The following is a 57549-nucleotide window of genomic DNA, read 5'->3' as shown; positions in this document are numbered from 1 at the left end:
CCGACGGCCGTTTCCTGCGCTGGTTCTTCAACTCCATGCTGGTTGCTGTCATCGTTACCGTCTCCAACTGCTTCTTTGACAGTCTGGTCGGGTACACGCTGGCGAAGTTCGAGTTTCGCGGCCGCTACTTCATCTTCCTCGCCATCCTGTCCACGCTGATGATCCCGACCGAAATGCTCGTCATTCCCTGGTATCTGATGTCCAGCCAGCTGGGCTGGCTCGACAGCTACTGGGGCATCATGTTCCCCGGCATGATGACGGCCTTCGGCACTTTCCTGATGAAGCAGTTCTTCGAGACGATTCCGAACGACTTCATCGAGGCCGCACGCGTTGACGGGCTGAACGAATTCCAGATCTGGTGGAAAGTCGCCCTGCCGCTGGTGACGCCCGCGCTCTCCGCACTCGCGATCTTCACCTTCCTCGGCAACTGGACAGCATTCTTCTGGCCGCTGATCGTCACGACCAGCAAAGAACTCTACACCCTGCCGGTCGGCCTTTCGAGCTTTGCCGTGGAACAGCAGATCCAGTGGGAAATGATCATGACGGGCGCAGCCATTGCGACCATCCCTACCCTCATCGTCTTCATCGTCCTGCAACGCTACATCGTGCGCGGTGTGATGCTGGCGGGCCTGAAAGGATAACATCATGACCGATATCAACCCGCGCCAGTCGGATACCAGCAAGTTTCCCGACCCTGTCTACAAGGAAACCGTGCTGCGCCCGCTTTTCGACGGCGCCAAGAACCACCACGTCGATGGGTTCCGCCGCATAGACCGCGCCCACCTTGTCATGCTGCGCGAAACCGGCATTCTCGATGCCGAGACGGCGGCCAAGATCGCCGGCGCACTTGAAGACATCGACAAAACCATCGAACCCGCGGAGCTTGTTTATACCGGCGAAGTCGAGGATTTCTTCTTCCTGATCGAGAAAGAGCTGAAAGCCCGCATCGGCGTTGATGTCGCCGGCCGCCTGCACACGGCCCGTTCACGCAACGATATCGATCACACGCTGTTCAAGATCGGTCTGAAGGACAAGATCGACACGCTGACCGCCAAGGCGCGTGTTCTGCTGAAAGCGCTGATCGATGCCGCCGAACGCAATCAGGCCACGCTGATCGTGGCTTACACCCATGGGCAGCCGGCCCAGCCCACCACCTTCGGCCACTACCTTTCCGCCGCGATCGAGGTGCTGATCCGGGATATTGACCGCTTTGCGGAGGCGCGCCGCATCGTTGATCTGTCGCCGATGGGCGCGGCCGCCATCACCACCTCGGGCTTTCCCATCGATCGGGCGCGGGTTGCCGAATTGCTGGGTTTTGCTGCACCGTTGCGCAATTCCTATTCCTGCATCGCAGCCGTGGATTACACGACCGCGACCTATGGCGCGATCGAACTGATGTTCCTGCATCTCGGCCGGCTCATCCAGGATTTTCAGTTCTGGACGAGTTTCGAGGTCGGCCAGATCTACGTGCCGAATGCGCTGGTGCAGATTTCCTCGATCATGCCGCAGAAGCGAAACCCGGTGCCGATCGAACATCTGCGCCACCTGGCCAGCCAGACATTCGGACGGGCGCGCACGGTGCTGGATGTGATGCATAATACGCCCTTCACCGACATGAATGACAGTGAGGGCGAGACGCAGGGCATGGGTTATGAGGCCTTCGCCTCTGCCGGCCGGGTTCTCGATCTTCTTGCCAGCCTCGTTGGCCAGATCAGCATCGATCCCGAAAGGGTCGACCAGAACATCCGCCGGTCGTGTATCACCATCACGGAACTGGCGGATTCGCTTGTCCGCATCGAAGACCTGTCTTTCCGCCAGGCGCATGAGATTGCCGCGACTGTTGCCAGGACCGTCGTCGCGCTGAAAGGCGATCTTCCGAACGACGGTTACCAGCCGTTTCTCAAGGCGTTCCATGAGCTGACAGGGCGGCAAACCGGGATCGATGAGGGAAAATTCAGACAGATCGTCTCGCCCGAGCACTTCGTTGCCGTGCGCAGCCGTTTCGGCGGCCCTGCGCCCGAACCGATGCGGGAGGCGATTTCCACCTATCGCAACACGCTTGCTGCATTCGAGGCGCAAGCACGGCGATCCGCCGATCACGAAGCGGCAAAGGCCGCGGAACTCACAGAGAAATTCACCGCCCTGACGGGAGCCCGATGATGGCGACAATCGAACTCAATAAACTCGTGAAGCGCTACGGCAAGGTCGAGGCGGTCAAGGGCATCGACCTTGCCATTGAAGACGGCGAGTTCGTCGTTTTTGTCGGACCGTCCGGCTGCGGCAAATCCACCACCCTCAGAATGATCGCCGGGCTGGAAGAAATCTCTGACGGAGCGCTGAAGATCGGCGGCGACATCGTGAATGAGAAGGAACCGAAACAGCGAAACATCGCGATGGTCTTCCAGAACTATGCGATCTATCCGCATATGACGGTTCGCCAGAACATCGGCTTTGGCCTCTACACCTCGAAGCTTGACCGCGAGGAAAAGAACCGCCGCATTGAGGAGGCCGGCCGGGTGCTCGGTCTGGAGGCCCTGCTCGACCGCCGTCCCGCGGCTTTGTCGGGCGGTCAGCGGCAGCGCGTCGCCATCGGCCGCGCCATGGTGCGCGACCCCGCCGCTTTCCTGTTCGATGAGCCGCTGTCTAACCTAGATGCCCAGCTGCGCGCGCAGATGCGCATTGAAATCAAGCGCTTGCATCAGCGTCTTAAGACGACAACCGTTTATGTCACCCACGACCAGGTGGAAGCCATGACCATGGCCGACAGGATCGTCGTCATGAAGGACGGCCACATCCTGCAGGTCGGCACGCCAACGGAACTTTATGAAACACCCGTCGATATCTTTACCGCACGCTTCATCGGCAGCCCCTCGATGAACCTGCTGCGCGGAACCAGAGCCGGCGACAGCGTCGCGCCGTCCGCCACGGGTGACCTTCTGATCGGCGTCCGGCCGCATGATCTGCTTGTTGGCGAGTCTGGGGCCGCTCAGGGGACGTTTACCCTGGAAGGAACGGTCACGGCAGTCGAGCCGCTCGGGCCGGAGACGCTTGTTCATCTGGACACCGACACCAGTTCGGTGATCGCCACGGCGAGAAGCAAAACCATTCCGGCCGTCGGCAGCAGGCTGCAATGCCAGGCGGAGCGAGGTTCGCTTTATCTTTTCGACGCCAAGACGGAAAAGCTTCTGGGCCGCGCATGATGACAACGGAAAAAACTGCCGTCATCAGCGTCGGCCGGATCTATTGTGACCTCATTTTCACCGGTCTTAATGAACTGCCGGTGCTCGGCCGGGAACTGTTTGCCCGAGACATGGAAATCGCCCCCGGCGGCGGAGCCTTCATTGCCGCCGCCCATTTCGCCCACGTCGGACGCCCGGTTGCTTTACTCGCAAGGCTCGGCACCGATACGTTTTCGCGCGACATCGGTGAGAAAATGGCGCGAAGCGGCGTGGATCTGCGGTTTCTGGAACATGCAACCGACGCCGGACCGCAGGTGACGGTGGCGACAGTGGTTGGCCAGGACCGGGCTTTTCTGACGCGCCGCGCCGGTGCCGCCCGTCCCTCGACGCTCGATGCCGCCTTCGCGTGGGATAACGCCCGGCATCTGCACATCGCCGAATTCGCCACGCTGCATGAGATGCCTGATCTGGTTTCACGCGCCAAGGCAAGCGGATTGTCAGTATCGCTCGATCCAAGCTGGGATGCTTCGCTGATTTACGATGAGGGGCTGCTCAAGGCCTGTGCCGGAGTCGACGTGTTTTTGCCCAATCTCGAAGAGGCGGAAGCAATCACGGGGCATTCTGACCCGGAAAGAGCCATCCACGCCCTGTCAGAGGCCTTTCCCGTCGTGGCGCTGAAAGGCGGCGCGCAGGGCGCGTGGGTGACTTGTCGAAGGGGCTTGCAGCATCTGGCAGCCCAGGACGTACCCGTGGTCGATACGACCGGGGCCGGCGATGCCTTTAATGCCGGTTTTCTTGATGCCTGGCTTCAAGGCAGGGACGAACAGCAATGCCTCACAGCCGGGGTTGCCGCGGGCAGTCTTGCCGTGCAGGCGGCGGGCGGCGCGCCGAAGGTGTCGGCCACCGCTTAAGGCACCCTGCCCGCCTCACTCACCGCGCGGAAAACGCTGGTTTTCTTCCAGCACGTTGAGGTCCATGTGGTTACGCATGTAGCGTTCCGAAGCTTTCTGCAGGGGCTGGTAATCCCACGGGTAATAGGCGCCGTTGCGTAGCGCCTTGTAGACCACCCAGCGCCGCGCCTGACTTTCGCGAACGGCGGCGTCGAACACCGGCAACTGCCACCGCCGGCCAATTTCGGCGGAAAGCGACGAGAGTACATCGCTGAAAGCGGGATCGCCGGCGAGATTGGTGCGCTCTTCGGGATCGGCGTCCAGATCGTAGAGCAGCGGCGGATCGGCCTCACAGACGACCAATTTGTATCGGCCATCCCTGATGGCGACGAGCGGCGAGATCGAGCCTTCGGCCGCATATTCCATCGGCACCGGGCCGCGCCCGCCGGTGCCAGCAGCCAACGGCGCCAGATCCTCGCCATCCGTCCAGCGTTTAAGCGAGGTGATATCAAGCCCTGCCAGACCGCACAGCGTCGGCGTCACATCCAGTGTCGAGGCCGGCGTATCGATCAATGCCGGCTGCCAGCCTGGCGCGGCAATCATCAGCGGTACGCGGGCCGAGCCCTCGAAGAAGCACATTTTGAACCACAGGCCGCGCTCACCCAACATATCGCCATGGTCTGAAAGGAAGAGGACGATGGTGTCCTCCTCCATCCGCGTCGCCTTCAGGACGCCAAGGATTTCGCCGATCTTCTCGTCGATATAGGAGACGTTGGCGAAGTAACCGCGGCGTGCCCGGCGTATCTGCTCCGGCGAAATATCGAAGGCATTGTGGTCACAGGCTTCCAGCAACCGTTTCGAATGCGGGTCCTGCTGATCGAAAGCAATGGCCTCCGACTGCGGATCGAGCGCCGGGCAATCCTCATAGAGATCCCAGAATTTTCGCCGCGCCACATAGGGATCGTGCGGATGGGTGAAGCTGACCGTCAGACACCACGGCCGGTCATCGAGCCGACGAGACAGGTCATAGAGCTTGCGGGTGGCGTGATAGGCCACCTCGTCGTCATACTCCATCTGGTTGGTGATTTCGGCAACCCCTGCACCCGTCACCGAACCGAGATTGTGATACCACCAGTCGATCCGCTCGCCCGGCTTGGTATAATCAGGCGTCCAGCCAAAATCCGCCGGATAGATATCTGTCGTCAGACGCTCTTCGAAGCCGTGCAGCTGGTCAGGCCCGACGAAATGCATCTTGCCTGAGAGACCGGTGTAATAACCGGCTGCCCGCAGATGGTGCGCATAGGTCGGAATGTCGGAGGCGAACTCGGCGGCATTGTCGTAAACCCGCGTCCGGCTTGGCAATTGCCCGGACATCAGGGAAGCACGGGCCGGCGCACACAGCGGGCTGGCCGTATAGGTATTGGCGAAGCGTACAGACCGCTCCGCCAAGGCTTTCAGATGCGGCGCATGGAGAAAGTCGGCCGGTCCATCGGGAAACAACGTCCCGTTGAACTGGTCGACCATCAGAATGAGGATATTAGGACGCGGCATTTCCACTTTCCGGCTCAGAGACCAAGCTTGCCCTTAACGGCATCCGCACCCGGTTTTCCATCCAGCGTGGTAACGCCCTGCAGCCAGCCATCCAGCGCTTTGGGGTTGGCCTTCACCCAGGCCGCTGCCGCGGCTTTGGAATCCTCTCCGCCGAGAATCGAACCCATGAGGGTATTTTCCATGCCGATATCAAACTTCAGGTTTTTGAAGAGCGCCGCCGCATTGGGGCATTTTTCCGGCCAGCCGGTGCGGGCAAGCGTATAAACCTCTGCGCCGCCGAAATTCGGGCCGAAATAGGCGTCACCGCCGGAGAGATAGGCGATATCGATCTTCTCGTTCATCGGATGCGGCGCCCAGGCAAGGAAGACCACGGCCTTCTTATCCCGGCCCGCCCGTTCCACCTGCGCCAGCATGGCCTGCTCACCAGATTCGACGAGCTGCCAGCCTTTAAGGCCGAAATCATTGGCGTCTATGATCTTCTGGATATTCTGGTTGGCGGGTGCGCCGGGCTCGATGCCGTAAATCTTGCTCTCGAATTCATCGGCATGTTTGGCGAGATCGGCGAAATCCTTCACGCCCTTCTCCGCCATGTAGGACGGCACCGCCAACGTGAACTTGGCGCCCTCGAGATTCTTCGTCAAGACCTCGGCAGCTTTCGCCGAGTTGAGGTCATCTACGAAGGATTTCTGCGCCGGCATCCAGTTCCCGAGGAAAACGTCGATTTCGCCGTTCTTCATCGCCTGATATCCGATGGGCACGGAAAGCGTCTTGACGTCGGCTTCATAACCCAATGCATCGAGCAGTGCCGAGGCGACGCCATTGGTTGCGGTAATATCCGTCCAGCCGGGATCGCTTAGACGTACCAGCTTGCAGGACGCGTCATCGGCCGCCTGAAGCGGGGTGGAGAAGGCCGCCACGGACAGGAACAGGCCGGCGGCGATGCGGTGCAGATGAGAAACGGTTTTCATTGCGGCTCCCCTTGTATTAGTCCAGTTTATTGAACACCACATTGTTTTTGCCTGTGAAGCAGGTATTTTTCGATAAGTGATATAAGGAAATTTAATGTCAGACCGGCCGCTCGATCTCGGATGGATGCGCATCTTTACCGAGGTTGCCCGCCAGGGCAGCCTGACGGCGGCGGCGGGCTCCCTGCGGCTCACCCAGCCTGCCGTCAGCTATCAGATGCGCAGGCTCGAAGAGGAGCTTGGAGTGGCGCTCATCCGCCGCAAACATCGCGGCATCGATCTGACGGCAGAAGGACAAAGGCTGTTCGAAATCGTCTCCCGCAATGTCGATGCCATTGATCTGCTCGCGCAGCAGCTTCGGCGGACGGAGGAACGCCAGACCATCCGCCTGCATACGGACTATGCCTTTTCGTCATTGTGGCTCATTCCGCGGATGCACGGATTTCGAGCGCTTAACCCTGACATCAACATCCAGATCGTCGCCACGCAGGACCCGTTGGGTCAGGGCAAGCATGACAGCGACGTGATGATCATTTTCGGCACCCGGCAAGAGGCGGGTGACGGGGCCGTACTGCTGCTTTCGGAAAAAGTCACGCCGGTCTGTTCACCTGCGTTTCTGGCAGCAACGCCGGCGCCCGCAGGCGTTGCTGATTTTTCGCGGCGGAAACTCATCCACCTCGAAAATTCCTCATCAGCGCACTGGTTCGACTGGCCTTCCTATTTCAAGCATTTCGGCGTTCAGAGAGGTCCCGAAAACGACGGCGGCGACATCAGCTTCAACAATTACACCATGGTGGTTCAGGCGACCATCGGAGAACAGGGCTTTGCGCTCGGCTGGGCCGGGCTCGTCGATCCACTGCTCGAGGCTGGCGTACTGGTCACGGCAGGCCCCAGCCTCGATGCACCGGGGCGCGGCTACTGGTTAATGCGGCCGAAAAGCAGCGACAGCGCGGTGAGAAAACTCACCGGCTGGCTGATCGACGAGCGGCGGTGAGGCCGCCGCAGCCGCCCCCGGCGTCCGGTTCAGATCGGATAATGCAGCGGCCCGTCCTGGAGCGTGACCCAGCGTAATTCGGTGAATTCCGCAATGCCTGCCGTGCCGCCGAAGCGGCCGTAACCGGAAGCCTTGACCCCGCCGAAGGGCATCTGCGCCTCATCGTGAACAGTCGGCCCGTTGATGTGGCATATGCCGCTTTCGATCCGCGCGGCAATGGCAAGCGCCCGCGCCTGGTCCCTGCCGAAAATCGCGGCGGAAAGACCAAACTCTGTTTCATTGGCGATGCTTACCGCCTCATCGACGCTGCCCGCCCTGATAATGGAAACGACCGGACCGAAACTTTCCTCGGAATAAAGCCGCATGGCCGGAGTGACGCCATCGACGGCGATCGCATCTAGCATGGTGCCGGTGCCGCCGCCGCCCGCGACCAGCTTTGCGCCTTTGGACACGGCGTCGTCCACCAGCGCCCTTATGCGTGACGTCGCTTCGGCGCTGACCAGTGAGCCGAGCGGTGTTTTGCCCTCGCGTGGGTCTCCGGCCGTGAGGCTGGACGCTTTTTTGGCGAAGTCCTCCACGAATGTATCGGCAACGCTGTCGAGCACGATGATGCGCTCCGTCGACATGCAGATCTGGCCCTGGTTCATGTAGGCGCCGAAGGCGGCCGCCGCGACAGCGGCATCGATATCGGCATCGTCAAGCACGATGAACGGCGCCTTGCCGCCCAGCTCCAGCAGAGCGGGTTTCAGGTAGCGGCCGGCCGTTTCGGCAATCACGCGGCCAACGCGGGTTGACCCGGTGAAGTTGACGCGTCTGACAGCGGAGTGCGCAATCAGCGTGTCGACGATCTTTGCTGCATCCTCCGGCGCATTGGAGACGGCATTGAGCACGCCCTTCGGCAGACCTGCCGACGCCACCGCCTCGATGATCAGCGCATGGGTACGCGGGCAAAGCTCCGAGGTTTTCATCACCACCGTATTGCCGCAGGCGAGCGGCGTGGCGATGGAACGTACGCCGAGAATGACGGGAGCATTCCAGGGGGCGATGGACAATACCACACCCGCCGGCTGGCGCAGTGCCATCGCCGTGGTTCCCGGCCGGTTGGAGGGAATGATCTCGCCCTTGATCTGGGTGGTCAGGCTTGCGGCCTCCACCAGCATGTCGCTTGCCAGTTTGACGTTGAAACCGGCCCAGGCATCGGTCGCGCCGATTTCTTCCTTCATCGCCTGGGTAATGTCAGGCCCGGCGGCGAGTAGCGCCTGAGCCGCCGCCAGCAGCAGGCGGCGGCGCTCGCCGGGCGATGTGGCCGACCAGACGGGAAAGGCGGCAGCGGCAGCGTCGGCCGCACGGGTAGCGTCCTCCACCGTTGCCGCCGCCGCGCTGGTCGCGACGTCGCCGGTGATCGGATTGTGACGCGAGAAGCGCTTTCCGCTCGCGGCCGGGCAATGGTCGCCACCGATGAAAAGATTGACAGTCTGCATGGTCTTCCTCCTGAATTCAGACAATGGCGGCGGTGGTGCCGCCGAGAAACGCCCGTTGCACGGCGGTATCGGCAGAGAGGGCTTTAGCTGTGCCTGCCCCGACAATCCGTCCTGCTTCCAGCAAATATCCGCGATCGGCAAGCGCCAGGCTTTCGCGCACATTCTGCTCCACGAGCAGAATGGAAAGGCCGGTCTTCTTGATCTCCGCCAAGGCGGCGAAAAGTTCCTGCGTGACGATGGGCGCAAGGCCAAGGCTCGGCTCGTCCAGCAACAGATAATCCGGTGCCGACATCAGCGCCCGCCCGATGGCGACCATCTGCTGTTCGCCGCCGGACATGGTGCCGGCAAGCTGCTGCCGGCGTTCGGCGAGACGCGGAAACAGCGAGAAAATATGCTCCCGCGTCACATTTTCTGCTGAACGGGCATGGCGGGGATTGGCGCCGAGGCGAAGATTATCCTCCACCGTCAGCGCCGCGAAAATTCCGCGTCCTTCTGGCACCAGCGCCACGCCGCAGTCCACGATCCGATGGGGAGGAACAGCGGCAAGCGACGCCCCGTCGACGCGCACTTCGCCCGATGCTGGCACAACCACGCCGCCGACGGCTTTCAGCAGCGACGACTTGCCGGCGCCATTGGCGCCAAGCAGAACCACTGTTTCGCCCTTCGCAACATTGAGCGATATGCCATCAACACCGAGATGTTTGCCGTAGCGGATTGTTAGCGCATCTATTTCAAGCATGTGGCGCTCCCAGATAGGCGGAGATGACCTGCGGATCATCAAGCACCGCTGCCGTCGGCCCGTCGGCGATCTTGCGGCCGGCCGCCATGACCACGGAGCGCGGGCAAAGAGCGCGCACGGCCGCCATGATATGTTCCACCAGCAGAATGGTCGTTCCTTCCGATGCCAGCCGCCGGATCAGCGCGATCCCCTCCTGCAACTCCGTGGGGTTGAGGCCCGCGAGCCATTCGTCAAGAAGCAGAAGCTTCGGTTCGCCCGCAAGCGCACGCGCCAGTTCGAGGCGTTTCTGATCGATATAGGTGAGATCGCCCGCCGGCATGACTTCCCGCCCCGCGAGCCCTATTCTTTCCAGACAGGTGCGCGCGACCTTCTCCGCCGCGGGGCGGGACAACCGCTGCTGCCCGAACATGGCCGAAACCGCGGCATTGTCCAGCAGGGAGAGCGAAGGCAAAAGCCGCACGAGCTGAAAGGTGCGCGCCACGCCAGCGCGCGCAATCGCATCCGGCCGCCGGCCGGCAATCTCCTGCCCTTCCAGCCGGATCGATCCCTCCGTCGGCTTCAGCGCGCCCGAGATCAGGTTCATCAGCGTCGTCTTTCCGGAACCGTTCGGCCCGAGCAGCCCCACGACCTCGCCGGCCTTGATAGTCAGGCCGAGACCGTCCACTGCCTTCAGCCCGCCGAAGGTCTTGCGGATATCAGCAATTTCGAGAACGGTGCTCATGCCGTCTTCTCCTTTTTGCGCAACTTCTCCAGCGCCGCCAGCACGCCGTCCGGCAACACGAAGACGATGAGGATGAAGAGAGCGCCGAGAATGATGGAAAAATGGTTGGGGAAATTGGCGCCCAGCCATTCGAACAGCAGGAACAGCGGCACAGCACCGAGGATGGGTCCCCAGCGGCGCGCGGCTCCGCCAAGCAGGGCCATGATCACGGTGAGGAAGGAAACCTGAGGATTGAAGACGATGGCCGGCTCGATATAGACCCAGCGCGGGGCCTGGATGGCGCCAACAAGCGTGATGATGGTGGCGGACAGCACGAAGAGCGTCAGCTTGGTGCGGGCAAGATTAATGCCCGCATGGGCGGCCACCACCTCATCATCGCCGATCGCCTTCAGCGCCAGGCCGAGCTTGCTGCGGTCGATGAGCGTCGACAGGACAAGAGTAACGGCGGCCAGCACCAGCAATTGCCAGAGGACATGCTGCGGCTCCAGCGGCAGGAAGATATAGCGCCCTAGCGTTCCGGTCACATTCACTTCATACCAGGTGATGAGCTGGCGGATGAGTTCGGCGAGGCCGAAGGAAAAGATCACGAAATAAATGCCGGCGACGCGCAGCGTGGAAAGCCCGACGACGAAAGCAAGCGCGGCGCCGACAAGGGCGGAGCACAGCAGGACGAGCGGCCATGGCAAAACCTCGCTCAGCACCGCGACCGTATAGGCCCCGACACCGAAAAAGGCGACGGTGGCGAGCGATATATAGCGGGTCGGACCGGAGAACATCGCCCAGGCGGAAGCAAGCGTGGCATAACCGAGAAGGCCGATGATGACGCCGACACCATAGGCATCGAAGAAGAAGGGGGAAAACGCCAGCAGCGCGGCTGCGGCGAGGCCGATCAGAAGCGGAATCATTTGCCCCTCCTTGCGAAGATGCCTTCCGGACGCCAAAGCAGGACCACGAGAAAGAGCAGGTAGGTGGCGGCAAGTGTGAGGCCGGGATCGACATAAACCAGCACAAAGGTTTCCACGAGGCCGAGCAGCAGGCCGGCGACCAGCGCGCCGAGCAAATTGCCGACACCGCCCATGATGACGACGACAAGCGCCTTCATGGTGAAGACCACGCCATAGGAAGCGGAGAAGGTCTGGTACATCGAGATCATCACCCCGCCCGCCACGGCGAGTGCGCCACCGAGAGCAAAGCCGAGGGAAGCCACGCGGTTCACATCGATACCGACCAGCGGCGCGGAACGGGGCGACAGCGCCACTGCCCGCAGGTTAAGACCCCAGCGGCTGCGGGTGAGCGCCAGATAAAGCCCACCACCAATCAGGACCGACAAGCCGAAAGACAGAAGCCGGTTCATTGCCACCGTCGTGCCGAAGATATCAACACCATCGGCGAGATAGGAATAAGAATGGTAGTTGCCGCCGAACGCCACGAGCATGATGCCCTGAATAACGAAGAGCAGTCCGAAGGTTGCCAGAATCGAATCGACTTCCAGACGGCCGGAGCCGCCTGAACGGCGCACCAGCGGCCGCATCATGACCCGGTAGATCACGAAAGACAGGGCGTAACCGAGCGGCACGATGATGAAAAGCGACCAGAGCGGCGAAAGGCCGTAACCGGAAAACAGAACGAAGGTGATGAAGGCCGCCGCGATCAGCACTTCGCCATAAGCGAGGTTCATGATGCGAGCGATGCCATATTGCAGCGAAAGTCCAAGCGCGATCAGCGCATAGGTCCCTCCCAGCATCAAGCCGAAGATGAGGGTGGATAAGAACAAGGAAATGTCTCCAGTCTGGAACATGGCCGAAGCCTTCCGGCCGGGTTCACGGGTCCCGGCCGGAAAGGGCTTACCATTGCGGCTTCGGGACCACGGGTTTGGCCGCACCGGGACGATCCGCAGGTGCAATCGCCACAAAACGCTCGCTCTGCCATTGCCCCGCCCACCACAGCTGACGAAGCTGGTTGTCTTCAAGTTTGACCGGGCCGATAACGGTGTCGAAGCTTCCCGTCGAAAGCTCGCCTGCCACCGCCGCCTTGTCGAGACCGACACGCTGGATTGACTGGGCCAGCATTTCGAGGCTCGCATAGGTGATGGCGCTTGCCCAGCTGTCCGGCTTGGTGCCGATGAAAGCTTCGTGACGCTTGAAATAATCCTCGATCCTGTCGCTGCTTCCATCGACGCCGCCGATGCTGATGACACCTTCCTGCTTGCCATCGGAAACCTTCGGGAAAATCGGGAAAGCACCGCCGACACCGACGTAGAAGACCTTCGGATTATATCGTGCAGTCTGCGCCTGCTTCGTTACCGCGAAACTGTCCGGCGGGTAGGAGAAGGCGATAAAACTGTCCGCACCGCTTGCTGCGGCCTCGTTCACAAGCGCGGCAAAATCGGAAGTACCGACCGGATAGGTCTTGTCATAAGCAAGCGTAAAACCCGCTTCCTTCAGCGCGGGTCGCGCAGCCTTGATGAGATCGATGCCGAAACCGTCCGCGACAGATATCACGGCCACCTTGTCATTGATCTGGCCTGCTTCGCGGGCGGCTTTCAAAACATCGGCCAGTGCATTGGCATAGTCGTGCCCCCCGCCCAGCATCCAGAAGCTCTTCTTCCAGCGCGCGGCGAAATCGGGCGCCTTGTCGGTGACCCCGGTGACCGCGAGCTGCGGATAACCGAAACGGTCATAAAGCGGCGCAACCGCCAGATTAAATCCCGTGCCCCAGGGCGGCAGGATGAAATCCACCTTGTCCTGGCTGGCCAGCCGCTCGGTGAACCGTACCGCGTCCTCGGCCGAGGAACGGTCGTCATATTCGACCACGTCAATTGGCAAGCGCTTGCCATCGGGCAGCGTGAGGCCGCCGGCATCGTTGACCTCCTTCACCCATAATTTGTAGTTCGGAATGGTCGTGATACCCGCGCCGGTGGCATTGGCGCCGCTTTTTGACACAGCATAGCCAATCTTTACGGAAGTGCGGTCCTGCGCAGTGGCATGACTGAATGATACTGCCGACAGAGCAGCACCGGAGAGCAGGCAGAACAGCGTTCTGCGCTTCAAATTGTTCATGATGTTCCTCCCAAAGCGCTCGATCGGGCAGCCCTTCTCCTCAAGACTCCCCACGCGCTGATCGAAGTTTAGCAATGACAGTTGCATATAAAATGCACTAGTGTAGTGCATTATTGCACTTTTGGAGGTTGAATGCCGCTGCACAGCCAGTTTGCCGCCAATCGCGTGGAGATCACGGCACGTACCTTCGCCTCCTCGCTGCGCGTATCCGAATTCCGGCTGGAAGCAGACAGCGCCCACCTGCTTTTGCTTTCTGTCGGGGAAGCGGAAATCACGCAGGGCGATAAGAGGCTGGATGTCCCTTCGCCGGGGCTCATCTGGCTACCCATAGGCCCGGCAGGCCGCGTGAGACTGGGCGCCGGAAGCCGCGGATCGCTGTTGACGACCACCGAAATCGGGCTGGCTCACGCGATGCCGACGGGCACGAGCGCAAACGCCGTACGCGCGATACTGCAGCGTATTCTGGTACAGACACCCGAAGAACAGGGCCAAAAGGAACTGGAGGCTTATCTCCAGACAATCGCGAGCGAAAATGTCCGCGCAGCGACCGGTTCCGACACAATCATCGCCAGCCTGCTCTGCGTCACTCTTGTCCGCATCTGCCAGCACGCCATCGCCGATGTTGCAGCCGCCGTCTCCACGCCGGGCGGTCTCACCGAACGTTTCGTCCTTCTGGTGAGCCAGCACAAGCACGATCAATGGGCCGTGGACGATTATGCACGCCATCTCGACGTTACCCGCGAGCGACTGGGATTCGCGGTTCGCAAGGCCACTGGGCTTTCGCCACAGGCCTACATCCACCGGGAACTCCTGTCAGAGGCGCGCGACCTTCTTCTGAACTCTTCGCTGCAAGTCGCTGAAATCGCGTTTCGATTGGGGTTTCAGGACCCTGGTTACTTCAATCGCTTCTTCACCCGCAACGAGGGGACCTCTCCTGGCCGCTTCAGAAGAACGGCAAGGCAGAAGCAGAACATGCCGCCGCCATCCTACGCGGCCTGGCCGTGACGGGACAGGAGGCTGGCAACTACGCTGCTTCCAGTTCCTTGATATTTGCAAGGTCCGTTTCCAGCCTCGCTGCAGCCGCCTTAATGTCAAAAGCGTTCTGCAAGTTCAGCCAATATTCCGGGGTGGTCTTGAAAAACTTTGCCAAACGCAAGGCGGTGTCCGCGGTGATACCAAGTTTCTCTCCTGCAATCCGTTCTATGCGGGTGCGCGGAACATTGAGGTGCCTTGCGAGCGCGTATGCCGACATCCCCAGTGGCTCAAGATAGAGTTCCCGCAGGATTTCGCCCGGATGGATCGGAGGCGATTTACTGATTGTCATATTAGCCGGCCCTCCTTGGCCGATTTGTCATGAAGGTCTCCACAAGAATGACAGGCTAGTGATAGTCGGTTATTTCCACGCTCCGGCCCTGCTTGCGTCCAGACGAAGCAGATGCGCCACTGCTTGTTGATCCGGATCAAATATTGGCCCTCACGATCGCCGGACAGCTTTTCCAAACGATTGCCGGGCGGTGAGCGAGGGTCTTCTACCGTAGTCGCCGCATCCAGGACCGTGAGCAGTTGCTGGGCGCGGCGTAGCATATCGGAGGGAAATCCCTTCTTCACAGATCCGTCGTCAATCGAAGCAGCCAGCTTGTTTTTGAAAGAACGGATCATTGCCTGCCTCTTGATGTTCGTATCATAAATAGATACGTGCAGAAGCCAACAAAACCGTATCTCAAAGAGATACGTTATTGCGTGCTCTGCACGGTCCGATGCCGCCCGATCGGCAGCATCATCGGTTTGCCCGATGTCGGATCCGTGATGACACGGCTTTCAATACCAAAAACGTGGCGGACATTTTCTTCCGTCAACACGTCTTCCGGGGTGCCGAAGCCATGCAGCTTTCCGTCCCTCATGGCGACGAGATGATCGGCATAACGGGCTGCGAGATTAAGATCGTGCAACACCATGACGATGGTGGTCTCACGCGACTGGTTGAGGTCTGTGAGAAGGTCCAGCACCTCGACCTGATGGCTGATATCGAGGAAGGTGGTCGGCTCATCCAAGAGCAATATGTCGGTCTGCTGGGCAAGCGCCATGGCGATCCACACGCGTTGCCGCTGGCCGCCCGATAATTCATCCACCGGCCGTTCGGCAAGCTCGACCGTGTCGGTGGCGACGAGTGCTGCGGCAACCGCTTCGTCATCCTCACGTGTCCAGCGTGCGAACAGGCCGTGATGCGGATGTCGCCCACGGCTGACGAGATCCGCAACCACGATACCTTCAGGCGCTATCGGCGATTGCGGCAGGAGACCCATACGCTGAGCCAGTTCCCGGGAAGGCAGACGATGGATCGACTTGCCGTCGAGCAGGACCTGACCGGCGCGCGGTGTGATGAGCCGCGACATGCTGCGTAGCAGAGTGGACTTGCCGCAGGCATTCGCGCCGACGATAACCGTGATCTTCCCGCGCGGGACAGTTAGGTCCAGCTCTTCTATGATGAGGCTGTCGCCATAGCCGGCCGAGAGGCCGCTTAGGGAAAGAGAGTGGCCGGTCATAACGAGCCTCCGCTGCGGTTGACCCGCACGATCAGATAAATCAGATAGGGCGCACCGAGCGCACCGGTGACGACGCCGACCGGGTAACGGCCGGGCAGCAGGAACTGGCCGCAATAGTCACCCGCCAGCACCAGCACCGCCCCGACCAGTGCGGCGGGAAGGAGCAGCGATCCATTGCTGCCAACGATACGCGCTGTAATTGGTCCGGACAGGAACGCAACGAAGGCGATCGGCCCCGAGACGGCCGTAGCAAAGGCGATCATGCCAACGGCTGCGACGATGACGATGATGCGTGTCGCTCCCACCCGAACGCCGAGTGCTGCGGCGGCATCATCACCGAGCCTGAGCGTCTCGAGATCCCGTGCACGGCTGAGAAGCAGGCCGCCGAAGAAAACCAGCGCGATGGCAAGCGGCAGTGTCTGGGCAAGTTTGGCGCCATTGACGCTGCCGGTCAGCCAGCGCATCGCCTCCTGCAATGTCCAGGCCGGCGCGACGGAGAGAATATAGGCGATGAAGCTTTCCAGCATGGCGGAAACGCCGATGCCGACAAGGATCAGGCGCGTTCCGGCCACGCCGTTGCGGAAGGAGAGGAGATAGACCAGCAGGGCGATGCCAAGGCCGGCGACGACGGCGACAACCGAAACCAGCGGTCCGTTCATCTGCAATACGACGATGGAAAAGACGGCGGCGGCGCTGGCGCCGGAGCTGATGCCGATAATGTCGGGGCTGGCAAGCGGGTTGCGTAACATGATCTGAAAGGCGACGCCGCCAAGCCCGAAGCTCAGTCCCGCCAGCACCGACAGCAGCGCGCGCGGCAGGCGCAATTGTCCGACGGTAAAGCTGACGCCAGCGATGTCCTCGCCAAGCAGCACGCGGATCACCTGACCGGGCGGGGTGAATGATTGGCCGAGCGTCAGCGTGAGCGCAAAAGCCGCGATGAGAAGCGTCAACAGACAAAAGATGACGAGACGGCGCCGGCCCTGCCGAAGATGGCGGTTGAAACCCAGCGTTTCGACGAGTGACGGGAACATGCTCACAGCTCACGCACTCTCTGCCGTCTGACGATCCAGATGAAAAAGGGTGCGCCGACCAGCGCCGTGACGATACCGACATCGAGTTCGGAGGGCCGCGCGACGATGCGGCCGACAATATCGGCGGCCAGCAGCAGGCAGGCGCCTCCAAGTGCAGAAAATGGGAGGAGCCAGCGATTGTCCACCCCGACCAGCGAGCGGCAGAGGTGAGGCACCACCAGACCGACAAAACCGATCGGGCCGCAAATGGCGGTGGCAGCGCCGCACAGAAGAATGGCACCGAAGGATGCCATGGTTCTGGCGACGGCAACGTTTTCTCCAAGGCCGGCGGCCAGCTCGTCGCCAAGCGCCAGTGAATTCAACTTCCGCGCCGAAAGCAGGCTTACGACGAAACCGGCAGCCAGAAAGGGCAATACGGTCTCGATACGTTCGAAGGTCGCCCCGCCGACACCACCGACCTGCCAGGCGCGGACGCCGCCGGCGATATCGCTACGCGGCAACACCACGGCGATGACGAGCGACGAGAAGGCGACGGAGGTGGCGGCACCCGCAAGTGCGAGTTTCAGCGGCGTGGCCCCGCCTCGCCCGAGCGAACCGACAACATAAACGAAGATCGCGGATGCCCCCGCCCCGGCAATTGCCGTGACGATGAAGGCCTGAGCCGAAGCGATGCCGAACCAGACGACGCCGATGACAACGGCAAGCGACGCCCCCATGTTCACGCCGAGAATACCGGGGTCAGCAAGCGGATTGCGCGTGACCCCCTGCATGATCGCGCCGGCCAGCCCCAGCGCGGCACCGGCTATAAGCGCAAGCACGGTGCGCGGCAGGCGCACAGCAACCGTCGCTTCTGCAACCGTTTCGACACGGCCACTCACCCCACCAAGAATATCCGCAAATGAGACCTCACGCGTGCCGATGGCAACCGACAACGCACATAGCAGCCCGAGAAGCGCCAGCACCGCGCCAAGCCACGCCATCCGCACGCGGTTCGAGCGCCCGGCCAAAAGCACGGCAGCCGCTTTGCCAGATCCGGACATTGTCACTGTGATTTCCCGGACTTACCGGCGGCCCTTGCCAGAAGATCGGCATAGTCCTTCAACACCCATGAAATCGACAGAGGCGTTGGATTAGAAGCCGTGCCGAGCGGATCGCGCCCCAGCATAACGACAGCATCGTTTGAGACGGCGGGCATCCGGGCGAGAAGCGGATCAGCGCGCATGGCACTCAGCAGCGGCTCGCTACCATAGGTCACGATGATATCGACATCGTCGAAGGCATCGACGCGCTCGGCGCTGATACCGGCAGCGAATTGCCCAGGCCTCGTTGCCTCCGCGACGCTTTTGGGGGACGCAAGGCCAAGATCTTTGAAGAACTTCACTCTGGTATCATTGGCCGTATAGAAATTGACAACGCTGAGATTTGTGGCGTCGAGATGGGTGACAAACATGGCCGACTTGCCCTTCAGTTGCGGGTGGCCGGCAACGACCTCGGCTATTTCACCCTCGATGCGCCTGATGAGCGCCTCCCCTTCTGCGGCCATTCCAAGACCGGCGCTATTCAGCCGGATCATGTCGCGCCAGTCCGTCGCCCATGGCGAGACAGGATAAGCGACCACCGGCGCGATCCGGCTGAGCGTGTCGTAATCCGACTGGCTGAGGCCGGAATAGGCCGCGAGGATGACATCCGGCTGCGTTGCCGCCACAGCCTCGAAATCGATGCCGTCACCCTCGTCGAACAGCACAGGCTTTGGCGCGTCGAGCTCAGATAGCCGCTTCGCCACCCAGGGCAGCAGCCCGTCACCGTCATCATCGCCGAAGTTGGCGGCGGCAAAGCCGACGGGCACGATGCCGAGCGCCAGCGGCACCTCATGGTTGGCCCAGGCGACAGTGGCGACCCGCTCGGGCTTCTTCGCAATCGTCGTCGTGCCGAAAGCATGTTTGATGGTGACGGGATAGGGTGCCGTCTCCTCCGCCACAGCTGTATTCTGTGCGATCACGGACAGAAAAAACACGAAGACCGGTAGAAGACCACAAAACAGGCGGGGCATGAGCGAGGCTTTCAAAGTTCAAAAGTGGACTTGAATTCTCAGCTTCAATTGCCCCCGTCAAGTCCGGTGAGGAAATCGTTCCGCAACAGCGGTGAAATTTCCGGGGTTTTGTACAAAACCGCAAAAATCTACAATACCGGACAAACATTCTCAAGTTATTGGGCGCATCGAGAGTGGTCCGTGAAAACGGCGATCGGGGCATTAATTTCTGGAACCTACCAATGAATATCGAAATCCAAGGCAGAAACCGCAAAACCGCGCGACGTCTCCACGGGAAAGCGGCCCTGCTGACCTGCACGGCGCTTGCCGCATCCATGCCCGGCCTTCTCGTGGCGCAGGAGGCTGCCAACGCGGGCGGCAGCACGGTTCTGGAGACCATCACCATCGACAGCGGTGACAATGATCAGAAATCGATCGTCGCCACCCGCACGACGAGCGGCAGCAAGATGGCGACCGATATTCTCGACACACCTGCCTCTGTCTCTGTCATCACCGCCAAGGAAATGCAGCAGCGCGGCGTGCAGACGGTAGAAGAAGCACTGCAATACACCGCCGGCGTCACCACGGATTTTTACGGCTCCGACGACCGTTTCGACTATTTCAAGATTCGCGGTTTCGACGCTTACATGTACCGCGACGGCTTGACGCTCGGCCGCCCCTTCGGCGCGCTGCGCGAAGAAACCTATGCCTATGAGCGCGTCGAAGTGATAAAGGGCGGCAATTCTACCACCTTCGGCGTTTCGGACCCCGGCGGTTCGGTAAATTACGCCACAAAAGTGCCGAAACATGCGCGCTTCGGCGAAGCCTATGTGACCGGCGGTTCTTATGGCCGCGCCGAGACCGGCTTCGATTTCGGCGACAACATCACCGGGGACGACACTCTGTCCTATCGTCTGACCGGCAAGCTTCGCAACGCCGATGCGGAATATGACTATTCCCGCGACGACGAGAAATTCTTCATGGGCGGTCTTACCTGGCGTCCGACCGACGCCACCAGCCTGACTGTCGTTTACGACCACCTTAACAAGGATGGCGTTCCCGGTGGCGGCGGCCATCCCGTCGGCTCGCATTTCGACCGGAGCCGCTTCTTCGGAGAACCCGACTACAACTATCGCGGCACGAACCGCAACTCGCTGAGCGTGATGTTCGATCACGATTTCGGATCCGGCCTGACCCTGAGTTCCAACGCCCGCTACAGCAAGGCGAATACGGACTTCGGTTATGCCTATATATCGTCGACGCCGACCAACGGTTCGACCATCGCCAATCGTTCTTATTTCGGCAACGACACCGAGACCGAAAACTTCCTGATCGACACGCGCCTGCAATATGACACGCGGTTCGACAACGTCGAAAGCCGAAGCCTGGTCGGTGTTTTCTACAATGACTACACCTCCGGCAGCAAAAGCTACTTTGGCGCTGCACCGAGCATCAACTGGATGAACCCGATCTATACCGGCGCGCCCTCTTCCGTGCCGCTCTATGCGGACTCCCTGACGGACCAGAAGACAAGAGCGCTCTATCTGCAGCAGGACCTGACCTTCTTCGACAGGCTCACCATCAGCGCCGGCCTTAGAAACGACTGGATCGACACCGACCAGACAAACCGGCTGAACCGCACGACGGCGAGCGGCGACATCAGCGAACTCACGAAGCGCATTGGTGTGTCCTACAAGATAACCAACGAGATCGCGCCCTATATCAGCTATGCTGAATCGGTAGTGCCCGCGTCCGGTCTCACCGTCGAGCCGGAGCGCGGCGAACAGATCGAACTCGGCGTGAAGTACCGGCCGGACGCTTTCCCGGCTCTTTTCACTGCCTCGATCTACGATCTGAAAAAGAACAACATCACCGTCACAAGCCCGATCACCAGCCTGCCCACAACGATCGGCGAGGTGCGTGTGCGTGGTCTTGACCTCGAGGCCAAGGCTGAGGTCACAGACAGTCTCAGCCTGACGGCAGCCTATTCCTATCTCGATGCGGAAATCACCGAAAACGGCACTGGCGGCAATGTCGGCAACAGGCCGCAGTTTGTGCCCGAACATCAGGCCTCACTATGGGTCAACTATACGCTTGCGGGCAACGACCATTTCGGTGACATGACGTTCGGTCTCGGCGGCCGCTATACCGGCGCCTATTATTTCGACAACGCCAACAAGGTCGAAACCGGAAGCAGTGTGACCGTGGATGCGGCATTCAGCTACAAGATCCAGGAAACCGCCTCGCTGGATGTCAATGTCTCCAACCTTTTCAACGAAAAACACGTTTCTTATGGCGGGTTCGGAGCAGACTTCTACAATCCAGGCAGGGCGTTTTCGGTTACCCTGCGCAAGACATGGTGATGTAAGATATCCACGATATTTCAATATATTGTGGATATTTCCTGATGCACGATGTCATGCTCTGGCTTGCCTCGAGATTCAAACAGGCGGTCGCCCGCCACCGCCTACGCATCAGGACGCAAATCCCGCCTTTTCAAAGCAGCCTGTGCAGACGTCGCCAGGCAGCAGGTGTGTTACCCACTGACTGACGGAAAGCCTTGGTCAGATGAGCCTGATCGGAAAAACCGAGCTGGGCAGCAATATCGGCCACCGTCAGATCGCCTTCCAGCAGAAGTTTCTGTGCGGCATCGATACGCCGCTCAAGTTGCCATTGCAGAGGTGTTTTGCCGGTTGTCTGGCGAAACACCGTGGCGAACCAGCTTTCCGATAGCCCGACAATATCGGCCATCTCGGCGACCGTCATGCGGTCATCACCGCGCTTTTCCACGCGGGCGAGTAACCGGTTCATTTGCGCCTGCGTCAACCTGCCATTGGCCTGCTCGGGCGTTGGTTCGGGAATATCCAGCAAGCCGGCAACAATACTGCCGACAAGGCTTTCGGCATAAAGCGGATGTTTCTGCGGCTCGGCCAGTTCATCCACCATCAGGCGCGCCAAGGTTTCCACTCCGCCGATATCCTGTATCTCGACCGGACGGCGTAACGCGGTCATGGCCGCCGAACCGCCGACCGCCGGGGACAGGAAGCGCAGGAGCCGGTCCTTGTGAATATGCAGGTTGAGATGGGAAAAACGATGCGTGGCGTTGCTGCCCGTCCACATGGGCACGCCTGCCGGCACGTAAACCGCCCGCGTCATCGGCCGCGAATGCTGCGAAAGCTCGCCGTCGCGATTTGATATGCGGATCCGTGACGAGACGTCGTTGAAGAAAATCATGATGCGCGGATCGGCGGCGAGATAATACCCTTTCGCCCCCACTTGGCTCTCCGCCTCCCAGAAAGCGCTGACCAGCCCGTCGAACTGGCGCCACTTGACCGGCGCGGTGACGCTGATCCCTTCCGTGTACCAGGTCATGGAATGCCAGAAACCCAATGCAATTACCGTCCGGTTGTCGAGCCGAGGCCGAGGCGTGGAAACAAACGTGGCACAGGGCAGTCGTGGCGATCACCCTTCACGCCGCCATAACATGACTTATCTATTCATGTTAATAGCAAAGATCATTATGAATAGAAACATTCTCCCCCCAAATGGCTGGAACCTCTGCCCGGGACGACCGTTGAATTCCTGACAGGAACCAAACGAGGGAGATTATTCATGGACCGCAACAAGGAACCCGGCGACTTCGCAGAGAAGAAGCGCGAGGAACAGGGCCGCGGCGTCATCGTCGCCGGACCGGATGCCCACGAGAATGAAAAGAGCGGCAGAACCCCGTCGCAAGGGGCGGAGAAATCATCCCCGGAGCGTCCGGTGCCGTCTTCCGACCGTCGGTGAGCCGCCGCCGCGTCCAGCACATTTGCGCAACGCGTGTGAGGGCGCCAAGCCGATCTACGAGAAGTCGAAAACAAAAGCGCCTCCCCGATCACTCAGGGAGGCGCTTCTTAGTGGCAAACAGGCTCGTTACAGAAGATCGAAACGGTCCGCGTTCATCACCTTCGTCCAGGCGGCGATGAAGTCGCGGACGAATTTTTCCCTGTTGTCGTCCTGTGCGTAGACTTCCGCATAGGCACGCAGGATCGAGTTCGAGCCGATCACGAGATCGACACGAGTGGCGGAGTATCGTGCCACGCCAGTCCTGCGGTCACGAATCTCATAGAGATTGTTGCCGGTCGGGACCCAGGAAAAGGCCATATCCGTCAGCGTCGTGAAGAAGTCGGTCGTCAGGGCGCCGGGCTTGTCAGTGAACACGCCATGTGCCGCACCGCCATAATTGGCGCCGATGACGCGCAGGCCGCCGATCAGCACTGTCAGTTCCGGCGCAGTCAGGCCGAGAAGCTGGGCGCGGTCCAGCAGCAGTTCTTCGGGGCTGACAACATAGTCCTTCTTGATCCAGTTGCGGAAACCATCCGCCAGCGGCTCTAGCGGAGCGAAGCTGTCAGCATCCGTCTGCTCGGCGGAAGCGTCGCCGCGGCCCGGTGCAAACGGCACGGCGATATCGAAGCCGGCCGCTTTCGCGGCCTGTTCCACGCCGTAATTGCCGGCCAGAACGATGACATCCGCGATGCTCGCACCGGTTTCACGGGCAATCGGCTCGAGAACCGAAAGCACATGGGAAAGACGGGCGGGCTCGTTGCCTTCCCAATCCTTCTGCGGTGCAAGACGGATACGTGCACCATTGGCGCCGCCGCGCTTGTCCGAACCGCGGAAGGTGCGGGCACTGTCCCAGGCGGTGGCAACCAGATCTGCGACCGGAAGACCCGAAGCGGCGATCTTGGCCTGTACGGCAGCCACATTGTAGCTCGTGGAGCCTTCAGGCACCGGGTCCTGCCAGATCAGGTCTTCTGCGGGAACGTCCGGCCCGAAATACCGGGATTTCGGCCCCATGTCACGGTGCGTCAGCTTGAACCATGCGCGGGCGAAGACTTCCGAGAAATGATCCTGATCGTCCTTGAACTTCAGCGAAATCTCACGGTAGATCGGATCGACCTTCAGTGCCATGTCCGCATCCGTCATCATCGGGATGGTGCGGATCGAGGCATCCTCGACGTCAACAGGCTTGTCTTCTTCGGCAATGGTGATCGGCGCCCATTGCGATGCACCGGCGGGGCTGTGCGTCAAGGTCCACTCATGCTTGAACAGCATGTCGAAGAAGCCATTGTCCCACTTGGTCGGATGGCTCGTCCACGCGCCTTCGATACCCGAGACGACGGTATCACGACCGATGCCGCGGCCCTTGGTGTTGATCCAGCCAAGGCCCTGATATTCCGGGCCTGCGGCTTCCGGATCGGGGCTGAGATTGGCCGCGCTGCCGTTGCCGTGCGACTTGCCGATCGTGTGGCCGCCGGCGGTGAGCGCCACGGTTTCCTCGTCGTTCATGCCCATGCGCGCGAAGGTCTCGCGCATCTGCGCCGCCGTCGCCAGCGGATCGGATTTGCCGTTCACGCCTTCCGGATTGACGTAAATGAGACCCATCTGCACGGCGGCAAGCGGGTTTTCCAGCGTTTCCGGCTTTGTCACGTCGCCGTAACGACCGTCGCTCGGCGCCAGCCATTCCTTTTCATCGCCCCAATAGGTGTCCTTTTCCGGAGCCCATATGTCTTCACGGCCGAAGGCGAAGCCGAAGGTCTTCAGGCCCGCAACGTCATAGGCAATGGTGCCTGCGAGAGCGATTAGGTCTGCCCAGGAAATCTTGTTGCCGTATTTCTTCTTGATTGGCCACAGCAGGCGGCGGCCCTTGTCGGTGTTGACATTATCAGGCCAGGAATTCAGCGGTGCAAAACGCTGGTTGCCGGTGTTGGCGCCGCCGCGGCCGTCCGTTACGCGATAAGAGCCGGCGGCATGCCAGGTGACACGGGCCATCATACCCACATAGCTGCCCCAGTCGGCCGGCCACCAGTCCTGACTGTCGGTCATCAGGGCCCGAAGATCGGCCTTGAGGGCCTCGACATCAAGCGTCTTCAGCGCTTCGCGATAGTTGAAGGAGGTGCCAAGCGGATTGGTCTTGGTGTCGTGCTGATGAAGAATATCGAGGTTCAGCGCGTTCGGCCACCAGTCGGTCACCGATTTGCCGGAAGCCGTATTGCCTCCGTGCATGACGGGACATTTGCCAGCCGGTTTTGAAGTTGCGTCCATTTCGCCCTCCGATGGGTTTAGCAATTAAACAAAATAAGTTCGACACGGGCAGCGGTATGAATCAGCGTTCGCAACGGGTTACTGCCAACCGCAGCGACACTGACGGCCTTTCACAGCTACAGCCTCTTTCTGTCATGATGATGACTAACAGGCGGGTTCCATAATTTCCAATTGTATATTCTAAAGGCTGCGATATGCTGAGCTTATGATTGCGCTCTCCATGAAACATCTCCGCTATTTTGACGCTTTGGCGAAAATCGGCCATTTCGGGCGTGCTGCCGAGGCCTGCGCCATTTCACAGCCCGCCCTTTCGCTCCAGATCCGTGAGCTGGAAGAACTGATCGGTGCGCCGCTGGTCGAAAGAGGCAGCCGGCAGATCAGGTTGACCACTCTTGGCGAGGAGTTTGCCGAGCGCACCCGCGCGATCCTTCAATCGGTCGATGAGCTGCAGGATCTGGCGCGGGCTCGGCACGGCCCGCTCAGCGGCCGCCTGCGCATCGGCGTCATTCCGACCGTCGCTCCCTATCTTCTGCCACAGGTCATCAAGACGCTTACGAGACATTACCCCGGGCTGGAAGCACGTCCGCGAGAGGCGGTGACGCAAAAACTGATCGAGGACCTTCTGGAGGCCCGGCTGGACATGGCCATCGTCGCCCTCCCCGTCTCGGAACCGTCGCTGGAGGAAATCCCGCTATTTTCCGAGGAATTCATCCTGGTGCGGCCGATGGAGGATGCGGGCATGCCGGTGCCGAGCGCCGACAAGCTCGGCGAAATGCGCCTGCTGCTTCTGGAGGAAGGCCACTGTTTCCGCAATCAGGCGCTATCCTTCTGCAGCACCACGAATGCGCCGCCCCGCGTGCTGATGGAGGGCAGCTCACTATCCACCCTGGTGCAAATGGTCGGCGCCGGCATCGGCGTCACACTCATTCCACAAATGGCCGTCGACATGGAGACAAGGCAGTCCACGGTCTCGGTCTTCCGTCTGGCGGAACCGCGACCGTCCCGCACCATCGGTATCGTGTGGCGGAAGAGTAACCCGCTTTCGGCGCAGTTCGCTCATATTTCGGAGATCGTCCGAGACTGTGGTCTTCAGAAGCTCGGCCTCACATCCTGATGGCTACGATCTCAGGTCTTCATGCACTTCGGCCTTGCGGGCCCTTCCGTTTGCCCTTTGGCTTGAAATCGACCAGCAGCGATTTCAGCTCGATATCCCTGACCCTTCTTGCGGCCTCGTCCGGGCGAACCCATTCCACCAGGCGCTCGCCACGCTCCTTGAATTTGGTTTCCGCGCCCGTCACCTCGATCTGAAACACGTCCACGACGCAGGGCACGACTTCGCCATCATCGAGCATCTTGAGATAGGTATAGCGGCCGACCGCTTCCTTTCTGACCCGGCCACGAACACCGGCCTCCTCCCAAGCCTCAATTGCAGCGGCCTCATGGGGCTTCTTGCGCTTCATCGGCCAGCCGCGCGGAATGATCCAGCGACCGCTGGTGCGTGAGGTAACGAGCAGGATTTCGACATTGTCATCGCCCCCGCCATATCTAAAGCACAGCGCAGCATATTGCTGCCGGAAAGCGCCTGTGAAGAGCTTTTCCGGAACCGCAGCAAGCTGCTGAAGCAATGTCAGGGGGCGGGCCGGGCGGGATTTCCGGCTTTTTTTCGTCGATTTCATATCCGTTGATAGTGCTGATTTTCCGGGTTGCATCAATGCCCCGCGTGCATTTATGACAGTTTTATGACAATTACCCCCCCACAACATTAAAAGCGCCACTGAGGGCCAATTCGCATGATGAGCTTTTTCCGCAAACTGATGCCGCGCGAGGATCGTTTCTTCGACCTGTTCAGCAAACATTCCGAAACCGTCATCAAAGCGGCCGAAGCCCTGGACAGCCTGTTGAGCGGCGTCGATGTCGAAAAGAACTGCGATCTCATCGTTGCCCTCGAACATCAGGCGGACGACATCACCCGCGACGTGTTGCTTGCGGTGCGACGCAGTTTCATTACGCCTTTCGACCGCGGCGATATCAAGGACCTTATCCAGTCCATGGATGACGCCATCGACATGATGCACAAAACGGTCAAAACCATCCGTCTCTTCGAGCAGAGCGAATTCGACCCGCTGATGAAGGAGATGGGCCATGAGATCGTGCGCGCGGCTAGCCTGATCGCAGAGGCCATTCCGCTTCTCGAAAAGGTCGGCACCAATGCCCAGCGCCTGTCATCGATCGCCGAAGAGATCACCCGCGTCGAGGGGCGCTCCGACGACCTGCACGACCAGGGACTGAAAGACCTGTTCCGCCGCCATGGCGCCGCCGGCAATGCCATGGCCTACATGATCGGCAGCGAGATCTACGGCGAACTCGAAAAGGTGGTTGACCGCTTCGAGGATGTGGCCAACGAGATCAGCGGCATCGTTATCGAGAACGTCTGATGGATGTCGCACTTGCACTGCCGCTGCTTGTCGGCCTCATCGCCATTGCACTGTTCTTCGATTTTCTGAACGGTCTTCACGACGCCGCAAATTCCATTGCCACGATCGTTTCCACTCGGGTGCTGCGGCCGCAATATGCCGTTGCGTGGGCGGCCTTCTTCAATTTCATAGCCTTCCTCTTCTTCGGCCTGCATGTGGCGGAAACGCTCGGGACCGGTATCATCGATCCGGCCATCGTATCTCCGCAGCTGATTTTCGCGGCGCTGATCGGCGCGATCGTCTGGAACATCGTCACCTGGATTTTCGGCATCCCCTCCAGTTCGTCGCACGCCTTGATCGGCGGCCTCGTTGGCGCAGGTCTGGCAAAGGTCGGCTTCAATTCCATCGTCTGGTCGGGGCTGCTGAAGACCGTCGGCGCAATCTTCATGTCACCGGCTATCGGCTTTTTCCTCGCGCTGCTTCTGGTGCTTGCGGTATCGTGGCTTTTCGTGCGGCAGACGCCCTTTGCAGTCGATCGCACCTTCCGCGTCATGCAGTTCATCTCCGCCTCGCTATATTCGCTGGGCCATGGCGGCAATGACGCGCAGAAGACCATGGGCATCATCGCCGTGCTGCTGTTCAGCCAGGGACATCTCGGGGAGAGTTTCTACGTGCCTTTCTGGGTGGTGATTTCCTGCCAGTCTGCCATGGCGCTCGGCACCTTGTTCGGCGGCTGGCGCATCGTGCATACGATGGGTTCAAAGATCACGCGGCTCAACCCGATGCAAGGTTTCTGCGCTGAAACCGGCGGCGCATTGACACTGTTCGGCGCCACGTGGCTCGGCATCCCGGTCTCCACCACGCATACCATCACCGGTGCCATCGTCGGCGTCGGGGCCGCACGGCGCGTCTCCGCGGTGCGTTGGGGACTGGCCGGCAACATCGTCATCGCCTGGATCGTGACCATGCCGGCCGCGGCACTGATTTCCGCTTCCGTTTACTGGCTGACGTCGCTGTTCGGCTGACTCCCTGCCCCATCGGCCCCTCCCGGAACAAAAACCACACCGTGGCGGTTTGATCCGGGAGATCAACGGGCAAGCGGATCGCGGGAAATGGCACGTCAGGTTTTCTGGAAGGGTTATCTGAAGCTCTCGCTGGTGACGGCCTCCGTATCGCTGACACCTGCAACGACAGAAGGCAACAAATACCGCTTCCACGTTCTCAATCGCAAGACCGGCAATCGCGTCGAAAGCCGTTATGTCGACAGCGTCACCCATCGCCCCGTTGCGGCGAAAGACCAGGTGAAGGGTTTTCCCCGTGGCGAGGACGATTATGTGCTGCTCGAGGATGACGAGATCGATGCCGTAGCGCTCGAAAGTACCCGCACCATCGATATCAAGACCTTCGTGCCAAAAGGCTCCATAGACTGGATCTGGTACGACCGACCGCACTTTCTTCGCCCGGAAGACAAGATAGGCGCCGAAGCCTTCAGCGTCATTCGCGAGGCCATGACGGCAAACGGCGTTTTCGGCATTGCCCGGCTTGTGCTCTACCGGCGGGAACGGGCCGTGCTGCTGGAACCTTCCGGTAAGGGCATCATCCTGTGGACATTGCACTACGGCGAGGAGGTGCGCGAAAGCATCGACGCTCTCGACCCGAAGATGAAACTTGAAAAGCCGCTACTGCAGGCCATGGAAAAACGCATTTCCAGCCAGATGACGGAGTGGAAACCGACGTTGGTTCAGGACCCGATTCAGAAAAAGATCAAGTCGCTGCTCAAGAGCAAGGGCAATGAAGCGCCCGCCTCGAACAAGAAGGCCGGCACCAAGGCCCGAACCGGCGGCAACGTCATCAACATCATGGACGCTTTGAAGAAAAGCATCGCGGCCGAAAAGAAGCGCTGAGACGCGGTCTTAGCGCGCCTTTTTCGGCAAAACCTCCGCGGCGGCAAAAAAGCCCTCCCAGGGATCATTCTTCAGTGCAAAAAGACGTGGCCCGATATTGTTGACCGTGAAGTGGGCAGGACCGATATCGGCCGTGAGTTCGGACCATTCGAGGGGGGCGGAGACCGCCGCACCCGGCCGCGCCCGGGTCGAATAAGGCGCCACCGCGGTATTGCCGCGACCGTTGCGCAGATAGTCGATGAAAATCCGGCCTTTGCGTTTTGCCTTGGTTGCGACCGAGAGATACCTGTCCGGCTCGACCTTCGACATCTCTGCGGCCATGGCTTTGGCAAATGCCTTGACCGCCGTCCAGCCCGCCTGCGGCTTCAGCGGGGCAACTACATGAAGCCCCTTGCCGCCTGATGTCTTGACGAAAGCTGCCAGACCCGCCGCTTCAAAACGCCGCTTCAGTTCGAGCGCCGCCTCTATCACATCCTCCCAGGAGACATCCTCGGCGGGATCTATATCCATGGTGATCATATCCGGCTTTTCCCAGCTCGCGGTGGTCGCTCCCCACGGGTGGATTTCAAGCGCCGCAGACTGCACGAGCGCCATCATGCCGTCAAAATCGGTGATGCGGATCAGGGGCTCACCGGCCTTGTCCTTTGGATCCCTGATCTGTTCTATGGCCTTGTTGATGCCGCGCCAGGCGTGTTTCTGGAAAAACCGCTGCCCTTCTATACCCTCCGGGCAGCGCAGCAGCGCCAGCGGCCTGTTGACCACGAAGGGCGCCATCTGCTTCCAGACCTGGGCATAATAATCGGCAAGACCTTCCTTCGTCACGCCGTCATCCGGCCAGTAGAGGCGCTCCGGGTGAGTGAACTGGATGGCAGACTGCGGCGGCCTGGTGTCGTTCACGGCCTTCTCCTCGCGTTCAATTTCTTGAGCAGGCTTATCCTTCGTCCTTTTGGGCTCAGGGTCTTATCGAAGCTGCCTTTGGCGTTATGGGTCTGCAATCCATGGATCAGCTCGCTTTCCGCGACGTCTTGCGGCCTGACGGCTTCGCTTTTTTTCCAGCGTCTTCCCTTGCGCTGCGACGAAGCGCCTCCTTGAGATCAATCACATTGTCATGTTTCTGCGGCGCCCGCTTGCGGATTTCCCGGCCTTCAATCTTGGCTTTCACCAGCTCCGCAAGGGCATCGTTGTAACGGTCGCTATAATCGGAGGGATCGAAGGTGCCGGCCCGCGTTTCGATGATATGACCGGCAAGTTCCAGCATTTCGTCATCGAACTCGATGTCCGGGATGGATTTGAAGACGGTGTTCTCTGCCCGAACCTCGTAACCAAAGTTCAGCGTGGTTGCGACGAGCGCCCTGCCGCTCGGCCGGATGAGGACCACGCGGTTACGCCGGAACAGCACGGCCTCTCCGAGGGCAGCAACATTTTCGTCTTCCATCGCTCTGGCGAGAAGCGTCAGCGCCTCCTCGCCACCTTCCTGTGTCGGCGCTAGATAATAGGACCTATCGAAGAAGAGCTTGTCTATGTCGTCGCACTGGAGGAAATGCCGGATGCGGATGACCTTGTCATTTTCCGGCATCAGCTTTGAGATTTCGTCACCCTCGATGACGATGTAATCGCCATTATCGCGTTCGTAGCCCTTGACCTGCTCGTCCCGTTCGACCGCCTCGCCGGTATCACTATCCACATATTGCCGCTCCACGCGGTGCCCCGTCTTGCGGTTGACGATGTTGAACGAGATTTTCTCCGACGAGGTGAGCGCGGAATAAAGACCGATTTCACAATTCAAATCACCAAAGACCAAATGGCCTTTCCAGCTTGCCCTCCTGGTCATGACGCCCGCCCGTGATTGTCGTTACGCGACGAGCGGCCGCCATTCCGGTCTGCGGCAAGAATGCGCTCGATGGCAGGAACGTCCGCTTCCGCAAGGACCGGCACAGGGTCGGAGGCCATGGCCTCCAGCACTTCAGGGGAAAGGCCGCCATTGCGAATGACCCATTCCATGGCTTCTCTCGTCTGCCTCTCCGCCTTCAGCTGCGCGTAAAGGGCCAGTATCAGCCGGTCGCGTACATCGAAGGGTTTTGCATCCGTTTGTGATCGTCGTTCGTGCCTTTTCATGTCTGCTCCTCGAACAGCCAGCTGACGCCAAAGTCATTGTCTCAGGCAATACCCTTGCCGCCGGTCACGCCGTAAACCTCACCATTGATAAAACTGCCGTCCTGCGATGCGAGCAGGACATAGACCGGCGCAAGCTCCACCGGCTGGCCGGGGCGGCCAAAATCGCTATCCTTGCCAAAATTGCGCACCTTTTCGGGGGGCTGGCCGCCGCTCGGTTGCAGCGCCGTCCAGAACGGGCCCGGTGCGACAGCGTTGGCGCGCACACCCTTGTCTATCAGCTGCTTCGCGAGCGCTTTGGTGTAGGCCACGATGCCCGCTTTTGTGGTCGCATAATCCAGCAGGATTGCAGAAGGCTCGTAGGCCTGTATCGAGGCCGTGGTGATAACGGAAGCGCCTGGCTTGAGATGAGGAACGGCGGCCTGCGCAATCCAATGAAGAGCATAGAGATTGGTCTTCATTGTGCGGTCGAAATCTTCGGTCGACAGTTCCTCGATATTCTCGCGATATTGCTGTCTCGCGGCATTGATTACCAGAATATCCAGGCCGTTGAGATCGCCAGCCGCTTTTTCGACCAGTTCGCGACACCACCCTTCATCGGTAATGTCGCCGGGTAACGCCACCGCCAGACGGCCCTCTGCCTCGATGAGCGCGACCACCTCCTCGGCGTCGGATTCCTCTTCAGGAAGGTAGGAGATAGCGACATCCGCTCCTTCCCGTGCGAAAGCGATCGCCACCGCACGGCCGATGCCGGAATCGCCGCCCGTTATCAGCGCCTTGCGACCGGCAAGTTTTCCCGAGCCCCTGTAGCTCTTCTCCCCATGGTCCGGAAGGGGCGTCATGTTGGTCACCAGACCGGGCATCTCTTGCTCCGGCGTCGAAAAAGGCGGGCGCGGATACTGGCTGCGCGGATCCTGGGGCTCGAGGCGGTCTGTCATTGCGGGCTCTCCCAATAAAAGGTGTCCATTCGTTGCGCGCGGCCTGGGAAAAGCTGATCCGACAGCTTTGTCCGAGCGGCTGTCCGGCGCCGGAAAGGGCACGGACAACGCGGCGCGCCACGCCCAATCCTAACGATCTGCGCAGGCTCTCGTTCCATGAAATCAGGCTGGGAGGATGAATGGCCGAGCGTGGAGGCCGACATGGAGATGGCCGGCAGCGCGCCCCACGCGCTGCCGCGCCTTCCTCAAACAGTATATTTCTTCCGCGTGGTTGTACCCGCGGCCTGTGCCGGCGCCACATCCGGCTTGCCAAAGAGATAGCCCTGAGCCTGCGCGCATCCTTCATCGACGACCATGCGATATTGCGCATCGGTTTCGATTCCTTCCGCCGTTACCGGCAGATCGAGGCTGCGGCCAAGGCCGATAACCGCGCGCACGATGGCACGGGCATTGTCGTCATCGCTCATGGCGGCAATGAAGCTGCGATCGATCTTGATCTTGTCGAAAGGGAAGCTCTGCAGGTTGCTGAGCGAAGAATAACCCGTACCGAAATCATCCATGACAATGGCAACGCCAAGCGCTTTGAGCTGGGTCAGAATTGTCAGCGTCGCCTTTCGGTCTTTCAGCAGGGCAGCTTCGGTGATCTCCAGTTCCAGCCGGTTGGGCGAAAGGCCGGTCTGCATCAGGATGGTGCAGACGACATGGCCCAGATTGGCCAGGGAAAATTGCAGCGGCGACACATTGACCGCGATTTTCAGATGCGGCGCCCAGGTGTTCGCCTGACGGCAGGCCTCGCGCAGCACCCATTCGCCGAGCGAGATGATGATCCCACTTTCCTCGGCGATCGGGATGAACACGTCCGGAGGCACCACGCCTCTTGTGGGATGCTGCCAGCGCACCAGCGCCTCATAACCGACGACCTCACCGCATTCGACGGAAAGGACCGGCTGGTAATTCAGCACGAGCTCATCACGATTGATTGCCAGCCTCAGATCCGTCTCGAGCTGGCGACGCTCGCGCGCCTCCTGATCCATCAGTGGGTCATAAAAGGCCAATATGCCACGGCCGCCCATCTTGGCCCGATAAAGCGCGAGATCGGCGGCATGCAGGATGCTTTCGTCGTCTTTTCCGTCGCGTGGAAAGACGGCAATACCGATGCTGACACCGACGGCGGTCGGATCATTGGCGGCATTCATTTTCAGGGCGAACATGGCGAGGATCGTCTCGGCAAGCAGGCGCGCTTCTTCCGCCTTGGTATGCCGCGCGGTCAGAATGACGAACTCATCACCCCCGAGCCGGGCGACCACATCGCCAGATCTCGCGCATTCATCGAGAATCGCCGCGACTTTCTTGAGAACCCTGTCGCCTTCGGCGTGGCCGAATATATCGTTGACCGCCTTGAAGCGGTCGAGATCGAGCGCCAGCAGCGCAAATTCGTCGCCCTCGCCGCAATGTTCGATCTGCTGAAGCAGCCGCGTCTGGAACATGGTGCGATTGGAAAGGCCGGTGAGCACATCGTGGCGGGCAAGATATTCGATCTCCCGCTGCGCCTCACGCTTCTCCGTCAGGTCGCGAATGGCCATGACCTCGCAGGGACGACCTCGGTATTCGATGGTGCGCACGGCGAGTTCGAACACCTGCGCGCGGTCGGCGCGCTCACGTATGGCCTCTACGGGCGCATTACGGGGTACATAGACGGGTTGCCCATCCGCGGCCCGGAAAAGTTCATCGGGATTCTTTCCGACCAGCGACGTTTCATCGCGCCCCAGCAGGCCTGCGAAACGCGTATTCAGCTCGACGATGCGGCCATCGCGCACGACCGCAAGGCCGTCCAGTGTCGCGTCGACGAGACCCTTGAGGTCGACGAGATACCGGTCCACGAGCGCCGCAGTCGCCGTTGCGGAAAGGATCAGGAATGTCACGCCGGAAACCGCGCCGATCATGATCAGCCGGCCGAGATTGTCGGGGTCTGGTCCGGAAATGGAGGGATCGGGTGAGAGAACGGTGGCCGACACCGCAGTGAAATGCAGCGCGCAGATTGCAAGGATCGACGCTGCGGCGGGAAAAACGATGCGCTTCCAGGAGCCGAGGCGGTGAAACAGACAGGAGGACAGAAGAAAAAACGCCCAGGCGACGGCAAAACCGCCAAGAACAGCCCCCCATTCGTAGCTGACCGTGGCGGCGACATCTATTCCCGCCATTCCGACGAAATGCATTACGGCAACGGACAGCGTCAGCAGGGTGGCAGAAATCACCGGGCCGTAGATTGCCTGCGTGCAGGCATTGAGCGCCAGCCAGAAGCCGAGTACGGCAAGAACGGCCGAGAGAGCGGTGAAGGAAAAATCGAAACCGATGGGAACAGTGCCCTTATAGGCGAGCATGGCGACAAAATGGGTGGCCCAGACGCTTAGCCCCGCCGCAAAGGCGGCAACCAGGACCCAATAGGGCTTTCGGCCGGAGGGACTTTCCTCAGCGCGCAACAAGAGGTGAAAAAAGGCGAGCATTCCCAGCAGACAGATCAATGCCGCAAGAAGCACGATCTCCCGATCGTGTTGGACGGCAACGCATTCCAGCACCGTGAACATGATGCACTCTCCCAGCCTCTGAAGAACCGCTCACGATGGCACTATGAAAGTGGTTTATTTATAAATCTCTAATGCAACTATTGATATCTGCCTCTACTCAACAAGAATCCTGAGTAGAGTCCGGGCCGGTGTGCCAGGCTGTAACGCTTTTGGCAAACCGACCCGACTGCACAAAGGAAAACCCTTTATTTCCAGCTTTGATAATCCGCGGCGGCGCAGCCAAACGGAGCCCGGCCGTCAGAGAAGCGTTCTTGCAGGCGGGCGCAGCCCCACTCGTTGAGTGCCGCCGGCAGCATGTTGTTGATGTCCATGCCGGGGGAATTGAATTGCGACGGAGCGCTTGTGACATACCACAGCCAGTAGCCCATCACCGCCACCATGATGACGGCGAGGATGGCGACGAAAGTCCCGAGCCGGCGCAGGAGACCGGGCCCCTTGTTCATCGACGCGGCCCGGGCGGCGGCAGCCTCCTGTGTCTCGTGCGCGACCATCGGGGCGAGCGATGCGAGAGCTTCCGCCCGCTCCTGTTCCGTCAGGTCGATCCGCTCCAGCTGATCGTCAAGCAGGACAGGCAAGGCGCCGTTACCATGCAGGACTGCAAGTGCCACATCCTGTTTGCCGGTATTGCCGATGACAACGGGAATGCGACCCCGTTCCAGATGCGTGAAGGATTGCCGCTTGGTTTTATCGTCTCTGACCGTATCGGCATAGGTCACAAAAAGGCGGCTGCGTTTTTCGGCAACGGCCGTCAGCGCCACCGGAATAACGGTCAAAGGGGCCGGGTTGCGTAGCTGCAGGCGGACCCGCAGCATGCGGACAAGTGTGAACAGCATGGCGAGACTGCCGAAACCAAGCAGAAAGACGAACACGCCGAGTGTAATGATGCGGTTCCAGAGCATGTCCAGACCCAGCGAAATCGTTGCGAGTTCCGGGTTCGTCGCGGAGATGACCAGCCCGGTTTCGTAATCGCCGGAATGGAGATCGACGAACATGACCTCGACATCCTTCTTGTAGCTCACGCCCGCATGGTCGTAGGAAAGATCGGCCTTGCAGGTCGTGAAGATCGCCTTGCGTGTCTTGCAGCTGCCGCTGATATCGCCGTTTTCAATCTCCAGCGGATCCTGGCTGATCTTGTAGTCACGCACGACGCCCGGGCCTTCGGCTACCAGCATGACAATCGTGATTACGAGAAGCACGGGAACTGAGAAATAATAGGCTGCCGGCACCGAAATGACGCCACGTTTGAGGCTGAGTGGCCGAGACGGAAGTTTTATCTGTGCAAGGTTCATAGTCGTCAACGCATTCTTCGGGAGGTAGGTGAGCGGAGTTCGCGACTCTCGCCCGACGGTAGGAAAAGTTGCCGCACGGTCTAAACCGATGAAGTCCTTGAGAAAACCCCCTGAAATTATGGGATGGCGCACGACTATTTCCCGTACCGGCGCTGTCTACCTGGTCAAACTGCGGGAGAAGACCCGGGCGCATTTGCCCAGTCACGCAAAAAAACGGGCGGTAAAACCGCCCGTCACCTGTTTCGCAAATTGTCCTTTGCCGTCAGTCCTTCGTGACCTTTTCAAGCCGGGTCGTCTGGCTGGGGTGGCCCACATAATCCTTGACGCGCGCGTTCAGCACGATCGGCTCGAATCTCTCGAACATCGGCAGCACCGCCGGCTTCTGCGCGACGAACATTTCCTGCATCTGGGTGTAGATTTCCCCGCGCTTCTTGGCATCAGGCTCGAGTGACGCCTTTGCCGTGAGCGCGGTCAGTTCCGGAATATCCCAGGCCGAGCGCCAGACGAAATTGCCGGCGTTGTTGGCGGCAAGCGAGTTGTCCGGGTTGCTGGAGAACTGTTCCATCGAGCCCAGAACATTCGGCATGTAGGCTCCGGTCTGCGGGATGAGCAGATCAAAATCCCGCGCGCGGTGCGCCGCAATCACGTCCGAGCCGTTACCCTGCTGGATATTGACCTTGATACCGATCTGGCTGAGCGTGGCCTGGATCGCGGTGGCGAGGTCGATGCGCGGCGTCTGCGCGATCGTCTTCAGATTGAGCGTGAAACCGTTCTCGTAGCCGGCCTCCTTGAGGAGCGCTTTTCCCTTCTCCACGTCGAGCTTCCAATCCGGGCTCGGAATGGCATATTCGAAATTCTCTGGTACCGGCACCGTGCGCGCCCGGCCGTAGGGACCCATGATGGTCTTTTCCATGCCCTTATAGTCGATGCCGTAGGCGATCGCTTCGCGGACCTTGGGGTTGGACAGAGGCTCCTTGCCGGCATTCATGGACAGGACGTAAAAACCGCCCGTCGGCACACGCTGGATCTGGAAACCGTCCTTGTTGTTGAAGATCGCGAGATCCGCAGCCGTCAGCGCGCTGGCGATGTCGATATCGCCGCGCTCCAGCATCAGGCGCTCAACCTGGCTTTCCGGCACATGCCGCACGATGACGCGGCGCATTTTGGGGCTGCCGGCCACATAGTCCTTATTCGCCTCCAGAATGATAATCTCATTCGGCGACCAGCGGTTGAGGGTGAAAGGGCCGGAGCCGGCCGAATTCGTTCTCAGCCATGCATTCCCCCAGTCATCATTGACCTCGTGGGACTTCAGTTCCTTGCTGTCGACCACGCTGGCAATGACCATGGCGAGGCGATAAAGCAGCAATTCCGAAGTCGTTTCACCCGAAAGATCGACGCGAACCGTTTTTTCATCCGGAGCACTTACCAGCTTGTCGATGTTGTCGGCATTGTAGCCCACGCGCTTGAGGTTCGCTGCGGCCGCCTGGTTCATCTTCAGAAGGCGGCTGAGCGAATAAACCACATCGGCCGAGGTCACCGGGTTACCGGAGGCGAAATTCGCCTCGCGAAGATGAAAGGTGATGCCTTTCTCATCCGTTTCCCAGCGCTCGGCGAGCTGCGGCGAAACCTTGCCGGAACCGTCCACCGAGATCAGGCGATCATAAAGATTGGCCATGATTTCGTTGGCTTTTGCCTCGGTGGCCTGATGGGGGTCGAGTGACAGCACCTGGGCCAGCGACGTGCCGATAACCAGCTGGTCGTTGGGGGTTTTGGCCGCGACGGGCGATCCCTGCACGAGCAGGGCGCCAAGAACGGTGGTGAATGCGAGACGGATCAATGTTTTTTTCATACCTGCTCCTCCTACAGATCGGTAATTGATGTTCGGGAAAAGCCGCGACGCAGCGGAGCGTCGCGGGCCAAAACGGTCAAAGATGTTTGTTATCAAGTGCTTCGATCAAGGCTGCGATGTAGCCGTAGCAGAAGGCGAAAGCGACGCCGACGGGATCGCGTCCGGCAATCGTCGGCACATGGTCCGGCATGATCATGTAGCGATAACCGAGTTCGTGATAGAGTTTCAGCGAGCGCACCATGTCCATGTCCCCCTCATCGGGGAAAGTCTCCATGAAGGACAATTTCCCGCCGCTGATGTTGCGGAAGTGGACGTTGAAAATCTTGTCGCGGCTGCCGAACCAGCGGATGATGTCGTCGATCTCCTCGCGCGGATCATCAAGCATCTCGCCGATTGACCCCTGGCAGAAATTCAGGCCGTGATAGGGGCTCTCGCGCATCTGCACGAACTTCTTCAGCCCATCGACCGTTCCGAGCACACGGGTGACGCCCCTGTAGCCTGGCGGTGTATAGGGATCATGGGGGTGGCAGGCGAGACGCACCCTGTTGCTTTCGGCAACCGGCACGACGCGTTCGAGGAAGTAGTCGATGCGTTCCCAGTTCTCGTCTTCGGACAGAACGCCGGCGAGGCCCGGTGCGGCATCATGGTCCGCCTTGTCCCAGCGCCATGCCTCGTTGAGCGAACCGCCACGGCCGCGCTCCATCTCCGTGCGCGGAATACCAATGAGGTTGAGATTGTATTTCGCGGCAGGAATTCCAGCCCTCGCGATGTTTTCGATCATCGTGCAGACGGCATCGATCTGCCGGTCGCGATCCGGGCCGGCAAGCAGGATATCGGGATATGACGCCTGCTCGATGGGCCGGGACGGCAACGGCAGTTGCACCATATCAAGGACAAGCCCAAAGCTTTCGACCTTGTCACGGTGGCGCTCGAAATCCTCGAAAGTCCAGCTCGCGGGTGCTCCGGGCGGATCCGCGCTGATGTTTTTGACGCCGAGCTGCGCCCAGACCTTGTAATCCTCGTCATCGCGCGCAGCAACCTGGGTGCCGACATACATCGATTCTCTCCTCTCTCCATGCAAGTCATCATATGACATCGCATGAAATAAGATGAGTGTCGAGATGCTATTGCGCCTCCGAGAGCAGCCTGTATCGCCGCTGGCTTGCCAGCATGTGTTCACGCATGGCTTTTCGGGCCGCATCGGGATCCTGCTCGACGATGGCGCGCAGGATTGCCTCGTGTTCGGCCTGCACTTTGCGAAGATAATTCGCGTCGCCGGTTTCAGGCAACGTTGGGAACTGCCCACGCGGTATCGAGCGTGAACCGAACTGGCGCAATGCCTCCAGATAGAAGCGGTTATTGGTTGCGGTCGCGATGGCCGAATGGAATTCGTAATCCGCATCGACGGTCGATTCGCCAGCGTCGATGGCACGGGCCATTTTCCGGTGCGCCGCGGAGATTGCCGCTTCCTGCTGGGCCGTCCGGCGATAGGCTGCGATCGCCGCCGCCTCCCCTTCCGTTGCCAGGCGGAACTCCAGCATTTCCAGCGTCTCGGCAATGGTGCCAACTTCAGACTGCGTCAGTTTCACGCCGGCCCATTCACTGTCGCTACTGACAAAAACCCCCTTGCCCTGGATAGGGACGACGTAACCGGCAGAACGCAAATCGGCAATCGCTTCGCGGACCACCGTCCGGCTCACGCCATAAGCGCGTTCCAATTGCGGCTCCGTGGGAAGCTGGTCGCCATTTTTCAGTTTTCCACTGCGAATTTCTGCGCTGAGATTATCGATGATCTGTTGCGCCCGCCTCTCCCGCGGCCTCGCTTTGTCGCCAATCATGCCAGTCTTCCCTCTTGCAGAATACGAATCCCTTCGTTACTCATATGATGACGTGGCGGCACGTCATATGTTTTCATGTTAACTCAGGGAGGGGTTGGGATGAAGTACCATCAAGAGTTTTTACAAAAGAGAATTGCGCGTCTGCGGCGAGCAGCGGGCAAAGGGCCGGCCCCTGACGGATTTCTCTCAAGGAAGTGCGGCCAGCAATGACGGAGATTTCACTGCGCGGGCTTGGGCATCGTTTTCTGCAACTGATCGTCAGCCTCTTCATCCTGCTCTGCATCACCTTCATCATAGGCCGTGTGATGCCGACCGATCCGGTCGGAGCAATCGTCGGCGAGCTTGCCGATCCAAAAGCCTATGAGGCCATGAGGGCGCGGCTTGGCCTTGATCTGCCACTTTATCAGCAGTTCTTCATTTACTTGCGTGGTCTGCTGCATGGGGATTTCGGTATCGCGATCCTGACAGGCAATCCCGTGACGCGCGATCTGGCGCAGGCCTTCCCCGCAACCTTCGAACTCGCGACCCTGGCGATCATCATCTCGACGGTCATCGGCGTTCCCCTCGGTCTTGCAGCAGCCCTGTTTCGCGATACGTTCATCGACAAGTTCGCGCGTGTCTTTGCGCTGGTTGGACATTCGATACCTGTCTTCTGGTTCGGCATTGTCGGGCTCGTCATTTTTTATGCCAGTCTCAATCTTGTCGGAGGGCCCGGCCGGGTGGACGTGTTCTACGAGGGTCTGGTGGAACCCAGAACCGGCCTGATGCTGGTCGACAGCCTGCTTGCGGGCGAGACGGAAATCTTCTGGAACGCGCTCGGACACATCATCCTGCCGGCCGTAATCCTTGCCTATATGGCCATGGCCTATATTACCCGCATGACGAGGGCCTTCACCCTCGAACAGCTGAGCCAGGACTATGTGATCGCGGCGCGGGCAAAAGGTGTCAGTCCCGCACGCACCATAACACGCCATGTACTGCCCAATATCGCCGTGCAGCTCATAACTGTACTGGCAATTTCCTACGGCAATCTGCTGGAAGGCGCCGTGGTGACCGAGATCGTCTTTTCCTGGCCGGGCATCGGCCAATATATGACCAATGCGCTGCTCATCGGCGACATGAATGCGATCCTCGCCGCCACGATCGTCATCGGCTTCATATTCATGTTGCTCAACTTCCTCGCCGATCTGGCCTACACCACGCTTGATCCCCGCACACGGGAGGCCGCACGATGACCGATATCGCGCAAAACAATACCGTTGATCGCCCCGGCGTCCTGTCGCGCCTGTCGACCACAACCGTGCGGACACTTAGGAAACTCGCAGACGAGCCACTTGGGATGTTCGGCTTCGCCATTCTGGCGGTCCTGGTTCTGGTCGCCATTTTCGCTCCGCTCATTGCGCCTTACGATCCTGCCCGCCAGGCGCTCGAAAACGCGCTTCAGCCGCCAAGCTGGGCGCATCTGGCCGGAACCGACGAGTTTGGCCGCGATATTTTCAGCCGGCTCGTCTACGGCACCCGCATCACCATCCAGACCGTCCTGTCGGTCTCGGTCATCGTCGGTCCGATCGGCCTTGCGATTGGCGTCATGGCCGGTTTCTTCGGCGGGCGCACCGATGCCATCTTAATGCGCGCGACCGATATCGTCCTCTCCTTCCCCTCGCTCGTGCTCGCACTTGCCTTTGCGGCAGCGATGGGAGCCGGTCTCGGAACAGCGATCATCGCGATCTCGCTGACGGCGTGGCCACCGATTGCGCGTCTCGCCCGCGCGGAAGCACTGGTGGTGCGAAACACCGATTATGTGGCCGCCGCCCGCCTCTACGGTGCCTCGCCGCTGCGCATCCTGTTTCTCTATATCGCGCCGATGTGCATTCCCTCGGTCATCGTTCGCCTCACGCTGAACATGGCGGGCATCATCCTCACGGCTGCTTCGCTCGGCTTCCTCGGCCTTGGGGCGCAGCCGCCGCTGCCTGAATGGGGTGCGATGATCTCCAGCGGCCGCAAATTCATGCTCGATTACTGGTGGGTCGCCGTCATGCCCGGCATTGCCATCCTGCTGACGAGCCTTGCCTTCAACATCGCCGGCGATACGCTGCGCGACCTTCTGGATCCGCGTCATGCCCGTTCCTGACAGCACTCCCATACTCTCGGTACGCGACCTCAATGTCCGTTTTGGGCGCAATGCCATTTCCGCCGTTTCCAACGTCAATTTCGACGTCGGCCGCGAAAGGGTCGGTATCGTCGGTGAGTCCGGTTCCGGCAAATCCACCACCGGCCGGGCCGCCATGCGCCTTTTGCCAAAGAGCGCGACGGTGACGGCGGAGAAAATGGATTTTCTCGGCGAACCGCTGCTCATAAAAACCGAACGGCAGATGGGCGCGATCCGTGGCAGCGAGATGGCGCTGATCATGCAGGACCCGCGTTATTCGCTGAACCCGGTGCTACCCATCGGCAAACAGGTGGCGGAAGCCGCCGAACTGCATCTGGCGCTTACCGGCCAGGCGGCAAGGGCTGCTGCGCGCGACATGCTGCTGCGCGTACGTATCAACGATCCCGACCGCGTCATGGCGCTTTATCCACACCAGATATCGGGTGGCATGGGGCAGCGGGTGATGATCGCCATGATGCTGCTCGCCAAGCCGAAGCTTGTCATCGCCGACGAACCGACCTCGGCCCTCGATGTCAGCGTGCGCAAGGATGTACTTCTGCTTCTGGACGAGATGGTGCGCGAGAACAATTCCGGCCTGATCCTCATCAGCCACGACATCCGCATGGTGGCGGCGTTCTGCGAACGCGTGATGGTCATGTATGGCGGGCGCGTCGTGGAAACGCTGACGAAGCTTGAAGATGCGCGGCATCCCTATACGCGCGGCCTGATCGCGGCCATGCCCGATCCACGCAATCCGGTCAGGCGCCTCAAGGTGTTGGATCGTCAGGCAATCGATGCGGAGGTGATGCGATGATCACGGTAGACAAGCTCGATGTCGTCTACGGCGCCAAGGAAAAACGTAACCACGTCGTACGCGGCGTCAGCCTTACGGTCAACAAAGGCGAAACCCTCGGAATTGTCGGCGAAAGCGGCTGCGGCAAATCGACCTTGCTGCGCTCGCTGGCAGGTCTGGAGGGTGGCTGGACCGGCTCGATAAGCTTTAATGGAAAACCGGTCGGCAAGACCCGCAGCCGCGACGAACTGAAACTGGCCCAGATGGTGTTTCAGGATCCCTACGGTTCACTGCATCCTCGCCACCGCATCGGTCGGGCTCTGGCCGAGCCCATCCGCGCCATGGGGCTTGGCGACGGCTGGTCGAAGGTTCCCGCCGCCCTGCAACAGGTTGGCCTGCCCGCGCATTTTGCCGAGCGGTTCCCGCATGAACTTTCCGGCGGTCAGCGCCAGCGCGTGGCAATCGCCCGCGCGCTGATCCTCGAACCACCGATCCTGCTGCTCGACGAGCCGACATCCGCGCTCGACGTTTCCATCCAGGCCGAAATCCTCAACCTTCTTGCCGACCAGCGCGAAGAACGCGATCTGACCTTTGTTCTCGTCAGTCACGATCTGGCTGTCATCGCCCATATGTGCGACCGCGTGCTGGTGATGCAGAACGGCGTTTTTGTGGATGAGCTAACCAAGGCCGACCTTGAAGCAGGCGTTACCCATGCCGCCTATTCAGGCGAGCTGTTCGAAAGCAGCTTTCTTTGAGATGATCGGTCGCGGAGATGGCAACGCCGCGGCCGGACCTGTCTGAACGCGCGCCGGGGCTCAGTTCAGCCGATTGCCGTTTTCGTCCGAAAACAGATGAATGCCGTCCAAAGCCGGGGATATCCTTATCTCCTCGCCGACCGCCTGGCCTATGCGTTCGCGAAAAACGCCGAGCACCCGCGAACCACCCAGTGTCATGGTGACCTGCGTTTCCGATCCCAGCGGTTCGACGAGCAGGATCTCGGCCGGTACGCCCGAGGGATCAAGGGCGAGGTGCTCGGGCCGGATGCCATAAGTCGCCCCTTTTCCCGCAAGAGCGGCGGCAGCGGCCGGCAATGGCAAGACCACACCGCCGGTTTCAAAACCGGCTTGCGATATCACGCCGGGCAGAAAATTCATGGAAGGTGAGCCTATGAAGCCGGCAACGAACTGGTTTGCCGGACGGTCGTAAAGTTCGAGCGGCGTGCCGACCTGCTCGACACGGCCGCCGTTCAGCACAACGACCCTGTCAGCCATCGTCATCGCCTCCACCTGGTCATGCGTCACATAGATCGTGGTGGTCCTGAGTTTCTGATGCAAAGCCTTGATCTCGCCACGCATCACGACGCGCAGTTTGGCATCAAGGTTTGAGAGGGGTTCGTCGAACAGGAACACCTGCGGATTGCGAACGATGGCGCGACCCATTGCAACACGCTGGCGCTGACCGCCGGAGAGCTGGCGGGGATAACGGTCGAGCAATGCGGTAAGACCGAGGATCTCCGCCGCCCAGTTCACCTTCTCGGCAATTTCCTGTTTGCTTGAGCCGCGATGCTCCAGCGAAAAGCCCATATTGGTTGCGACCGTCATATGCGGATAAAGAGCGTATGACTGGAACACCATGGCGATGTCGCGGTCCTTGGGATCGAGATCGTTGACGATCCGCTCGCCGATCTTGAGTTCACCACCCGTGATCGTTTCGAGACCGGCGACCATCCGCAGCAGGGTCGACTTGCCGCAGCCGGAGGGTCCGACGAGGACGACAAATTCGCCATCCCTGATATCGAGATCAACGCCGTGAATGGTTTTTACCGCGCCATAGCTTTTGCGGATGTCGGACAGGGTTACATTAGCCATCGATTAAATCCGGTTCTTCAGCCCTTGAGGCCGGTATGGGCGAGGCCTTCGACGAACTGCTTCTGGGCAATCACGAAGACGATGAGCACGGGCAGCGCCGTCAGCGTCGCTGCGGCAAGCTGGATATTCCACATCGGTCCGCCATAGGCGTCGGTATATTGGGTCAGCGCCTGCGGCAGCGTGAACATCTCTGCGCTGGAGAGAAAGACGATGGGCTCAAGGAACAGGTTCCAGGAGTGCAGGAAGGTGAAGATCGCGACCGAGGCCAGCGCTGGTTTTGCCAGCGGCAGCGCGATCTTGCGGAATATCTTGAAGCGCCCGAGACCATCGACACGCGCCGCCTCTTCGAGCTCGGCGGGCAGCGTCACGAAGAACTGCCGCATGACGAAAGTGGCAAAAACACTGGGCGCACCGAAGATCGGCACAAGAATGAGCGGCCAGTGTGTGTTGACCATGCCCGCCTTCAGAAACATCTGAAACAGCGGCACGATCGTGACTTCCGACGGAATGAGCAGGCCAAGCAGCACGACCATGAAAATGAGATTTGCGCCCGGAAACCGGATCCGCGCAAAAGCATAGCCTGCCATGGACGATATGATCATCGTTCCTGCCGTCACCACAGCGGCAATATAGGCGGAATTCCAGTATTGCCGCACGAAAGGCTGCAACTCGAAGACCTTGGAATAGCTCGTCCAGTCCTGGTTTTGCGGGAAGAATTGCGGCGGGAAGGCGAAGATATCGCTGATCGGCTTGATCGATGACGTCACCATCCACCAGGTCGGAAAGACAAACGGGATCAGGAGCACGCACAACACCCCGTAAAGAGCGACTTGCATGCGTGGGGAAAGGTCAGCTTTCATAAAAGACGATCCTCTTGCGCATCTGCCACTGGGCGAAGGTCAGTACGGCGACGACCACAAACAGCAGGATGGACAGCGTCGAGCCGTAGCCGAAGAAATGAAACTGGAAGGCCTGCTGATAGAGGTAATAGACCAGCACCGTGGTCGAGAGACCCGGTCCCCCCTGGGTCAGAACTGCGATCTGCGCAAAAACCTGCAGCGAGCCAACAATCGTAATGATCGAGGTTAACAGGATCGTCGGACTGATCAGCGGCAGGGTAATGCGACGAAACTGCTTGAAGGCGGGCGCGCCATCGATGCGGGCCGCCTCGTAGAGTTCTTTCGGCACACCCTGAAGTGCCGCCAGAAACAGGATCATGTTAAGCCCGACATTCTTGAAGACCTGCACGACGATGACTGAAATCATCGCGGTCGTTTCCTCGCGCAGCCAGTTGGGGCCTTCGATGCCGGCCATCAGCAACATGCCGTTGATGCCGCCATTTTTCTGCAACAGGAACCCCCAGACGATCGTCCAGGCAACCAGCGAAACGACGACCGGCGAGAAGAACAGCGTCCTGAATATCACGATGCCAGCCAGTTTCTGGTTCAGCAATACGGCCAGAAGCAGCGCCAATGAAAGGTTGAACACGACGAGCCCGGCCGAAAAAATCGCCGTCGCGCCAAGGACTTCGCGAAGATTGCTGTCCTCGACCAACATCCGGTAGTTCTGCGCACCCGTATAGGTGAAGGTGTTGGCGAGCACATTCCATTCATGCAGCGAATACCAGAACACCAGCCCGAGCGGGATCAGAACGAAGATGACGATGCCGATCAGCTGCGGGGCGATGAACAGGAATCCCGCAAGGCTGTCGCGCCGCGCGATGGTCCAGAGCGCCGAGGCCGGACGATCCTGAGTACGGGCAATATCCTGCGCGACAGCCATGGTTTTCTCCTCAGCGCTTCAAGAGCGGCCCGATCTGGCCGCAGATTTTTTGAAGCGCACCGGCCACATCGGCCTGCGGCCGCCAGACGGCGTCAAGGTTCGAACGCACGATCTGCTGGATCTGCGCAAAACCGGTGTGGCCGGGCATGACCTTGCCAGTCGCGATGCCGGAGATGACAACCTTTTCGATCTGCTCCTCGCTGAGAAGCGGGTTCGTCTTTTTCAGCACCTGCGCATTCAGCAAAGACTTGCGCGCTGAAGGGAAGAACTGGCTGAGTTTGGCGGAATTTTCCGGATTGGTCATGTGAGCCACGAATTGCGCCGCGGTCTCGGCATTCTTTCCTGATTGCATGACGCCGATACCCGCCTGGCCGATCAGCGCATAATCGCCCGCAGGGCCCTTCGGAAGAGGCACGAGGTCCCAGCCAAATGGCTTGTCCTTCGGCAGAAGCGAGGCACGGCTGATCTGCGTAATCGTCATCGCCGCATTGCCAGCAAAGAAATCGACCGTCTCGCCGGGGCCCGGAATGGCCTTCTTGTCGAAGATGGCGTCGTGGATGAACGAAATGGCGGCCGCCATCGGCTTTTCCGCCATGGTGCAGTTCGCGCCGTCAGCGCTCCAGGGTGAAGCCCCCCAGCCATTCCAGACGGAAGTGAGATATTGCCAGCTCTGGTAATTGAAATCGCGGACGACAAGCCCGCCCTTTCCGGTCTTGGCGACAGCCGACGCGGTTGCGATGGCATTCTCCCACGTCCATTCGCCGGCAGCGATCATGTCAGCAGGGGTCTTGGCACCGGCAGCCTTGATGAGATCGTTATTGACGAAGACGGCGAAGGGCGAGGTCGAAAACGGATAGGCGTAAAGCGTACCGTCCTGCGACCAGCGTTCCGTGGCGCCGGCACCCACCTCCTCAAGATTATATCCCGGCGCAGCCTTCAGTGTGTCCGTCAGCGGGTAGAGCGCCCCGGACTTGACGAAATCATAAGCCGACGTCTCGAAAATCCAGGCCATGTCAGGTGCGTTGCCGCCCGCGATCTGTGTGGTGAGTGCAGTCGTGTAGGTATCGAAAGGCAGGGACTCATAAGTCACGCTGACATTTGGATGATCCTTCTTGAAACCGGCTGCGATCTCGTTGAAGAGCTTGAGATGCGCCTCGTTGGCGCTCCAGATCGTCATGCGCAGATTAACCGCATCCTGCGCAACCGCTCCGCCCGCAAGCGCAAGCGAGCCGACCAGGGCAAGCGCACATGCCGTGGATTTCAGTTTAAAATGATTGTTCATTCCCGGTCCTCCTCCAAAGATGGGTTCGATGAGACGGCAAACCGCCGTCCTAATAGGCCGCGATATCAGGCCAGCGTATTTCGATGCCCTGACGGGTCAGCTGCGTCTGGAAGGCTTCCAGGCGGTCATCGTCTTCCTGCACCTGATGTGGCGTGAGGCCATTTTCCAGGCAGTGCGCCGCAAGCATCCCGGCCACTTCGCCGATGTTCCATTCGACCGGATGCAGGCGGTAGCAACCATTGGTAATATGCGTCGTGCCGATGTTCTTGCCGGCCGGGATGAGATTTTTCACCCGCTGCGGGATCAGCGCACCGAGCGGAATTTCAAACGGGCAGGATGGCACGTCGATGTAGTTGTCGCCGCCTGTCGATGGATGCAGGTCGATGCGGTACATGCCGATACCGATGCTGTCGCGATAGCGGACCGCGCCTCTTTCGCCGCGAACCGTGTAGGAAAGATCCTGCTCGACGATGCGCGTCACCGGCTTGATACGGCGGCTTTCGCGAATGTAGGGCGCCATGGCAAGCCCATGGTCGGTGCCGGTGATATCGCCACGCAGCCGAAGCCCGCGGAACCCCTGCCCGCCATCAAGGCGCGGCGCTTCCGTCTGCAGCCAGTAAAAGACCGAATAAGAAAGATCTGCCGCCGCCTTCAGGTGGCGCGCCTTTTCTTCCTCGGTCACATCGATGATCGTCCCATCCATGTAATCGATCATCGGCCAATTCACGAGGCAGATATCCGATTGGTAGAAGCCGGGCGCAAAGTTCTTCCGTGCCGCGATGCGCCGGAAAATCCAGAGATTCTCATCACCGCCGCCCTTTCGCTGGTCGGCATCGACGAGCAGCGGGTTATCATCGGGATTTGGCGTGAAGGAGCGGGTGGTATGCTCCAGCGTGCGCGGATGCGGCGCGGTGAAGCCGAGGAGCGGACCACCCCAGAAATGCGGCTGATAAGAGCGCCAATAGTCGTAGTTCTCAGGCTTGTCGATCGTCTGGTCGCCTTCGACATGGTCAATGGCAAAGCAGATTGAGACAGCCTGCACATTGTCCGGTTGAGCGTGCTCTGGCGCGCTCGGTTCTTCCGTGTCCGACTGCGCCTCAAAACCCTTGGCATATTCCGTGCCGGTCATCGGCAGCAGATCGCCAAGTTCGGTGGCGTCGAGTACGTAATCGGCGGATATGACGACTTCAGCGCCGCTATCGCGATGGCGGACGGTCACGGAGCGAACCCGGTCGCCGTCCACATCGGCCCCGACGGGACGCCAGGGCTTGAGTATCGTCAGGCGACCTGCGCCAATATAGGGCATCAGCATGCATTCCATGACCGCGAGGCTGACACGCGGCTCGGCGCAGATGCGGCTCACCCATCCGCCGCCCGGATTAAGGTCGCCCCACGCGCGCGCGCCTTCCGTCAGCGGATAATGGTCTCGATAATATTGCCGCACACCGTTGCGCAGCGCCCGGTAGGACCGGGTGATGCCGAATTGTTCGACCCATGTATGCTCGTCCGAGGGAACAGCCTGACTGGTCAATTGGCCGCCGATCCAGTCGTATTCTTCGGTCATGATCACGCGTTTGCCCGCTCGTGCGGCCGCCAGTGCCGCCGCTACGCCGCCAAGGCCGCCACCGACCACGAGAATATCTGTTTTCATGTCTTTCACGACGTCACATCCGTATTGTTGACTGAGGACTTGGTTGCCGAGCCGGTCGGGGCCGGCCCCAACGTCTCTCCCTTGACGGGTTCACATTTGAGAAGGATCTGCCCACCGGCGCTGCCGGTCTCGATGCGGTTGACCAGCATGGCGGTTGCCTGCCGCCCCATCTCCTCGCGCGGAATTTCATAGGAGGTGAAACGCACGGGACTGCGTGCGGCCCTGATATGACTGCCAAGCACGATCATCGAAAATGCGTCCGGCACGACAAGCCCCCTCGCCCGCGCCAGCGCCTCGACGCGCACGGCATCGGCCAATTCTATGAAGAAGGCGACTGTGGCCCCGCTCTCAATGATGGCATCAAGTATTTTCTCGGCCGGGCGGTTGACCGCCTTGATATGCAGGGCAATCGTGGCCGCATCTGCGAGCGCCGCGCTGAAACCTTGCCAGCGATCGGCAATCGATTCTGCTGGACCATGCGGGCCGATATAGGCAAGCTTGGTGTGTCCCAGCGCGATGGCGTCTTCGACGAGCTGACGCGTGCCCGCAGCGTAGTCGCCGCCGACATAGGGAACCGGACCACCGGCATCTTCACGCCGGCCGATCGCGACGAAGGGATAGTCTTCCGAAACCAGCCGGGCGAGTTCCTTGCGATCGAACTCGCGGCCGAGAACCAGACAGCCGTCCGCAATCCGAAGCCTGTTGCCTTCCGAGAAAATCTTGCGGTTATCGCCGACACCGGCGCTCGTCAGCAGCAGAAGATCATAAGCCTGCTGCTGCGCCTCTTCTTCGATGCCCAGCAGGAAGGGCGTGAAGAAGTCAGCCTGGGCGCTCGGGAATGCTGGCTCATAGGTGAAAACGCCGAGGATCCGGTTCAGCCCCTTGGCCATGCGCCGCGCAATCGGATCGGCAACATAACCGGTCTGGCGAATGACGGCCTGCACCCTTTCCCGGGTTTCGTCCGGGATGCGCGCGACCGCTGCCGGCGCGCCGTTCAGAACAAGCGACACCGTTGCCTGGCTGACGCCGGCAAGCTTGGCAATATCGTTCTGCGTGAGACGTCTGTGACTGGACACGCCATGCCCTCCTCCGGCGTCCGTTCCCTGCTAATACGTATTAGCAGCTAATGCGTATTAGCACGATCTCCGCGTAGGGAGTCAAGCGATAAAGTGCATTCGCTGAAAGGGTCGCAGATTATCACGAGCCTGCGCTGCAACGGCAAAACGCGGCAGAAACGGCAATGTCAGCTGTAAAAAACAGCGGTCGGCCCGGATTTACGGACCCGAGGGTGCTTTTTCGCCCGCAAGCTTCTGCTCAAGCAACCAGGTCCACATCGCCTCGTCGTTCAGCACCTTTCCCTCGACCGCCTGATGGTCCGTGTCCTCAAGCACGGTGAGCCGAACATTGCGTTTCAGCTCCTTAAGACGTTGCACGAGCACCACTGTATCGGACAGCGGGATCACCTCGTCATCTGCACCATGAAAGGCCCAGAAAGCCGCCTTCTCGTTCGTTCGATTGAGGTAGTGCCGAACGCCGCCGCCGGCAATCGGAACCACCGCGGCGAAAGTTTGAGGAAACTGCTCTGCCATGGACCATGCGCCGAACCCTCCCCGGCTATAGCCGATCAGATAGATCCGTTCCCGATCCACCCGGTGGTTGGCCACCACCGCCTCAAGAACGCTTGCAACACGCTCGATCGGGTAAAGTAGTTCCTCGCTCGGATTTTGCGGTGAAAACACCAGGAAGGGAAACTCACGTCCCTCCTCAATCATTTTCGGCAAGCCGCTCGACCGTAGCTTTTCGACGTCGCTGCCGCCCTGATCGCCGCCATGCAGCCAGACGACAAGAGGATAGGTCTTGTTCGAGCCGGCGTAATCCTTGGGCGTATAAAGCAGGTAGTTGATGTCAGAAGCGATGGTGACATCGGATTTCATCGCTTTCTGCTCGGCCTGTGCAAATGTCGAGGCAGCGATTGCGGCCAGAGCGATCAGGTAGAATTTAAGTCGTCTCATGATTTTTTCCTCCCAGTGTATAAGCCTCTTCCGGGGTAATGACCCTTAAATCCGATAGGGTTCAACGCTCCCGGAAAAGCAGAAAAAGCGCCTCGGAAAACATGAAATATCCCTTTATTCAAACCAATGAGACAAGCGCCTCATCTGATTTCCGGCGATGCGACGACAGCATATCCGCTTCCGCTCCTGAGGCAACATTCGCGGAAGAGACTTCGGAAACCGAACTATCAGGTAATGGCGCCAACCGGACTTGTGCAGCAAGGCCTTCACGTTCAGCATTTGTTCTGGCTTGATGTTTGAGTCTTTGCTAATCATTGCGGTACGAACGCGAAACGGCGGCGCAGGCTCAGTCGCCCGCCGTTTTCGGGCAGGCAACTTCGCCTAGAACAGATATCGAGGATTAGTGCAGGATGGCGGTTGCCTATCTGGAAAAACTGAACGAGCAACAACGCAAGGCCGTGGAACATGGTGTTGGACTGGTGGATGGACATGTCGCCGGTCCGCTTCTGATTATCGCCGGCGCCGGTTCGGGCAAGACCAATACGCTGGCTCACCGTGTTGCGCATCTTATCGTGAATGGCGCCGATCCCCGCCGAATCCTGCTGATGACATTCTCACGGCGCGCAGCCTCCGAGATGGCGCGCCGTGTCGAACGGATATGCAAGCAGGTCCTCGGGGCAAACTCGGCAATCATGACGGATGCATTGGCCTGGTCGGGCACGTTTCACGGCATTGGTGCACGGCTGTTGCGCATCTATGCCGAGCAGATCGGCCTCAACATCGATTTCACCATCCACGACCGCGAAGACAGCGCCGACCTCATGAACCTTGCCCGGCATGAGCTAGGTTTTTCCAAAACCGAAAGCCGCTTTCCGACAAAGGGCACCTGTCTTGCGATCTATTCGCGCGTCGTAAATTCCCAGACGCCGCTCAAGGACATCTTGCGCCAGCATTATCCCTGGGTTGCGAACTGGGAAAGCGAACTCAAGGAACTGTTCGCGGCCTATGTCGAGGCCAAGCAGGTCCAGAACGTGCTCGATTACGACGATCTTCTGCTCTACTGGGCCCAGATGGTCAGCGACCCCGTTCTGGCTGATGATATAGGCAACCGCTTCGACCATGTGATGGTCGATGAATATCAGGATACCAACCGGCTGCAGGCTTCGGTGCTGATGGCGCTAAAGCCAGGTGGCCGCGGGTTGACCGTGGTAGGCGACGATGCGCAGTCGATTTATTCTTTCCGTGCGGCGACGGTGCGAAACATCCTCGATTTTCCGGCTTCCTTCAGCCCGGCGGCCGATATCATCACGCTGGACCGCAACTATCGCTCGACGCAGCCGATCCTTGCGGCCGCCAACGGGGTCATTGATCTCGCGCGCGAGCGCTTCACCAAGAACCTCTGGACCGAACGGGTATCGCTCGAGCGCCCAAGGCTCGTCACGGTGAAGGATGAAACCGAGCAGGCGAATTTCATCATCGACCAGATCCTCGCCAATCGCGAAAGCGGCATGACGCTGAAACAGCAGGCCGTGCTGTTCCGCACCTCCAGCCATAGCGGCCCGCTCGAGGTGGAACTGACCCGCCGCAACATCCCTTTCGTCAAATTCGGCGGCCTGAAATTCCTCGACAGCGCCCATGTGAAGGACATGCTGGCCGTGCTGCGTTTCGCACAGAACCCGCGCGACCGCGTCGCCGGTTTCCGGCTGCTGCAGATGCTGCCAGGCATCGGACCAAAAAAGGCTGGCAATATTCTCGATGCGATTTCGACAGACCCAGAGCCGCTGCTTGCCCTCGCCGAAATTCCGCCGCCACCGAAAACCGGCGATGACTGGGCAGCCTTCACGCAAATGCTGGTGGGCCTGCGGCAGGCGCCGCATGACTGGCCGGGCCAGATCGGGCAGGCTCGGATTTGGTACGAGCCGCATCTCGAACGCCTGCATGAGGATGCGGACACCCGCAAGGCTGATCTGCTGCAGCTCGAGCAGATCGCCGGCGGTTACCCCTCAAGCGAACGCTTCCTGACCGAACTGACACTCGACCCGCCCGACGCCACCAGCGATCAGGCAGGCGTCCCGCTGCTCGACGAGGATTATCTGAGCCTCTCGACCATTCATTCCGCCAAAGGCCAGGAGTGGCGCTCCGTCTTCATCCTCAATGTGGTCGACGGCTGCATCCCCTCCGACCTCGGCGTCGGCACCACCCAGGAACTGGAGGAGGAACGCCGGCTGCTCTATGTCGCCATGACCCGCGCCAAGGACAGCCTGTTGCTGATCACGCCGCAACGATTCTTCACTGGTGGGCAGAGCCAGCAGGGAGACAGGCATGTTTACGCCGCCAGAACCCGCTTCATACCGGCGACCTTGCTGCAGTTTTTTGAGACGATGACCTGGCCACTCGTTTCAGCCGCCGCTTCGGAACGCAGCGCGCAGCAGATCCGGATTGATGTGGGTGCGCGGATGAGGGCTATGTGGAAGTAGGTTTTCGTTCCAGTCGCTCGGCATCTGGGGCAAACTAGTGTCCATCCTTAGAAGCGTGTGGTTATTGAGGGCTATCGGCTTATGGCTTTGACTGCAAAAATGCTTTTCTCATGACCTGCATTTGCTCACCCCGAGACGGTCGATTGAATAGCCCCGAGTTTCGTAGACACCCTCGGGTTAGATTTTCTTCTGCTTCTCGAACTCGACGGGCGACAGCATCCCGTTCCTGACGTGTTTGCGTTTCGGGTTATAGAACATTTCGATGTAGTCGAACACGTCCTGGCGTGCTTCATCGCGTGAACGGTAAACCCTGCGACGTATCCTCTCTCGTTTCAGAAGATTGAAGAAGCTCTCGGCCACCGCATTGTCATGGCAGTTGCCGCGTCGGCTCATCGAGTGAACCAGATTGTGGTGCCTGAGGAACGCGGCCCAGTCCATGCTGGTAAACTGCGAGCCCTGATCCGAGTGGATCAGCACCTTGTCTCTCGGTTTGCGTCGCCACACCGCCATGAGCAGCGCCTGCAATACGACGTCCGTGGTCTGTCGGCTCTGCACTGCCCAGCCGATGACCCGGCGAGAATAGAGGTCGATGACAACCGCAAGGTAAGCGAAACCTTCGCAGGTTCGAATGTAAGTGATGTCCGTGACCCAGGCCTTGTCCGGAGCTGCTACGTCGAATTGCCGGTCGAGCTTATTATCGACGACGACAGACGGTCTGCCGCCATAGATGCCGGGACGGCGTTTGTAGCCGATCTGCGCCTTTATTCCGGCGAGACGCGTCAGGCGCGCGACCCGGTTCGGGCAGCACATCTCTCCCTGATCGAGGAGGTCGTCGTGCAGCTTGCGATAACCGTAGACCTTGCCGCTCTCTTCCCATGCCTTCAGGAGCAGATCGGTCTGTCGCTTGTCCTCATTGGCTCGCCTGCTCAGCGGGTTCTTCAGCCAGGTGTAAAATCCACTCGGGTGAACCCGCAGAAGGCGGCACATCGTCCGCACCGAAAACTGCAAGCGATGCAAAGCAATGAACGCGTACTTCACTTTGCATCCCTGGCGAAATACGCGGCCGCTTTCCTAAGAAACACATTCTGCAGCAATCATGGGTTCGAGTTGATAGCCCAGAGACCGGGCGCGGCGCTGGAGGTTGGCAATGACGCGGCCTCGGTGTCGCTCGTCATAGGCCGCAGCGCCTGGATCGCGGTATATCACTCGAAACCGCAGTGCATTATAGAACAGGACTGCAATCTTGCGTGCCGTCGCTGTCACCGCTTTCTGCTTTCCGATACGCCCGGCCAACCGGCGGTAAAACGCACCGAGGGCAGTGTCACTTCGCCCGATCGTGGTTGCGGCCAATCGCAACAGTGCCGCCGCTCGACTGGACGACCGACGTGTTCGCGATGATAGAACTTTGCCTCCCGAGATCTTGTTGCCCGGGGCGAGGCAGAGCCATGATGTAAAGTGCTTGGCGGTTGGCCATGCCCGCAAATCCGTTCCGCACTCGCCGATGAGCTTGAGTGCGAGCGAAGAGCCGAGGCCGTGAATCTGGGTCAAATCTGCTCCCGTAAGGCCGTATAGTGCGGCTCGGACATCGAAGGACGGCGCATTCGTCTGCTTGGTCTTCGTCCGGATTTTTGGCAGCGGCGCAAGCGGGGCTTCAGGCTCGGCGGTCATGGAAGCAATCGATGCCTCCAGCTTGCGGTCGCATTCAATCATCTTTAGCTGATAGAAGTCGTAAAGCTGCAGCGATTGGGAAAGCGCAAAAACATGCTCATCACGATCGTTACCGATCAGCGATGCTCTGATCGTGTCGACAGAGGAGTGGCAGCGAACATCGCGCAATGATGCCAGGACGTCGGGATCGCGCTCGCCGGCGACAATCGCCCGTATGATCTTCATGCCTGTTACGCCGGTGATGTCGGAGACGACATGATGGAGCTGCAGGTTCATCTCCATCAAGGCCTTCTGCATATGCTGGATATGGGCGGCCGCATACTCGACCAGCCGTTCTCGCTGACGCAGATAGGCACGCAGCGTTGCGATCTGGGCATTCGGCCGAAAGCTTCCGCGCAGCAGGCCATAAGAATGCAGCTGGCGCAGCCATGCCGCATCATTGACGTCGGTCTTCCGCCCCGGGACGTTCTTCGCGTAGCGTGCATTGACCAGGATCACCTCAAAGCCGTGCTGCTCCAGGATCTCGAATGCCGGTATCCAGTAGACGCCGGTCGATTCCATCGCCACGCTTGTGACGCCACAGGATCTGAACCAGGCGGCGAGATCATGCAGGTCATGGGTGAAGGTGCCAAAGGCTCGGATTGGCATATCGTCGCTGTTCGGATTGACGGCCGCCATGTGCATCGTGGACCCGATGTCGATAGCAGCTGCGCCGGGGTTCATACGGGTGAGGTTCTGCGGCGCGGATGATTTTGTCTTGGGCATGGCTTCTCCTCCTTCGGTTCAGGAGGGGCTGGCCTGTGCAAGTTCGTCATTTTCCTAACCGGGATCGCCGTCGAAGCCGCGTCACCACTCTCAAGTTCGCAACAGCCCATGTGCCACGTTTTTTAACGGGGTCGAAAGCCTCCAATAAGCAGTCGGCAACTCCCCTCCGGCCGGAAGCTTAGCACGACCTGTTTCTACAGCGCACAGGCGGACCAAAGCCCGTGATCGTTTTTTAGGATATCGCGTTCCTCAGTGACGCGAGCCAGTTCCTTCTTCAGCCGCCTGATCTCCTCGGCCTCGTCGTTGCCCTTGGAGTGCGACCCAGCAAACTTCTTCTTCCATTCATAAGCGAATGCTGGCTGACGCCGAGACGCTGCGACACCTCAGCCACCGGATAGCCACGCTCCGTGATCTGCCGCACCGCGTCACGCTTAAACTCTTCGCTGAAATTCGATTTGCCCATGATGCTCTTCTTGCCTCAAAATTAGGAAAGAAGGCGTCTACAAATCTCGGGGCTATTCATAGCGACTAAGGATTGCCAGGCTCAGGCGGCCCCGGAGCAATTGCCAGAGGCACGACTACTGCTCGGAACCATTGTGCCACGACGGCGTCGTTGCCGTCGCAAACGGCAGGGCCAGAATGGTGCTCCCACCTGACGTCGCCAACCGGAAAGTTGATTTGCTACAACACCGTGACCGCGAGCGACATCCACTACCCGCGCACCAGGCTCGAGGCTTTCCGCGACAATACGAGCCTTCACGTCATCCGGCCACCGCCGGTTACCCCGCCGCGGTTCAACGACCTCATAACGACAACAAATCCATCATCCATAATTCAACTTCCAGATACGCCTGGAAGTCTTTTCGCATGACCAATCATGCTCAGAAAGCAGCGGACCCGATGG

The 57549-nt window shown here is 59.9% G+C and carries 49 protein-coding genes and 5 pseudogenes (1 of these 54 cut by a window edge); 17 read left to right on the top strand and 37 right to left on the bottom strand.

The window, feature by feature from the left end; genetic code table 11:
- The 4 genes in view from EYD00_RS22485 to EYD00_RS22470 are tightly spaced (at most 4 nt apart) and all read left to right on the top strand, a layout consistent with a single transcriptional unit that may run on beyond the window.
- Positions 1-641 carry the 3' portion of a carbohydrate ABC transporter permease gene (locus tag EYD00_RS22485; protein WP_034497947.1) on the top strand. It extends 202 nt beyond the left edge of the window, so only the last 641 of its 843 coding nucleotides appear in the window; the start codon falls outside the window, past its left edge; its stop codon occupies positions 639-641.
- Positions 642-645: 4 nt separating this feature from the next.
- The gene (argH, locus tag EYD00_RS22480) at positions 646-2160 is read left to right on the top strand and encodes an argininosuccinate lyase (protein ID WP_034497949.1); all 1515 of its coding nucleotides are present in this window, start codon (positions 646-648) and stop codon (positions 2158-2160) included.
- Entirely contained in the window at positions 2160-3200 is a 1041-nt protein-coding gene (locus tag EYD00_RS22475; RefSeq protein WP_034497952.1) for an ABC transporter ATP-binding protein, read from the top strand. Before argH ends, EYD00_RS22475 begins: the two co-directional genes overlap by 1 nt.
- Complete coding sequence (locus EYD00_RS22470) at positions 3197-4090, top strand: carbohydrate kinase family protein (RefSeq protein WP_034497954.1); 894 nt, start codon at positions 3197-3199, stop codon at positions 4088-4090. The genes EYD00_RS22475 and EYD00_RS22470 overlap by 4 nt, the downstream gene beginning before the upstream one ends.
- A 15-nt stretch (positions 4091-4105) precedes the next feature.
- Here EYD00_RS22470 and betC read toward each other — a convergent pair whose 3' ends face one another.
- Together betC and choX are read right to left on the bottom strand one after the other, a co-directional pair.
- Positions 4106-5620 (bottom strand): choline-sulfatase, encoded by a 1515-nt coding sequence (betC, locus tag EYD00_RS22465; protein WP_034497956.1) that lies wholly within the window; start codon positions 5618-5620, stop codon positions 4106-4108.
- 14 nt (positions 5621-5634) lie between these two features.
- Positions 5635-6588: a choline ABC transporter substrate-binding protein gene (choX, locus tag EYD00_RS22460; protein WP_034497958.1), complete on the bottom strand. Its 954-nt coding sequence runs from the start codon at positions 6586-6588 to the stop codon at positions 5635-5637.
- A gap of 94 nt (positions 6589-6682) precedes the next feature.
- On the opposite strand from choX, the gene EYD00_RS22455 reads away from it, so the two are divergent.
- The gene (locus tag EYD00_RS22455; protein WP_034497960.1) at positions 6683-7579 is read left to right on the top strand and encodes a choline sulfate utilization transcriptional regulator; all 897 of its coding nucleotides are present in this window, start codon (positions 6683-6685) and stop codon (positions 7577-7579) included.
- Between the two features lie 29 nt (positions 7580-7608).
- Here EYD00_RS22455 and EYD00_RS22450 read toward each other — a convergent pair whose 3' ends face one another.
- From EYD00_RS22450 to EYD00_RS22425, 6 genes are all read right to left on the bottom strand, one after another.
- Positions 7609-9060, bottom strand: a complete 1452-nt coding sequence (locus EYD00_RS22450) for an aldehyde dehydrogenase (protein WP_034497962.1) — start codon at positions 9058-9060, stop codon at positions 7609-7611.
- 16 nt (positions 9061-9076) lie between these two features.
- Positions 9077-9799, bottom strand: a complete 723-nt coding sequence (locus EYD00_RS22445; protein ID WP_034497964.1) for an ABC transporter ATP-binding protein — start codon at positions 9797-9799, stop codon at positions 9077-9079.
- On the bottom strand, positions 9792-10520 hold the full coding sequence (locus tag EYD00_RS22440; RefSeq protein WP_034497966.1) for an ABC transporter ATP-binding protein: 729 nt from the start codon (positions 10518-10520) through the stop codon (positions 9792-9794). Before EYD00_RS22440 ends, EYD00_RS22445 begins: the two co-directional genes overlap by 8 nt.
- A complete protein-coding gene (locus tag EYD00_RS22435; RefSeq protein ID WP_034497968.1) occupies positions 10517-11425 on the bottom strand; it encodes a branched-chain amino acid ABC transporter permease in 909 nt (302 codons plus the stop codon). The genes EYD00_RS22440 and EYD00_RS22435 overlap by 4 nt, the downstream gene beginning before the upstream one ends.
- Positions 11422-12294, bottom strand: a complete 873-nt coding sequence (locus tag EYD00_RS22430) for a branched-chain amino acid ABC transporter permease (RefSeq protein WP_034498497.1) — start codon at positions 12292-12294, stop codon at positions 11422-11424. The genes EYD00_RS22435 and EYD00_RS22430 overlap by 4 nt, the downstream gene beginning before the upstream one ends.
- A gap of 70 nt (positions 12295-12364) precedes the next feature.
- Positions 12365-13579, bottom strand: coding sequence for an amino acid ABC transporter substrate-binding protein (locus tag EYD00_RS22425; RefSeq protein ID WP_034497970.1), 1215 nt, complete (start codon positions 13577-13579; stop codon positions 12365-12367).
- A gap of 132 nt (positions 13580-13711) precedes the next feature.
- Between EYD00_RS22425 and EYD00_RS22420 the strand changes: the two genes are divergently transcribed.
- A complete protein-coding gene (locus EYD00_RS22420) occupies positions 13712-14584 on the top strand; it encodes a helix-turn-helix transcriptional regulator (protein ID WP_034497972.1) in 873 nt (290 codons plus the stop codon).
- A 19-nt stretch (positions 14585-14603) separates the two neighbouring features.
- Here EYD00_RS22420 and EYD00_RS22415 read toward each other — a convergent pair whose 3' ends face one another.
- The 6 genes and pseudogenes from EYD00_RS22415 to EYD00_RS22390 form a co-directional block, all read right to left on the bottom strand.
- Positions 14604-14903, bottom strand: coding sequence for a HigA family addiction module antitoxin (locus tag EYD00_RS22415; protein ID WP_004444714.1), 300 nt, complete (start codon positions 14901-14903; stop codon positions 14604-14606).
- A gap of 55 nt (positions 14904-14958) precedes the next feature.
- A pseudogene (locus EYD00_RS22410) lies at positions 14959-15238 on the bottom strand (type II toxin-antitoxin system RelE/ParE family toxin).
- 74 nt (positions 15239-15312) lie between these two features.
- Positions 15313-16122 (bottom strand): ABC transporter ATP-binding protein, encoded by an 810-nt coding sequence (locus EYD00_RS22405; protein WP_034497974.1) that lies wholly within the window; start codon positions 16120-16122, stop codon positions 15313-15315.
- Positions 16119-17153, bottom strand: a complete 1035-nt coding sequence (locus EYD00_RS22400) for a FecCD family ABC transporter permease (protein ID WP_034497976.1) — start codon at positions 17151-17153, stop codon at positions 16119-16121. The genes EYD00_RS22405 and EYD00_RS22400 overlap by 4 nt, the downstream gene beginning before the upstream one ends.
- A 2-nt stretch (positions 17154-17155) precedes the next feature.
- Complete coding sequence (locus tag EYD00_RS22395) at positions 17156-18193, bottom strand: FecCD family ABC transporter permease (RefSeq protein WP_502685801.1); 1038 nt, start codon at positions 18191-18193, stop codon at positions 17156-17158.
- 2 nt (positions 18194-18195) lie between these two features.
- A complete protein-coding gene (locus EYD00_RS22390; protein ID WP_034498498.1) occupies positions 18196-19203 on the bottom strand; it encodes an iron-siderophore ABC transporter substrate-binding protein in 1008 nt (335 codons plus the stop codon).
- Between the two features lie 221 nt (positions 19204-19424).
- On the opposite strand from EYD00_RS22390, the gene EYD00_RS22385 reads away from it, so the two are divergent.
- Positions 19425-21545, top strand: a complete 2121-nt coding sequence (locus tag EYD00_RS22385) for a TonB-dependent siderophore receptor (RefSeq protein ID WP_034497980.1) — start codon at positions 19425-19427, stop codon at positions 21543-21545.
- A gap of 133 nt (positions 21546-21678) precedes the next feature.
- Here the strand turns inward: EYD00_RS22385 and EYD00_RS22380 are convergent, their stop codons facing one another.
- Complete coding sequence (locus EYD00_RS22380; RefSeq protein WP_022563809.1) at positions 21679-22572, bottom strand: helix-turn-helix domain-containing protein; 894 nt, start codon at positions 22570-22572, stop codon at positions 21679-21681.
- Between the two features lie 222 nt (positions 22573-22794).
- Here EYD00_RS22380 and EYD00_RS22375 point away from each other — a divergent pair, with 222 nt between their 5' ends.
- On the top strand, positions 22795-22971 hold the full coding sequence (locus EYD00_RS22375; RefSeq protein WP_004444725.1) for a hypothetical protein: 177 nt from the start codon (positions 22795-22797) through the stop codon (positions 22969-22971).
- Positions 22972-23097: 126 nt separating this feature from the next.
- Here the strand turns inward: EYD00_RS22375 and katG are convergent, their stop codons facing one another.
- Positions 23098-25269 (bottom strand): catalase/peroxidase HPI, encoded by a 2172-nt coding sequence (gene katG, locus EYD00_RS22370; protein WP_034497983.1) that lies wholly within the window; start codon positions 25267-25269, stop codon positions 23098-23100.
- A 205-nt stretch (positions 25270-25474) separates the two neighbouring features.
- On the opposite strand from katG, the gene EYD00_RS22365 reads away from it, so the two are divergent.
- Positions 25475-26383, top strand: coding sequence for a hydrogen peroxide-inducible genes activator (locus EYD00_RS22365; RefSeq protein WP_034497985.1), 909 nt, complete (start codon positions 25475-25477; stop codon positions 26381-26383).
- Between the two features lie 19 nt (positions 26384-26402).
- On the opposite strand, the gene EYD00_RS22360 is transcribed toward EYD00_RS22365, so the two are convergent.
- Complete coding sequence (locus EYD00_RS22360; RefSeq protein ID WP_034497986.1) at positions 26403-26945, bottom strand: NUDIX hydrolase; 543 nt, start codon at positions 26943-26945, stop codon at positions 26403-26405.
- A gap of 114 nt (positions 26946-27059) precedes the next feature.
- Between EYD00_RS22360 and EYD00_RS22355 the strand changes: the two genes are divergently transcribed.
- The 3 genes from EYD00_RS22355 to ku (EYD00_RS22345) all read left to right on the top strand — a co-directional run bounded on the left by EYD00_RS22355 (position 27060) and on the right by ku (EYD00_RS22345) (position 29587).
- Positions 27060-27704, top strand: coding sequence for a DUF47 domain-containing protein (locus EYD00_RS22355; protein ID WP_022563805.1), 645 nt, complete (start codon positions 27060-27062; stop codon positions 27702-27704).
- A complete protein-coding gene (locus EYD00_RS22350; protein ID WP_034497988.1) occupies positions 27704-28708 on the top strand; it encodes an inorganic phosphate transporter in 1005 nt (334 codons plus the stop codon). The genes EYD00_RS22355 and EYD00_RS22350 overlap by 1 nt, the downstream gene beginning before the upstream one ends.
- An 87-nt stretch (positions 28709-28795) precedes the next feature.
- On the top strand, positions 28796-29587 hold the full coding sequence (gene ku, locus EYD00_RS22345) for a non-homologous end joining protein Ku (RefSeq protein WP_004444750.1): 792 nt from the start codon (positions 28796-28798) through the stop codon (positions 29585-29587).
- Positions 29588-29596: 9 nt separating this feature from the next.
- Here the strand turns inward: ku (EYD00_RS22345) and ligD are convergent.
- From ligD to EYD00_RS22300, 9 genes and pseudogenes are all read right to left on the bottom strand, one after another.
- A pseudogene (ligD, locus tag EYD00_RS22340) lies at positions 29597-30526 on the bottom strand (non-homologous end-joining DNA ligase); the annotation flags it as partial.
- A 64-nt stretch (positions 30527-30590) separates the two neighbouring features.
- The gene (gene ku, locus EYD00_RS22335; RefSeq protein ID WP_034497990.1) at positions 30591-31418 is read right to left on the bottom strand and encodes a non-homologous end joining protein Ku; all 828 of its coding nucleotides are present in this window, start codon (positions 31416-31418) and stop codon (positions 30591-30593) included.
- Complete coding sequence (locus EYD00_RS22330) at positions 31415-31702, bottom strand: hypothetical protein (protein ID WP_004444758.1); 288 nt, start codon at positions 31700-31702, stop codon at positions 31415-31417. The genes ku (EYD00_RS22335) and EYD00_RS22330 overlap by 4 nt, the downstream gene beginning before the upstream one ends.
- Before the next feature lie 41 nt (positions 31703-31743).
- The gene (locus EYD00_RS22325) at positions 31744-32637 is read right to left on the bottom strand and encodes an SDR family oxidoreductase (RefSeq protein WP_004444761.1); all 894 of its coding nucleotides are present in this window, start codon (positions 32635-32637) and stop codon (positions 31744-31746) included.
- Between the two features lie 245 nt (positions 32638-32882).
- Positions 32883-35222, bottom strand: coding sequence for a bifunctional diguanylate cyclase/phosphodiesterase (locus tag EYD00_RS22320; RefSeq protein ID WP_034497992.1), 2340 nt, complete (start codon positions 35220-35222; stop codon positions 32883-32885).
- Positions 35223-35407: 185 nt separating this feature from the next.
- Positions 35408-36511 carry a hypothetical protein gene (locus EYD00_RS22315; protein ID WP_034497994.1) on the bottom strand — a complete coding sequence of 368 codons (1104 nt, stop codon included), beginning with the start codon at positions 36509-36511 and terminating at the stop codon, positions 35408-35410.
- Between the two features lie 262 nt (positions 36512-36773).
- Positions 36774-38360, bottom strand: a complete 1587-nt coding sequence (locus EYD00_RS22310; RefSeq protein ID WP_034497995.1) for an ABC transporter substrate-binding protein — start codon at positions 38358-38360, stop codon at positions 36774-36776.
- 76 nt (positions 38361-38436) lie between these two features.
- Positions 38437-39417 (bottom strand): mannonate dehydratase, encoded by a 981-nt coding sequence (locus EYD00_RS22305; protein ID WP_022563796.1) that lies wholly within the window; start codon positions 39415-39417, stop codon positions 38437-38439.
- A 67-nt stretch (positions 39418-39484) separates the two neighbouring features.
- A complete protein-coding gene (locus tag EYD00_RS22300; RefSeq protein WP_004444769.1) occupies positions 39485-40198 on the bottom strand; it encodes a FadR/GntR family transcriptional regulator in 714 nt (237 codons plus the stop codon).
- Positions 40199-40404: 206 nt separating this feature from the next.
- On the opposite strand from EYD00_RS22300, the gene EYD00_RS22295 reads away from it, so the two are divergent.
- Genes EYD00_RS22295 through EYD00_RS22280 form a run of 4 tightly spaced genes read left to right on the top strand, consistent with a single transcriptional unit; the run spans position 40405 to position 43895 of the window.
- Complete coding sequence (locus EYD00_RS22295; RefSeq protein ID WP_034497997.1) at positions 40405-41433, top strand: ABC transporter permease; 1029 nt, start codon at positions 40405-40407, stop codon at positions 41431-41433.
- The gene (locus EYD00_RS22290) at positions 41430-42329 is read left to right on the top strand and encodes an ABC transporter permease (RefSeq protein WP_034497999.1); all 900 of its coding nucleotides are present in this window, start codon (positions 41430-41432) and stop codon (positions 42327-42329) included. The genes EYD00_RS22295 and EYD00_RS22290 overlap by 4 nt, the downstream gene beginning before the upstream one ends.
- Positions 42316-43161 (top strand): ABC transporter ATP-binding protein, encoded by an 846-nt coding sequence (locus EYD00_RS22285; protein ID WP_034498000.1) that lies wholly within the window; start codon positions 42316-42318, stop codon positions 43159-43161. The genes EYD00_RS22290 and EYD00_RS22285 overlap by 14 nt, the downstream gene beginning before the upstream one ends.
- Complete coding sequence (locus tag EYD00_RS22280) at positions 43158-43895, top strand: ABC transporter ATP-binding protein (RefSeq protein WP_034498002.1); 738 nt, start codon at positions 43158-43160, stop codon at positions 43893-43895. The genes EYD00_RS22285 and EYD00_RS22280 overlap by 4 nt, the downstream gene beginning before the upstream one ends.
- A gap of 60 nt (positions 43896-43955) precedes the next feature.
- Here EYD00_RS22280 and EYD00_RS22275 read toward each other — a convergent pair whose 3' ends face one another.
- From EYD00_RS22275 to EYD00_RS22245, 7 genes are all read right to left on the bottom strand, one after another.
- Positions 43956-45008: an ABC transporter ATP-binding protein gene (locus EYD00_RS22275; RefSeq protein ID WP_034498004.1), complete on the bottom strand. Its 1053-nt coding sequence runs from the start codon at positions 45006-45008 to the stop codon at positions 43956-43958.
- 17 nt (positions 45009-45025) lie between these two features.
- On the bottom strand, positions 45026-45868 hold the full coding sequence (locus tag EYD00_RS22270) for a carbohydrate ABC transporter permease (protein WP_006697331.1): 843 nt from the start codon (positions 45866-45868) through the stop codon (positions 45026-45028).
- Positions 45858-46790, bottom strand: a complete 933-nt coding sequence (locus EYD00_RS22265; RefSeq protein ID WP_034498006.1) for a carbohydrate ABC transporter permease — start codon at positions 46788-46790, stop codon at positions 45858-45860. Before EYD00_RS22265 ends, EYD00_RS22270 begins: the two co-directional genes overlap by 11 nt.
- Before the next feature lie 10 nt (positions 46791-46800).
- Positions 46801-48072, bottom strand: a complete 1272-nt coding sequence (locus EYD00_RS22260) for an ABC transporter substrate-binding protein (protein ID WP_034498008.1) — start codon at positions 48070-48072, stop codon at positions 46801-46803.
- Positions 48073-48121: 49 nt separating this feature from the next.
- On the bottom strand, positions 48122-49723 hold the full coding sequence (locus tag EYD00_RS22255) for an FAD-dependent oxidoreductase (RefSeq protein ID WP_034498010.1): 1602 nt from the start codon (positions 49721-49723) through the stop codon (positions 48122-48124).
- Between the two features lie 5 nt (positions 49724-49728).
- Complete coding sequence (locus EYD00_RS22250) at positions 49729-50799, bottom strand: LacI family DNA-binding transcriptional regulator (RefSeq protein ID WP_034498012.1); 1071 nt, start codon at positions 50797-50799, stop codon at positions 49729-49731.
- Between the two features lie 198 nt (positions 50800-50997).
- Positions 50998-51735 (bottom strand): carboxylesterase family protein, encoded by a 738-nt coding sequence (locus tag EYD00_RS22245; protein WP_034498014.1) that lies wholly within the window; start codon positions 51733-51735, stop codon positions 50998-51000.
- A gap of 410 nt (positions 51736-52145) precedes the next feature.
- On the opposite strand from EYD00_RS22245, the gene EYD00_RS22240 reads away from it, so the two are divergent.
- A complete protein-coding gene (locus tag EYD00_RS22240; RefSeq protein WP_034498016.1) occupies positions 52146-54212 on the top strand; it encodes an ATP-dependent helicase in 2067 nt (688 codons plus the stop codon).
- A gap of 177 nt (positions 54213-54389) precedes the next feature.
- On the opposite strand, the pseudogene EYD00_RS22235 reads toward EYD00_RS22240, so the two are convergent.
- From EYD00_RS22235 to EYD00_RS26445, 4 genes and pseudogenes are all read right to left on the bottom strand, one after another.
- Positions 54390-55283, bottom strand: a pseudogene (locus EYD00_RS22235) (IS3 family transposase); the annotation flags it as partial.
- Positions 55284-56645 carry an IS110 family RNA-guided transposase gene (locus EYD00_RS22230; protein ID WP_034498021.1) on the bottom strand — a complete coding sequence of 454 codons (1362 nt, stop codon included), beginning with the start codon at positions 56643-56645 and terminating at the stop codon, positions 55284-55286.
- Positions 56646-56983: 338 nt separating this feature from the next.
- Positions 56984-57108: pseudogene (locus EYD00_RS26450) on the bottom strand (transposase); the annotation flags it as partial.
- A 71-nt stretch (positions 57109-57179) separates the two neighbouring features.
- Positions 57180-57479: pseudogene (locus EYD00_RS26445) on the bottom strand (transposase); the annotation flags it as partial.
- Positions 57480-57549 lie beyond the last annotated feature (70 nt).

This window comes from Agrobacterium sp. 33MFTa1.1, from assembly GCF_004328495.1.
Taxonomy (GTDB): Bacteria; Pseudomonadota; Alphaproteobacteria; order Rhizobiales; family Rhizobiaceae; genus Agrobacterium; species Agrobacterium pusense.
This window is presented reverse-complemented; position numbering and strand designations above follow the sequence as displayed.

Bases quoted from the DNA above. Each gene is read 5' to 3' on its own strand.
- EYD00_RS22255 (WP_034498010.1), bottom strand. From the start codon at position 49,723: ATGAAAACAGATATTCTCGTGGTCGGTGGCGGCCTTGGCGGCGTAGCG.
- EYD00_RS22305 (WP_022563796.1), bottom strand. From the start codon at position 39,417: ATGTATGTCGGCACCCAGGTTGCTGCGCGCGATGACGAGGATTACAAG.
- betC (WP_034497956.1), bottom strand. From the start codon at position 5,620: ATGCCGCGTCCTAATATCCTCATTCTGATGGTCGACCAGTTCAACGGG.
- EYD00_RS22355 (WP_022563805.1), top strand. From the start codon at position 27,060: ATGATGAGCTTTTTCCGCAAACTGATGCCGCGCGAGGATCGTTTCTTC.
- EYD00_RS22320 (WP_034497992.1), bottom strand. From the start codon at position 35,222: ATGTTCACGGTGCTGGAATGCGTTGCCGTCCAACACGATCGGGAGATC.
- argH (WP_034497949.1), top strand. From the start codon at position 646: ATGACCGATATCAACCCGCGCCAGTCGGATACCAGCAAGTTTCCCGAC.
- EYD00_RS22280 (WP_034498002.1), top strand. From the start codon at position 43,158: ATGATCACGGTAGACAAGCTCGATGTCGTCTACGGCGCCAAGGAAAAA.
- EYD00_RS22415 (WP_004444714.1), bottom strand. From the start codon at position 14,903: ATGACAATCAGTAAATCGCCTCCGATCCATCCGGGCGAAATCCTGCGG.
- EYD00_RS22445 (WP_034497964.1), bottom strand. From the start codon at position 9,799: ATGCTTGAAATAGATGCGCTAACAATCCGCTACGGCAAACATCTCGGT.
- katG (WP_034497983.1), bottom strand. From the start codon at position 25,269: ATGGACGCAACTTCAAAACCGGCTGGCAAATGTCCCGTCATGCACGGA.
- ku (WP_004444750.1), top strand. From the start codon at position 28,796: ATGGCACGTCAGGTTTTCTGGAAGGGTTATCTGAAGCTCTCGCTGGTG.
- EYD00_RS22400 (WP_034497976.1), bottom strand. From the start codon at position 17,153: ATGTTCCCGTCACTCGTCGAAACGCTGGGTTTCAACCGCCATCTTCGG.
- EYD00_RS22245 (WP_034498014.1), bottom strand. From the start codon at position 51,735: ATGAGACGACTTAAATTCTACCTGATCGCTCTGGCCGCAATCGCTGCC.
- EYD00_RS22230 (WP_034498021.1), bottom strand. From the start codon at position 56,645: ATGCCCAAGACAAAATCATCCGCGCCGCAGAACCTCACCCGTATGAAC.
- EYD00_RS22405 (WP_034497974.1), bottom strand. From the start codon at position 16,122: ATGACCGGCCACTCTCTTTCCCTAAGCGGCCTCTCGGCCGGCTATGGC.
- EYD00_RS22275 (WP_034498004.1), bottom strand. From the start codon at position 45,008: ATGGCTAATGTAACCCTGTCCGACATCCGCAAAAGCTATGGCGCGGTA.
- ku (WP_034497990.1), bottom strand. From the start codon at position 31,418: ATGACCAGGAGGGCAAGCTGGAAAGGCCATTTGGTCTTTGGTGATTTG.
- choX (WP_034497958.1), bottom strand. From the start codon at position 6,588: ATGAAAACCGTTTCTCATCTGCACCGCATCGCCGCCGGCCTGTTCCTG.
- EYD00_RS22260 (WP_034498008.1), bottom strand. From the start codon at position 48,072: ATGAACAATCATTTTAAACTGAAATCCACGGCATGTGCGCTTGCCCTG.
- EYD00_RS22290 (WP_034497999.1), top strand. From the start codon at position 41,430: ATGACCGATATCGCGCAAAACAATACCGTTGATCGCCCCGGCGTCCTG.
- EYD00_RS22330 (WP_004444758.1), bottom strand. From the start codon at position 31,702: ATGAAAAGGCACGAACGACGATCACAAACGGATGCAAAACCCTTCGAT.
- EYD00_RS22270 (WP_006697331.1), bottom strand. From the start codon at position 45,868: ATGAAAGCTGACCTTTCCCCACGCATGCAAGTCGCTCTTTACGGGGTG.
- EYD00_RS22470 (WP_034497954.1), top strand. From the start codon at position 3,197: ATGATGACAACGGAAAAAACTGCCGTCATCAGCGTCGGCCGGATCTAT.
- EYD00_RS22350 (WP_034497988.1), top strand. From the start codon at position 27,704: ATGGATGTCGCACTTGCACTGCCGCTGCTTGTCGGCCTCATCGCCATT.
- EYD00_RS22365 (WP_034497985.1), top strand. From the start codon at position 25,475: ATGATTGCGCTCTCCATGAAACATCTCCGCTATTTTGACGCTTTGGCG.
- EYD00_RS22450 (WP_034497962.1), bottom strand. From the start codon at position 9,060: ATGCAGACTGTCAATCTTTTCATCGGTGGCGACCATTGCCCGGCCGCG.
- EYD00_RS22425 (WP_034497970.1), bottom strand. From the start codon at position 13,579: ATGAACAATTTGAAGCGCAGAACGCTGTTCTGCCTGCTCTCCGGTGCT.
- EYD00_RS22440 (WP_034497966.1), bottom strand. From the start codon at position 10,520: ATGAGCACCGTTCTCGAAATTGCTGATATCCGCAAGACCTTCGGCGGG.
- EYD00_RS22240 (WP_034498016.1), top strand. From the start codon at position 52,146: ATGGCGGTTGCCTATCTGGAAAAACTGAACGAGCAACAACGCAAGGCC.
- EYD00_RS22385 (WP_034497980.1), top strand. From the start codon at position 19,425: ATGAATATCGAAATCCAAGGCAGAAACCGCAAAACCGCGCGACGTCTC.
- EYD00_RS22395 (WP_502685801.1), bottom strand. From the start codon at position 18,193: ATGTCCGGATCTGGCAAAGCGGCTGCCGTGCTTTTGGCCGGGCGCTCG.
- EYD00_RS22455 (WP_034497960.1), top strand. From the start codon at position 6,683: ATGTCAGACCGGCCGCTCGATCTCGGATGGATGCGCATCTTTACCGAG.
- EYD00_RS22375 (WP_004444725.1), top strand. From the start codon at position 22,795: ATGGACCGCAACAAGGAACCCGGCGACTTCGCAGAGAAGAAGCGCGAG.
- EYD00_RS22285 (WP_034498000.1), top strand. From the start codon at position 42,316: ATGCCCGTTCCTGACAGCACTCCCATACTCTCGGTACGCGACCTCAAT.
- EYD00_RS22295 (WP_034497997.1), top strand. From the start codon at position 40,405: ATGACGGAGATTTCACTGCGCGGGCTTGGGCATCGTTTTCTGCAACTG.
- EYD00_RS22475 (WP_034497952.1), top strand. From the start codon at position 2,160: ATGGCGACAATCGAACTCAATAAACTCGTGAAGCGCTACGGCAAGGTC.
- EYD00_RS22360 (WP_034497986.1), bottom strand. From the start codon at position 26,945: ATGAAATCGACGAAAAAAAGCCGGAAATCCCGCCCGGCCCGCCCCCTG.
- EYD00_RS22300 (WP_004444769.1), bottom strand. From the start codon at position 40,198: ATGATTGGCGACAAAGCGAGGCCGCGGGAGAGGCGGGCGCAACAGATC.
- EYD00_RS22325 (WP_004444761.1), bottom strand. From the start codon at position 32,637: ATGACAGACCGCCTCGAGCCCCAGGATCCGCGCAGCCAGTATCCGCGC.
- EYD00_RS22420 (WP_034497972.1), top strand. From the start codon at position 13,712: ATGCCGCTGCACAGCCAGTTTGCCGCCAATCGCGTGGAGATCACGGCA.
- EYD00_RS22265 (WP_034498006.1), bottom strand. From the start codon at position 46,790: ATGGCTGTCGCGCAGGATATTGCCCGTACTCAGGATCGTCCGGCCTCG.
- EYD00_RS22435 (WP_034497968.1), bottom strand. From the start codon at position 11,425: ATGATTCCGCTTCTGATCGGCCTCGCCGCAGCCGCGCTGCTGGCGTTT.
- EYD00_RS22310 (WP_034497995.1), bottom strand. From the start codon at position 38,360: ATGAAAAAAACATTGATCCGTCTCGCATTCACCACCGTTCTTGGCGCC.
- EYD00_RS22390 (WP_034498498.1), bottom strand. From the start codon at position 19,203: ATGCCCCGCCTGTTTTGTGGTCTTCTACCGGTCTTCGTGTTTTTTCTG.
- EYD00_RS22315 (WP_034497994.1), bottom strand. From the start codon at position 36,511: ATGAACCTTGCACAGATAAAACTTCCGTCTCGGCCACTCAGCCTCAAA.